Source organism: Roseobacter sp., assembly GCF_039970775.1.
Classification (GTDB): Bacteria; Pseudomonadota; Alphaproteobacteria; order Rhodobacterales; family Rhodobacteraceae; genus Roseobacter.
Map to the genome: position 1 here is coordinate 114818 of NZ_JBDVLG010000051.1, position 55321 is coordinate 170138.

Annotated in this window: 61 protein-coding genes (1 of these 61 only partly in view); 38 read left to right on the forward strand and 23 right to left on the reverse strand. The window is 59.0% G+C overall.

From position 1 onward, the window contains the following. The first annotated feature begins 125 nt into the window (after nt 1-125). Entirely contained in the window at nt 126-881 is a 756-nt protein-coding gene (locus ABJH13_RS13415; protein WP_348406721.1) for a sulfite exporter TauE/SafE family protein, read from the forward strand. A gap of 66 nt (nt 882-947) precedes the next feature. Here ABJH13_RS13415 and ABJH13_RS13420 read toward each other — a convergent pair whose 3' ends face one another. Continuing rightward, entirely contained in the window at nt 948-1280 is a 333-nt protein-coding gene (locus tag ABJH13_RS13420; RefSeq protein ID WP_348406722.1) for a hypothetical protein, read from the reverse strand. 19 nt (nt 1281-1299) lie between these two features. Continuing rightward, nucleotides 1300-1566 carry a hypothetical protein gene (locus ABJH13_RS13425; protein WP_348406723.1) on the reverse strand — a complete coding sequence of 89 codons (267 nt, stop codon included), beginning with the start codon at nt 1564-1566 and terminating at the stop codon, nt 1300-1302. Nucleotides 1567-1611: 45 nt separating this feature from the next. On the opposite strand from ABJH13_RS13425, the gene ABJH13_RS13430 reads away from it, so the two are divergent. The 12 genes from ABJH13_RS13430 (at nt 1612) to ABJH13_RS13485 (ending at nt 10784) form a co-directional block, all read left to right on the forward strand. Continuing rightward, nucleotides 1612-2469, forward strand: a complete 858-nt coding sequence (locus ABJH13_RS13430; RefSeq protein WP_348406724.1) for a CoA ester lyase — start codon at nt 1612-1614, stop codon at nt 2467-2469. A 4-nt stretch (nt 2470-2473) separates the two neighbouring features. Next, the gene (locus ABJH13_RS13435) at nt 2474-3031 is read left to right on the forward strand and encodes an NnrU family protein (protein WP_348406725.1); all 558 of its coding nucleotides are present in this window, start codon (nt 2474-2476) and stop codon (nt 3029-3031) included. A 16-nt stretch (nt 3032-3047) separates the two neighbouring features. Then, nucleotides 3048-3251 (forward strand): DUF1737 domain-containing protein, encoded by a 204-nt coding sequence (locus ABJH13_RS13440; protein WP_348406726.1) that lies wholly within the window; start codon nt 3048-3050, stop codon nt 3249-3251. Next, the gene (locus tag ABJH13_RS13445) at nt 3251-4285 is read left to right on the forward strand and encodes a MaoC family dehydratase (RefSeq protein WP_348406727.1); all 1035 of its coding nucleotides are present in this window, start codon (nt 3251-3253) and stop codon (nt 4283-4285) included. Before ABJH13_RS13440 ends, ABJH13_RS13445 begins: the two co-directional genes overlap by 1 nt. A 105-nt stretch (nt 4286-4390) precedes the next feature. After that, nucleotides 4391-5056, forward strand: a complete 666-nt coding sequence (locus tag ABJH13_RS13450) for a DUF1194 domain-containing protein (RefSeq protein ID WP_348406728.1) — start codon at nt 4391-4393, stop codon at nt 5054-5056. 156 nt (nt 5057-5212) lie between these two features. Further along, nucleotides 5213-5596, forward strand: a complete 384-nt coding sequence (sdhC, locus tag ABJH13_RS13455; RefSeq protein ID WP_348406729.1) for a succinate dehydrogenase, cytochrome b556 subunit — start codon at nt 5213-5215, stop codon at nt 5594-5596. 10 nt (nt 5597-5606) lie between these two features. Next, on the forward strand, nt 5607-5978 hold the full coding sequence (gene sdhD / locus ABJH13_RS13460; RefSeq protein ID WP_348406730.1) for a succinate dehydrogenase, hydrophobic membrane anchor protein: 372 nt from the start codon (nt 5607-5609) through the stop codon (nt 5976-5978). A gap of 50 nt (nt 5979-6028) precedes the next feature. Further along, nucleotides 6029-7834, forward strand: coding sequence for a succinate dehydrogenase flavoprotein subunit (gene sdhA, locus ABJH13_RS13465; protein WP_348406731.1), 1806 nt, complete (start codon nt 6029-6031; stop codon nt 7832-7834). Between the two features lies 1 nt (nt 7835). Next, nucleotides 7836-8177 (forward strand): hypothetical protein, encoded by a 342-nt coding sequence (locus ABJH13_RS13470; RefSeq protein ID WP_348406732.1) that lies wholly within the window; start codon nt 7836-7838, stop codon nt 8175-8177. A gap of 21 nt (nt 8178-8198) precedes the next feature. Further along, nucleotides 8199-8978 carry a succinate dehydrogenase iron-sulfur subunit gene (locus tag ABJH13_RS13475; protein ID WP_348406733.1) on the forward strand — a complete coding sequence of 260 codons (780 nt, stop codon included), beginning with the start codon at nt 8199-8201 and terminating at the stop codon, nt 8976-8978. A gap of 3 nt (nt 8979-8981) precedes the next feature. After that, nucleotides 8982-9689, forward strand: a complete 708-nt coding sequence (locus ABJH13_RS13480; protein ID WP_348406734.1) for a hypothetical protein — start codon at nt 8982-8984, stop codon at nt 9687-9689. A gap of 249 nt (nt 9690-9938) precedes the next feature. Beyond that, the gene (locus ABJH13_RS13485) at nt 9939-10784 is read left to right on the forward strand and encodes a DUF1989 domain-containing protein (RefSeq protein ID WP_348406735.1); all 846 of its coding nucleotides are present in this window, start codon (nt 9939-9941) and stop codon (nt 10782-10784) included. 24 nt (nt 10785-10808) lie between these two features. Here ABJH13_RS13485 and deoD read toward each other — a convergent pair whose 3' ends face one another. Together deoD and ABJH13_RS13495 are read right to left on the reverse strand one after the other, a co-directional pair. Next, nucleotides 10809-11513 carry a purine-nucleoside phosphorylase gene (deoD, locus tag ABJH13_RS13490; protein WP_348406736.1) on the reverse strand — a complete coding sequence of 235 codons (705 nt, stop codon included), beginning with the start codon at nt 11511-11513 and terminating at the stop codon, nt 10809-10811. Between the two features lie 68 nt (nt 11514-11581). Further along, nucleotides 11582-13813 (reverse strand): methylmalonyl-CoA mutase family protein, encoded by a 2232-nt coding sequence (locus ABJH13_RS13495; RefSeq protein WP_348406737.1) that lies wholly within the window; start codon nt 13811-13813, stop codon nt 11582-11584. On the opposite strand from ABJH13_RS13495, the gene ABJH13_RS13500 reads away from it, so the two are divergent. From ABJH13_RS13500 to ABJH13_RS13525, 6 genes are all read left to right on the forward strand, one after another. Continuing rightward, the gene (locus ABJH13_RS13500) at nt 13800-15167 is read left to right on the forward strand and encodes a 1-acyl-sn-glycerol-3-phosphate acyltransferase (RefSeq protein ID WP_348406738.1); all 1368 of its coding nucleotides are present in this window, start codon (nt 13800-13802) and stop codon (nt 15165-15167) included. The two genes, ABJH13_RS13495 and ABJH13_RS13500, sit on opposite strands and share 14 nt — an antisense overlap. A gap of 150 nt (nt 15168-15317) precedes the next feature. Next, the gene (ccrA, locus tag ABJH13_RS13505; RefSeq protein ID WP_348406739.1) at nt 15318-16598 is read left to right on the forward strand and encodes a crotonyl-CoA carboxylase/reductase; all 1281 of its coding nucleotides are present in this window, start codon (nt 15318-15320) and stop codon (nt 16596-16598) included. A 372-nt stretch (nt 16599-16970) separates the two neighbouring features. Next, complete coding sequence (locus ABJH13_RS13510) at nt 16971-17690, forward strand: LuxR family transcriptional regulator (RefSeq protein ID WP_348406740.1); 720 nt, start codon at nt 16971-16973, stop codon at nt 17688-17690. Between the two features lie 114 nt (nt 17691-17804). Continuing rightward, nucleotides 17805-18443: an acyl-homoserine-lactone synthase gene (locus ABJH13_RS13515; RefSeq protein ID WP_348406741.1), complete on the forward strand. Its 639-nt coding sequence runs from the start codon at nt 17805-17807 to the stop codon at nt 18441-18443. A 53-nt stretch (nt 18444-18496) separates the two neighbouring features. Beyond that, nucleotides 18497-20038, forward strand: coding sequence for an AAA family ATPase (locus tag ABJH13_RS13520; RefSeq protein ID WP_348406742.1), 1542 nt, complete (start codon nt 18497-18499; stop codon nt 20036-20038). Next, a complete protein-coding gene (locus ABJH13_RS13525) occupies nt 20035-20736 on the forward strand; it encodes an SDR family oxidoreductase (RefSeq protein ID WP_348406743.1) in 702 nt (233 codons plus the stop codon). The genes ABJH13_RS13520 and ABJH13_RS13525 overlap by 4 nt, the downstream gene beginning before the upstream one ends. Here ABJH13_RS13525 and ABJH13_RS13530 read toward each other — a convergent pair. The 10 genes from ABJH13_RS13530 to ABJH13_RS13575 form a co-directional block, all read right to left on the reverse strand. After that, nucleotides 20733-21491: a TIGR02186 family protein gene (locus ABJH13_RS13530; protein ID WP_348406744.1), complete on the reverse strand. Its 759-nt coding sequence runs from the start codon at nt 21489-21491 to the stop codon at nt 20733-20735. The genes ABJH13_RS13525 and ABJH13_RS13530 overlap by 4 nt on opposite strands. Before the next feature lie 8 nt (nt 21492-21499). After that, entirely contained in the window at nt 21500-22414 is a 915-nt protein-coding gene (locus ABJH13_RS13535; protein ID WP_348406745.1) for a sulfite exporter TauE/SafE family protein, read from the reverse strand. Between the two features lie 95 nt (nt 22415-22509). Then, nucleotides 22510-23478, reverse strand: coding sequence for an ABC transporter permease (locus ABJH13_RS13540; protein WP_348406746.1), 969 nt, complete (start codon nt 23476-23478; stop codon nt 22510-22512). Then, a complete protein-coding gene (locus tag ABJH13_RS13545; protein ID WP_348406747.1) occupies nt 23478-24572 on the reverse strand; it encodes an ABC transporter permease in 1095 nt (364 codons plus the stop codon). Before ABJH13_RS13545 ends, ABJH13_RS13540 begins: the two co-directional genes overlap by 1 nt. 3 nt (nt 24573-24575) lie before the next feature. Beyond that, on the reverse strand, nt 24576-26102 hold the full coding sequence (locus ABJH13_RS13550; protein WP_348406748.1) for an ABC transporter ATP-binding protein: 1527 nt from the start codon (nt 26100-26102) through the stop codon (nt 24576-24578). 69 nt (nt 26103-26171) lie between these two features. After that, nucleotides 26172-27170, reverse strand: coding sequence for a BMP family ABC transporter substrate-binding protein (locus tag ABJH13_RS13555; RefSeq protein WP_348406749.1), 999 nt, complete (start codon nt 27168-27170; stop codon nt 26172-26174). Nucleotides 27171-27282: 112 nt separating this feature from the next. Beyond that, nucleotides 27283-27720: a GNAT family N-acetyltransferase gene (locus ABJH13_RS13560; RefSeq protein WP_348406750.1), complete on the reverse strand. Its 438-nt coding sequence runs from the start codon at nt 27718-27720 to the stop codon at nt 27283-27285. Then, nucleotides 27717-28328 carry a tRNA (adenosine(37)-N6)-threonylcarbamoyltransferase complex dimerization subunit type 1 TsaB gene (gene tsaB, locus ABJH13_RS13565; RefSeq protein ID WP_348406751.1) on the reverse strand — a complete coding sequence of 204 codons (612 nt, stop codon included), beginning with the start codon at nt 28326-28328 and terminating at the stop codon, nt 27717-27719. The genes ABJH13_RS13560 and tsaB overlap by 4 nt, the downstream gene beginning before the upstream one ends. Before the next feature lie 117 nt (nt 28329-28445). After that, nucleotides 28446-29009, reverse strand: a complete 564-nt coding sequence (locus ABJH13_RS13570) for a NifU family protein (protein WP_348406752.1) — start codon at nt 29007-29009, stop codon at nt 28446-28448. 87 nt (nt 29010-29096) lie between these two features. Then, a complete protein-coding gene (locus ABJH13_RS13575; protein ID WP_348406753.1) occupies nt 29097-29552 on the reverse strand; it encodes a universal stress protein in 456 nt (151 codons plus the stop codon). Nucleotides 29553-29680: 128 nt separating this feature from the next. Between ABJH13_RS13575 and ABJH13_RS13580 the strand changes: the two genes are divergently transcribed. Beyond that, entirely contained in the window at nt 29681-30070 is a 390-nt protein-coding gene (locus tag ABJH13_RS13580; RefSeq protein WP_348406754.1) for a BLUF domain-containing protein, read from the forward strand. Between the two features lie 16 nt (nt 30071-30086). Here ABJH13_RS13580 and ABJH13_RS13585 read toward each other — a convergent pair whose 3' ends face one another. Then, complete coding sequence (locus ABJH13_RS13585) at nt 30087-30326, reverse strand: hypothetical protein (RefSeq protein ID WP_348406755.1); 240 nt, start codon at nt 30324-30326, stop codon at nt 30087-30089. Between the two features lie 118 nt (nt 30327-30444). Between ABJH13_RS13585 and ABJH13_RS13590 the strand changes: the two genes are divergently transcribed. Continuing rightward, the gene (locus tag ABJH13_RS13590; RefSeq protein ID WP_348406756.1) at nt 30445-31143 is read left to right on the forward strand and encodes a M48 family metallopeptidase; all 699 of its coding nucleotides are present in this window, start codon (nt 30445-30447) and stop codon (nt 31141-31143) included. Here the strand turns inward: ABJH13_RS13590 and ABJH13_RS13595 are convergent. Together ABJH13_RS13595 and ABJH13_RS13600 are read right to left on the reverse strand one after the other, a co-directional pair. Then, nucleotides 31140-31517: a DUF393 domain-containing protein gene (locus tag ABJH13_RS13595; protein WP_348406757.1), complete on the reverse strand. Its 378-nt coding sequence runs from the start codon at nt 31515-31517 to the stop codon at nt 31140-31142. The genes ABJH13_RS13590 and ABJH13_RS13595 overlap by 4 nt on opposite strands. 72 nt (nt 31518-31589) lie before the next feature. After that, nucleotides 31590-32813: a multidrug effflux MFS transporter gene (locus ABJH13_RS13600; RefSeq protein ID WP_348406758.1), complete on the reverse strand. Its 1224-nt coding sequence runs from the start codon at nt 32811-32813 to the stop codon at nt 31590-31592. Between the two features lie 181 nt (nt 32814-32994). On the opposite strand from ABJH13_RS13600, the gene ABJH13_RS13605 reads away from it, so the two are divergent. From ABJH13_RS13605 to ABJH13_RS13635, 7 genes are all read left to right on the forward strand, one after another. Then, nucleotides 32995-34527 (forward strand): acyl-CoA carboxylase subunit beta, encoded by a 1533-nt coding sequence (locus ABJH13_RS13605; protein WP_348406759.1) that lies wholly within the window; start codon nt 32995-32997, stop codon nt 34525-34527. An 11-nt stretch (nt 34528-34538) separates the two neighbouring features. Beyond that, on the forward strand, nt 34539-34937 hold the full coding sequence (locus ABJH13_RS13610; protein ID WP_348406760.1) for a RidA family protein: 399 nt from the start codon (nt 34539-34541) through the stop codon (nt 34935-34937). Continuing rightward, nucleotides 34934-35329 carry a DUF6497 family protein gene (locus ABJH13_RS13615; RefSeq protein WP_348406761.1) on the forward strand — a complete coding sequence of 132 codons (396 nt, stop codon included), beginning with the start codon at nt 34934-34936 and terminating at the stop codon, nt 35327-35329. Before ABJH13_RS13610 ends, ABJH13_RS13615 begins: the two co-directional genes overlap by 4 nt. 211 nt (nt 35330-35540) lie before the next feature. After that, entirely contained in the window at nt 35541-35681 is a 141-nt protein-coding gene (locus ABJH13_RS13620) for a hypothetical protein (protein ID WP_348406762.1), read from the forward strand. Between the two features lie 66 nt (nt 35682-35747). Further along, on the forward strand, nt 35748-36095 hold the full coding sequence (locus ABJH13_RS13625; RefSeq protein ID WP_348406763.1) for a hypothetical protein: 348 nt from the start codon (nt 35748-35750) through the stop codon (nt 36093-36095). 298 nt (nt 36096-36393) lie between these two features. Further along, nucleotides 36394-36600, forward strand: a complete 207-nt coding sequence (locus ABJH13_RS13630; RefSeq protein WP_348406764.1) for a hypothetical protein — start codon at nt 36394-36396, stop codon at nt 36598-36600. Nucleotides 36601-36710: 110 nt separating this feature from the next. Further along, nucleotides 36711-38756: an acetyl/propionyl/methylcrotonyl-CoA carboxylase subunit alpha gene (locus ABJH13_RS13635; RefSeq protein ID WP_348406765.1), complete on the forward strand. Its 2046-nt coding sequence runs from the start codon at nt 36711-36713 to the stop codon at nt 38754-38756. A gap of 37 nt (nt 38757-38793) precedes the next feature. On the opposite strand, the gene ABJH13_RS13640 is transcribed toward ABJH13_RS13635, so the two are convergent. Further along, nucleotides 38794-39249: a DUF4174 domain-containing protein gene (locus ABJH13_RS13640; RefSeq protein ID WP_348406766.1), complete on the reverse strand. Its 456-nt coding sequence runs from the start codon at nt 39247-39249 to the stop codon at nt 38794-38796. A 165-nt stretch (nt 39250-39414) separates the two neighbouring features. Between ABJH13_RS13640 and ABJH13_RS13645 the strand changes: the two genes are divergently transcribed. The 6 genes from ABJH13_RS13645 (at nt 39415) to ABJH13_RS13670 (ending at nt 45288) form a co-directional block, all read left to right on the forward strand. Next, a complete protein-coding gene (locus ABJH13_RS13645) occupies nt 39415-40320 on the forward strand; it encodes a hypothetical protein (RefSeq protein WP_348406767.1) in 906 nt (301 codons plus the stop codon). Next, nucleotides 40283-42412: a methylmalonyl-CoA mutase gene (gene scpA, locus ABJH13_RS13650; RefSeq protein WP_348406768.1), complete on the forward strand. Its 2130-nt coding sequence runs from the start codon at nt 40283-40285 to the stop codon at nt 42410-42412. Before ABJH13_RS13645 ends, scpA begins: the two co-directional genes overlap by 38 nt. A 36-nt stretch (nt 42413-42448) precedes the next feature. After that, nucleotides 42449-43063 (forward strand): VOC family protein, encoded by a 615-nt coding sequence (locus ABJH13_RS13655; protein ID WP_348406769.1) that lies wholly within the window; start codon nt 42449-42451, stop codon nt 43061-43063. 182 nt (nt 43064-43245) lie between these two features. Next, entirely contained in the window at nt 43246-43926 is a 681-nt protein-coding gene (locus tag ABJH13_RS13660) for a molecular chaperone DjiA (protein WP_348406770.1), read from the forward strand. Further along, nucleotides 43926-44930 carry an endonuclease/exonuclease/phosphatase family protein gene (locus tag ABJH13_RS13665; protein WP_348406771.1) on the forward strand — a complete coding sequence of 335 codons (1005 nt, stop codon included), beginning with the start codon at nt 43926-43928 and terminating at the stop codon, nt 44928-44930. The genes ABJH13_RS13660 and ABJH13_RS13665 overlap by 1 nt, the downstream gene beginning before the upstream one ends. A gap of 37 nt (nt 44931-44967) precedes the next feature. Beyond that, entirely contained in the window at nt 44968-45288 is a 321-nt protein-coding gene (locus ABJH13_RS13670) for a hypothetical protein (RefSeq protein WP_348406772.1), read from the forward strand. On the opposite strand, the gene ABJH13_RS13675 is transcribed toward ABJH13_RS13670, so the two are convergent. The 4 genes from ABJH13_RS13675 to ABJH13_RS13690 all read right to left on the reverse strand — a co-directional run bounded on the left by ABJH13_RS13675 (nt 45285) and on the right by ABJH13_RS13690 (nt 50924). Beyond that, nucleotides 45285-46853 carry a Ppx/GppA family phosphatase gene (locus ABJH13_RS13675; protein WP_348406773.1) on the reverse strand — a complete coding sequence of 523 codons (1569 nt, stop codon included), beginning with the start codon at nt 46851-46853 and terminating at the stop codon, nt 45285-45287. The two genes, ABJH13_RS13670 and ABJH13_RS13675, sit on opposite strands and share 4 nt — an antisense overlap. Before the next feature lie 112 nt (nt 46854-46965). Beyond that, entirely contained in the window at nt 46966-49140 is a 2175-nt protein-coding gene (locus ABJH13_RS13680; RefSeq protein ID WP_348406774.1) for an RNA degradosome polyphosphate kinase, read from the reverse strand. Between the two features lie 40 nt (nt 49141-49180). Continuing rightward, nucleotides 49181-49855 (reverse strand): chromosomal replication initiator DnaA, encoded by a 675-nt coding sequence (locus ABJH13_RS13685; protein ID WP_348406812.1) that lies wholly within the window; start codon nt 49853-49855, stop codon nt 49181-49183. A gap of 1 nt (nt 49856) precedes the next feature. Next, a complete protein-coding gene (locus ABJH13_RS13690) occupies nt 49857-50924 on the reverse strand; it encodes an AI-2E family transporter (RefSeq protein WP_348406775.1) in 1068 nt (355 codons plus the stop codon). Between the two features lie 202 nt (nt 50925-51126). On the opposite strand from ABJH13_RS13690, the gene proS reads away from it, so the two are divergent. The 4 genes from proS (at nt 51127) to ABJH13_RS13710 (ending at nt 55057) form a co-directional block, all read left to right on the forward strand. Further along, complete coding sequence (gene proS / locus ABJH13_RS13695; RefSeq protein ID WP_348406776.1) at nt 51127-52470, forward strand: proline--tRNA ligase; 1344 nt, start codon at nt 51127-51129, stop codon at nt 52468-52470. 74 nt (nt 52471-52544) lie between these two features. Next, the gene (locus ABJH13_RS13700; RefSeq protein WP_348406777.1) at nt 52545-53042 is read left to right on the forward strand and encodes a DUF2937 family protein; all 498 of its coding nucleotides are present in this window, start codon (nt 52545-52547) and stop codon (nt 53040-53042) included. Between the two features lie 52 nt (nt 53043-53094). Next, the gene (locus ABJH13_RS13705; RefSeq protein WP_348406778.1) at nt 53095-54381 is read left to right on the forward strand and encodes a lipoprotein-releasing ABC transporter permease subunit; all 1287 of its coding nucleotides are present in this window, start codon (nt 53095-53097) and stop codon (nt 54379-54381) included. Beyond that, on the forward strand, nt 54374-55057 hold the full coding sequence (locus ABJH13_RS13710) for an ABC transporter ATP-binding protein (RefSeq protein ID WP_348406779.1): 684 nt from the start codon (nt 54374-54376) through the stop codon (nt 55055-55057). Before ABJH13_RS13705 ends, ABJH13_RS13710 begins: the two co-directional genes overlap by 8 nt. Before the next feature lie 35 nt (nt 55058-55092). On the opposite strand, the gene ABJH13_RS13715 is transcribed toward ABJH13_RS13710, so the two are convergent. Further along, on the reverse strand, nt 55093-55321 hold the 3' portion of the coding sequence (locus ABJH13_RS13715) for a DMT family transporter (protein WP_348406780.1). It continues 206 nt past the right edge of the window; 229 of the gene's 435 nt are visible here — the last part of the coding sequence; its start codon lies off the right edge, out of view; it ends in the stop codon at nt 55093-55095.

Consider the following 55321-nt stretch of genomic DNA (forward strand, 5'->3'; position numbering starts at 1 on the left):
AAAGGCCCGTTGCGCAAGATCGGTGGTGCGGTTGTGTTCCCGTGCGAGGTGTCGTGTGGTGTGCTATTCGAATCAAGGCGCTCTCGTCGTGGTCTTGTGCGGACCCCATCAGGAAAGACGGCAACATGCTTACTCTCGATTGGATGTTTTTTCTTGTGGCAGGCCCGGCGGTGGTCTTTGCGGGGATTTCAAAGGGGGGATTTGGCTCAGGCGCAGCTTTTGCAGCGTCCAGTGTCTTGGCGCTGGTGGTGGCACCTGGGCTGGCGCTTGGCGTTATGTTGCCGCTTTTGATGCTGATCGATGTCGTCAGTTTGCGCCCCTATTGGGGTGGTTGGGACAAAGACGCGGCGATCTTGATGATCGCGGGGGCGGCCCCGGGGGTTGCGGTGGGCGCGGGCCTCTACACGCTGGCGCAGCCTGACGTGCTGCGGGTCCTGATTGGCGGGGTCTCGGTAGGTTTTGTGTTGTGGCAACTGGTGTTTGCCAAAGCGGTGGCGGACCGGTCGACGCGGGATCTACCGCGGTTTGTCGGGGTGTTGGCCGGGTTCGTCGCGGGGTTCACGAGCTTTGTGAGCCATGCAGGTGGACCCCCGGCTGCTGTTTATTTGTTGTCCAAGAAAATGAGCAAAACCCAATATCAAGCGACCACCGTCTTGGTGTTCTTCGTGGTGAATGCAGCGAAATTCGTCCCGTATGCATTTCTTGGTATGTTCACATACCAAACTGGTGTGGCCAATCTACTGCTGGCACCATGCGCTTTGTTGGGCGCCTGGTTGGGTGTTCGGGCGCACCGTTTAATACCGGAACGCATATTTTTTGGTATAACCTACGTCTTGCTAAGCTTGACGGGGGCTAAATTGATCTGGGATGGCCTGACCTGAAGGGGTGCCATGTCGAGCCAATGGTGCGGCATTACGAGGAGGACCACCGGCCCACCTTTGTACTAGTTAGGCATCGTTGCCTTTGGCTGGTAATGCTTCGGCGAGGGGTTCGTAGGACTGGCCGGACGCGACAAGGCAAGTGAGGCCATTGGGTGTCGTGACTGTGATTGTCCATGTGCCGGTTTCATCAGAGGCAAAGACCTCGACGACAGCGTTGTTTGCACCCAACCCGATGGATTGGCGCGATTCCCCATAGCCGTCGGCCAATCTGTCAACCACTGCGGCACGTGGTGCGCAATTACGTGTGTTTTGTGCGGCGGCATCGGTGGTGGATGCGATGTATAGTGCGGCTGCCGCGCTCAATGCGCCCAAATGCAGCATCTTGGATATGCGTGTCATACTCGTGTCTGCCTTCAATTCAAAGGCGGCACCCGCTGTCATCTGGCCCACCGGTTTTACCGGCGATGACCGGGCGGCCCCGGTTCAGTTTACTGCCGATCCTATCGTGGTGGTCCATGTGCATGGCGGCCAAGCCGGGGCAGTAGACACTGTGATATTCGACATGAGCAACATCCATTATAGGGTTGAAATATTGGTTAATCTGGCGAACGGGGATAGCGAAAATTCGATATTTGCTGCATTGCGGCGCAATTTCCCTTGATGTTTCTTTCAAAAAATGGCCCATTTCGCGCAACTTTATGATTCACTTGGTGGCATTGGATACGCGCCCATGACAGCATTGCAACGCCCGCTCCGTTCGGTTCTTTATATCCCTGCATCGCGCGCACGGGCGTTGGAGAAAGCACGTAACCTCAACACGGACGCTATTATTTTCGACCTCGAGGATGCGGTCTCCCCCGACGAAAAACACACGGCACGGCAGGTGTTGGCACGCGCGCTGGACGGCGGGACATATGGGGAACGTCTAAAAATTGTGCGGATCAATGACATGGCCTCGCAGTGGGGGCATGCGGATGCAATAGCGGTTAAAAATATGCAGACCGACGCGATTTTGCTGCCAAAAGTCGACAGCCCCGATGCCTTGGACGCGATATCTGAGGTCACGGGGGACACCCCGCTATGGGCGATGATGGAAACACCAAGGGGTATTTTGAACGCTGCTCAGATCGCGGCACACCCGCTGTGCCAGGGCATGGTGATGGGCACAAATGACCTGTCCAAGGAGCTTGGTGCGCGGTTCCGGGGTGATCGTGCGCCCTTGATGGCGGGTCTCGGTCTGTGCGTTTTGGCGGCCAAGGCGAACGGAGTGGCAATCGTTGATGGCGTGTACAACGCCTTTCAGGACGCGGAAGGGCTGGCCGTGGAATGCGCGCAAGGCCGTGATATGGGGTTTGACGGCAAAACACTGATCCACCCGGCGCAGCTTGATGTGGCCAACGCCGCGTTTTCACCGACGGATGCAGAGATCGATCTGGCGCACCGGCAGATCGCGGCCTACGATGCGGCCCTTGCAGGCGGGCAGGCAGTGGCGGTGGTTGATGGGCGCATCGTGGAAAATCTGCATGTTGCAACCGCCCATGAAACACTGGCAAAGGTGGCAGCAATAGCAGCTCTTAGCGCGGAGTAAGCCAATGGCCCTTCTGATCGCCGGACTGATCCTTTGGATCGCGGTTCATTATTTCAAACGATTGGCGCCGGTTCGCCGCGCCGCACTGGGCCCTCGTGGCAAGGGTATCATTGCTGTGGGTCTTGTCGCAGCGGTGGTGCTGATGATCATCGGCTACCGTGCGGCGGATTTCATCGCCATCTGGCAGCCGCCCGGTTTTATGGTGCATGCGAACAACACGTTGATGCTGCTGGCGCTGTGGGTCTTCGGATCGAGCGCCGCCAAAGGGGCCAAGGCGTGGCCTGCGTATAAAATCCGCCACCCGCAACTGACCGGTTTCAAAATCTGGGCGACGGCGCACCTGCTGGTGAATGGTGATCTGGCGTCGGTGGTGCTTTTTGGCGGGCTGCTGGCTTGGGCCGTGGGGCAGGCGGTCTTGATCAACCGCGCCGAGCCCGATTGGACACCGCCGGACCGCGCGGGCCGTGCCACATATATCCGCCTTGCTGTGATCAGCGCTGTGCTCTTTAGCCTTGTGGCTGCCATTCACATTGGGCTTGGCGTCTGGCCCTTTCCCGTCTGATACGTAGGAGATCTGAATGAAATTGTATCGTTTTCTGTCCGAAGAGGACACATCGGCGTTTTGCCACAAGGTGACAGAGGCCCTGAACAACGGCTGGGCGCTGCACGGCAGCCCGACCCAAACATGGGACCACGCCGCAGGTCTGATGCGATGCGGCCAAGCGGTGGTCAAAGAGGCCGATGGCACCTACACGCCCGATACCAAACTCGGCGCGCAATAATGGGGGCAAAGACCAACACGGGGCGGTTCTTTGAGGACTACGCCGTGGGGCAAACGCTGCATCACGCAGTGCCGCGCACGATCAAGATGGGCGAACGTGCGCTCTATCATATGTTATATCCGGCGCGGCATGCGCTCTATTCATCGGACCAATTCGCGCAAAGCTGTGGCCTGCCGTTTAGCCCGCTGGATGATCTGATCGGCTTTCACGTGGTCTTTGGCAAAACGGTGCCTGACGTGTCGTTGAACGCTGTGGCCAATCTGGGGTATGCGCAGGGCCGCTGGAGCACACCCGTCTGGCCCGGCGATACGCTGCGGGCGGTGTCGCAGGTGATCGGGGTCAAGCAAAATTCCAACGGCAAAACGGGTGTGATCTGGGTGCGCACCACCGGGTTCAACCAACATGACGAAACCGTGCTGGAATATGTGCGCTGGGTGATGGTGCGCAAAGGCAACCTAGACGCGCCCGCGCCTGAAACCGTCGTGCCCGACCTGCCAAAGGCCGTCGCCGCGCAGGATTTGGTGATCCCACGCGGGCTCGATTTTACCTCTTATGATTTCACCCTCGCCGGGGAGCCGCACCGGTTCGGCGACTACGAGATCGGCGAGCAGATCGACCATGTAGATGGTGTCACTGTCGAAGACGCCGAACATATGATGGCCACGCGTCTGTGGCAAAACACCGCCAAAGTGCATTTTGACACGACCGCGCGGCCCGACGGGACACGCCTGATTTACGGCGGGCATGTGATTTCGATGGCGCGCGCGTTGTCGTTTAATGGGTTGGCCAATGCGCAGATGATTGTCGGGCTGAACGGCGGCGCGCACGCCAACCCCTGTTTGGCGGGGGATACGATCCGGGCGTGGTCCGAAGTGTTGGACAAGGCAGAGACGTCCGCGCCCGGCGTGGGTGCGCTGCGGCTGCGGTTGGTGGCGACCAAAGGGGGCGCGCCGTTTGTGTTGCGGGACGAGGACGGAAAATACCGGCCTGAGGTGCTGTTAGATCTCGATTATTGGGCGCTGGTGCCGACCTAAAGACCCGCGTGATGGGCATCGGGGGGGCACCCGCGACGGGCTCAATTCCGGCGTCTGCGGCAAAAACCTGTAGAACGCTCGCCCGTATTGCGCCAGATTGGCGCCATGACGCGGTTTTTCTTCTGTCTGGCGGCACTGATGTGTGGGGCCGGGTCGGCGCTGGCCTGCCAATTGGCGCTGGTGTTGGCTGTGGATGTGTCGGGGTCAGTTGACCGCCGTGAATATGACATTCAAATGCAAGGGCTGGCGGCGGCGTTGCGCGATGGGCAGGTGGTGGACGCATTGATCGCCCAAGACGCAATGGTCACGGTGATCCAATGGACGGGAGCCGGCCGCCAACGGCAGACCCTTCCTTGGACGCGGATGCGCACCGACGGTGACGTAATGGCCTTTGCAGAGGCCGTGGCGCAAAATCGCCGGGTCTGGCGGAACTTTTCAACCGCGATCGGAGAGGCGCTGATTGCCGCCGAAATCGCACTAGAACACGTTAAGTTTTGCACGCGCAAGGTCATCGATATATCCGGGGATGGCGTGTCCAACGAAGGGGTGCCGCCACTTGCACGCCACACGGCGTTGGCGGCCGTGGATGCGACCGTGAATGCGGTGGTCATCGAAACCGATGACGCAGACCTGACAGGTTGGTTTTACGAAAACGTGATCCGCGGGGATGGGGCTTTTGTGATGACCGCCAATGGGTTCGAGGACTATCCGATGCAGATCAAACGTAAGCTGCGCAGGGAAACGACGCGTCAGCTTAGCGAAATGCGGTAATGTGATCACACACATTCAGGCTGTGATCACAAATCGGGAAAGGTTAACGGATTTCGGACAAACCGCGCCAAATAACCGCGTTTTAGGGCCGCCGGAACACGTGACATTAGGAGAATAAACAGTAAAAGAATACTAGGGAACCAGAAGGAATCTACTATGGCCGATGTAAATCGGGGCAACCGCCCTTTGTCGCCACATCTGACGATTTATCGTCCGCAGCTGACATCGATGACCTCCATCCTCACGCGCATCACGGGCAATGCCCTGCTGATTTCATCGCTGTTGGTGGTCTGGTGGTTTCTGGCGGCGGCAACATCGGCTGAATATTTCGCCTATGCAGACGGGGTCCTGACCAGTTGGTTTGGTGATCTGGTGATGACATTGTCCCTGTGGGGGCTGTGGTATCACACATTGGCTGGCGTGCGGCACCTGATCTGGGATCAGGGCAAGGCGCTCGACCTCGAGACCGCATATAAACTTGGTTATGCGGTGATTGGCGGCTCGGTGCTGCTGACCCTGCTGACCATCGTCGTGATATAAGGAGGCCGTCATGAGCTATTTGACAGACCGCAAGCGCGCGTCAGGCATGGGGTCGGCGAAAACCGGTACCGCGCACCACTGGGCCATGACCGTCAGCTCGGGTGCGCTTTTGTTGCTGATCCCGCTGTTCGTCTTTACCTTTGGCCCCCTGTTGGGCGCGCCCTACGAAGAGGTGACAGCCACGTTCAACCGTCCGTTCCCGGCGGTTATCGCAGCGTTGACCATCATCGTGACGTTCAAACATTTCGCCGGGGGTGTGCAGGCCTTGATCGAGGACTATGTACATGGTCTGGCGCAGAAAATCGCCATTGTGGCCATGACCTGTGTGTCTTACGCGGCGATGGCCGTGGGCCTTTACGCAATCGTGCGCCTCGCACTGTGACCCCAATGACGTGCAGGCGCGCGCTCTGCACAGATCCAGGAGACTGATCCATGGCTTCTTACGAATACGAAACGCACGAATATGACGTCGTCGTGGTTGGCGCTGGCGGGGCCGGTTTGCGGGCCACGCTGGGCATGGCCGAACAAGGGCTGCGTACCGCATGCGTCACCAAGGTTTTCCCGACCCGGTCGCACACAGTGGCTGCACAAGGCGGCATCGCGGCGAGCCTTAGCAACATGGGCCCCGACAACTGGCAGTGGCATATGTATGACACGGTCAAGGGTTCAGACTGGTTGGGCGACACCGATGCGATGGAATATCTGGCCCGCGAAGCCCCCAAAGCGGTCTACGAGCTGGAACATTACGGTGTGCCGTTCTCGCGCACAGAAGAAGGCAAGATCTACCAGCGCCCGTTTGGCGGCCACACCACTGAATTTGGTGAAGGCCCCGCCGTACAGCGGACTTGCGCCGCGGCGGACCGGACAGGCCACGCGATTTTGCACACGCTTTACGGCCAATCGCTCAAGAACAACGCGGAATTCTATATCGAATATTTCGCCATCGACCTGATCATGTCCGAGGACGGGGTCTGTCAGGGTGTAATGTGTTGGAAGCTGGATGACGGCACCTTGCATTTGTTCAGCGCCAAGATGGTGGTGCTGGCGACAGGCGGCTACGGGCGCGCGTATTTCTCGGCAACTTCCGCGCATACCTGCACCGGTGACGGCGGTGGTATGACAGCACGGGCCGGGTTGCCCCTGCAGGATATGGAATTTGTGCAATTCCACCCCACCGGCATCTATGGGGCAGGGTGTCTGATCACCGAAGGCGCGCGCGGCGAAGGCGGCTATCTGACCAACTCCGAGGGTGAGCGGTTCATGGAGCGCTATGCGCCTCAGTACAAAGACCTCGCGCCGCGCGACTATGTCAGCCGCTGCATGACGATGGAGATCCGCGAAGGGCGCGGTGTGGGTAAAAACGGGGATCACATCCACCTGAACCTCAACCACCTACCGCCAGAGACATTGAAGCTGCGCCTGCCGGGCATTTCTGAGAGCGCACGTATCTTTGCGGGTGTGAACCTCAACAAAGAGCCTATCCCGGTGCTGCCAACGGTACACTATAATATGGGCGGCATTCCGACGAACTATTGGGGCGAAGTGCTGGCCCCCACCACCGACGAACCTGATCGCATATCCCCCGGCTTGATGGCCGTCGGTGAAGCGGGCTGTGCGTCGGTGCATGGGGCCAACCGCCTTGGGTCAAATTCACTGATCGATCTGGTTGTGTTTGGCCGGGCTGCCGCGATCCGGGCCGGGAAAATCGTTGATCCGGACAGTGCTGTACCAACGCCCAACCCGGCGTCTGTGCAAGCCGCGCTCGACCGGTTTGACAACACACGGTATGCCAAAGGGCACACGCCAACCGCCGATCTGCGGCTTGAAATGCAGCAATGCATGCAAAAGGACGCGGCCGTTTTCCGGGCCAACGAAACCTTGGCCGAGGGCAAACAGGCTATGGATGAGGTCGCGAGCAAGTGGTCTGATGTTGGCGTGAGCGACCGCAGCCTAGTCTGGAATTCCGATTTGATGGAAACACTGGAATTGGCGAACCTCATCCCCAACGCGGTAGCCACCATCACCGGCGCCGAAGCGCGCAAGGAAAGCCGTGGCGCACATGCGCACGAAGATTTCCCCGACCGCGATGACGCAAACTGGCGCAAACACTCGTTGATTTGGTTCAAAGGGAATGCCGCATCTCTGGGGTATCGTGGGGTGCACGAGCAGCCGCTTACCAGCCACAATGAAGGCGGTATTGATCCTAAAAAGATCGCACCCAAGAAGCGGACGTTTTAATATGGCACGGATTTCTTTGGTTGCAGGCGTCGTGGCGCTGGTGACACTGGCCGCCTGCGCCGAAGTGCAACAGGCGACAGATCGCGCGGGGCGGGACACTGCCAAAACCATCCTGCCCGAAGCTTTGGCTGTTTATTTTCCGCAGGTGCCCAAGGCGCTGTTCACCCCATTCACGAATTGCGTCGTGGACAATGCCGATGCCAGCGAGGTTCAGTCATTGGCCGCGGATGCGATCACCGGGGTCGATCAGAACACGGCCGACACCATTCGGGCGGTTCTGACGCGCCCGGAAACGCAAAATTGCCTCCGGGCTGCGGGTCCCGCCGCGCTCGCATCGCTATAGTTTACACAGGAGAACACAGACATGGTTCAACTGACATTGCCAAAAAATTCCCGCATGACCAAGGGCAAGACCTGGCCCAAGCCTGGAGGTGTGAAGAACCTCAGAAAATTCTCGATCTATCGGTGGAACCCCGATGACGGGAAAAACCCGCGAGTTGATACCTATTTCGTTGATCTCGACAGCTGCGGACCGATGATTTTGGACGCGCTGATCAAGATCAAAAACGAGATTGACCCAACGTTGACCTTCCGGCGGTCGTGTCGCGAAGGGATCTGCGGATCCTGCGCGATGAACATCGATGGCATCAATACACTCGCCTGCATTTATGGCATGGATGAGGTAAAGGGCGATGTGAAAATCTACCCGTTGCCGCACATGCCAGTGGTCAAAGACCTGATCCCGGACTTGACGCATTTTTATGCGCAGCACGCCTCGATCATGCCGTGGTTGGAGACCAAGACCAACCGCCCGGCCAAAGAATGGAAGCAATCCATTGACGACCGCAAAAAACTGGATGGTCTGTATGAATGTGTGATGTGCGCGTCATGCTCGACGTCTTGCCCAAGCTACTGGTGGAACGGCGACCGTTACCTCGGGCCCGCAGCGTTGTTGCATGCTTATCGCTGGATCATCGATAGCCGTGATGAGGCCACGGGCGAACGTTTGGACGAACTGGAAGACCCGTTCAAACTGTATCGCTGCCATACGATCATGAACTGCGCCAAGACCTGCCCCAAAGGGCTCAACCCCGCTGAGGCCATCGCCAATATCAAAAAGATGATGGTCGAACGCCGGGTCTAAACCGTGGAGGTCGCTCCTTTTTGGGCCGCGTTGGGGTTGGCGACTTTGGCGGGGCTTTCGATCCCATTGGGGGCGTGGTTGGCGTTGGTGCGAACGGATCGGTTCCCCAATGGCTTGGGGAGCGAACTGCGCCACGGGGTCGTTGCCTTTGGCGCGGGGGCTTTGTTGGCGGCTGTGGCGTTGGTGTTGCTGCCTGAGGGCAGCGCGCGTCTGGCGCCCGGCCCTGCGCTTGGTTGGTTTCTGGCTGGCGGCGTCGGGTTTGCCTACGTTGATAAATTGCTCGCGACCAGTGGCGGCAAAGTGGCGCAATTTCTCGCCATGATGATGGACTATCTGCCCGAAGCTTTGGCGTTGGGTGCGTTGATCACGGGCGACATGTCCACCGCGTTGCTGGTGGCGGCGTTGATTGCGCTGCAAAATTTGCCCGAAGGCTACAATGCCATGCGCGAGATGACAGATGCAGGGGGCGGCCGGCTTTGGGTGTTCTTTTTGATGGTCCCCTTGGGCCCGTTGGCGGCCTACATTGGCCTGACATTACCCATTCACTTCGAGCCCTTCATAGGTGCTGTGATGATGGTGGCGTCGGGGGGGATCCTTTATCTGATGTTTCAGGATATCGCGCCGCAGGTGCCTGTGGAAAACACGATGATGCCGCCTTTGGGCGCTATATTAGGCTTTGGCCTGGGTCTCGCGGGCCATTTGTTGATCTGAGGCGTTTATGCATATTGTTATCGGCCTGATCATCGCGTTCATATTTGTGGCCATCTTCGCGCGCCGCAACCGTGCGACGCGTCAGTGTCGGTGGCGCGAAGACCGCACCGGTGACCGTGGTGTGTTGCGCAAATATATCTGTATGGCATGTGGCGCCGACGCATTTACCGCTTCCAAAGGGCCACCGCGCGATTGCAAAGCCGACCTGCCAAAACAATGATGTGGGCTCCGCCCCGAAAGGACATGACAATGCTACCCCCCTCTGATGCCGATGCGCGCCGCGCGGTCAAACCGGTTGTCTGCTACCCGGTCGAAACCCTGCCTATGCCTGATATGGCGCTGTACGACCGGGCGCGCGACGGGATGCACCTGACCGAAACGGTCATGGTGCCTGCCCGCGATGCACGTTGTTTTTCGGTTCCTGCCGGGCACTTCTTCCGGATCACCAGCGTCGAGGGGCCGCAGGTCGGAGATCTGAATTTGCACAGCGCCCATGACCTCAGCGAACGGTTTTATTCTGGGAAAACCCGCGCATTGCACAGCACCCATATCACCCGTGGCCAACAGATGTGGTCGTCGTTTCCGCATTTGCGGCCCATGGCGACGATCACACACGATACGTTGGGCTGGTACGGGATCGATGAATTTGGCGGGTCGGTGCACGATGTGATTGGCACGCGATGCGACCCTTACACCCACGCGCTTTTGTCAGATGGGGGGCAGTATCACTACTGTTGTCATTCCAATCTCACGCGGGCGTTGGCCGCCTATATGGGCACCACGGTGCAGGTGGCCGAGCCGTTGGTCCATGACGTGCTGAACGTGTTTATGTGCACCGGGTTCACGCGCGACACAGGCCAGTATTTCATGAAGGCCAGCCCCGTACGACCGGGCGATTACCTCGAATTTTTCGCCGAAATTGATCTGGTCGGCAATCTGTCGGCCTGTCCGGGGGGCGATTGTTCTGCCGAACATTCCAGCGATGCGGCGGCCTGCTATCCGCTGCAGGTGGACATATATGCCCCTGCAACGGATGCCTTAAAAGGGTGGGTCGGGCCGGGCAAAAACGTCTATGATGGGACGCACGGCTTGTGATGGGCTTCGATGTTGGCCTTGCCTTTAGGCAAAGGCCGCATCGAGTGCGATTTCCACCATGTCACCAAAGGTGCGCTCGCGGTCTTCGGCTGGCAGGGCCTCGCCAGTTTGCAGATGGTCACTGACGGTCAGCAACGCCAATGCGCGCCGCCCATGCCGGGCCGCTAGCGTATAGAGTTCTGCGGCCTCCATCTCGACCCCCAGAATGCCGTGGCGCACCATTTGTTCGTCCAGATCAGGGCGTTCTGCGTAAAACACATCGGATGAATAGATGCCGCCCACGTGGGGTGTGGTGCCCCGCGCCTGTGCTGCCGCAACAGCCGCCGCCAGCAACGTATAATCCGCCGTTGGTGCAAAATTCACATCGCGGAAAATCGCAGATGATGGGGACGTGATTGTGGTGGCCGACATGGCGATGATCACGTCGCGCACGGCCACTTGCGGTTGCATCCCGCCGCAAGATCCGATGCGGATCAGCGTTTGTGCGTTGTAGTCGGTGATCAGTTCATTGGCGTAAATCGACAGCGACGGCATACCCATGCCGGACCCTTGGATTGTCACGCGGTTGCCTTTGTAGGTGCCGGTAAACCCCAGCATGCCGCGCACTTCATTCACCAGTTTGGCACCCTCTAGGAATGTTTCGGCGGCCCAGCGTGCGCGGTATGGGTCCCCCGGCATCAAGACGGTTTCGGCAATGTCTCCGGGGGCGGCGCCAATGTGGATGGTCATGGTGTGGGGTCCTTTCAAAGTCGGGCGCAATTTGCCCGGCCTTTGCCGCAGGAACAAGGGCAAACCGCCTATTCCGCAGCGACAGCCTGCGGGTCTGCCAGCGTCACAATATCCATCATGATGGTGTTCAGCTCAAAGTCTTTGGGCGTGTAGACCCGTGCCACCCCCATGGCGCGCAGCCGTCCGGCATCATCATCGGGGATGATCCCACCGACAATGACAGGGATATGTGCCAACCCGGCCGCGCGCATCTGGACCATCAGGTCTTCGACCAGTGGGATGTGGCTGCCTGACAGAATGGACAACCCGACAACATGCGCGGCATCGGTTTGCGCGGCGGTTACGATATCTGCGGGGGTCAGCCGGATGCCTTCATAGGCGATGTTCATGCCGCAATCGCGGGCGCGTACGGCGATCTGTTCGGCCCCGTTGGAATGCCCGTCGAGCCCCGGTTTGCCCACTAGAAACGTCAACCGGCGGCCCAATTTGTCGCTGACCGCATCCACCGCGTTGCGCAAATCATCCAGACCTTCGGTTTTGTTGGACCGGCTGCCCGATACCCCGGTGGGGCCGCGGTATTCCCCATGCACGGCGCGCATCTGTGCGGCCCATTCCCCCGTGGTGGCCCCCGCTTTGGCGGCGATAATCGACGGCGGCATTATGTTGCGCCCTTCGGCGGCAGCGGCGCGCAGATCAACCAGCGCTTGTTGCACGGCCGCGTCATCGCGGGTGGCACGCCAGGCGTCCAGGCGCCCGATTTGATCGGCTTGGGCGGTGGGGTCCACGACCATGATACCCCCATCCCCCGTCATCAGGGGCGATGGTTCACCACGTTGCCATTTGTTCACGCCCACAACAATAGTTTCACCGGCCTCAATGCGGCCAAGACGGTCGGCATTGCTGTCCACCAGCCGCCCCTTCATATAGCCGATCGCCTCGATCGCGCCGCCCATACCGTCGAGATTGGCCAGCTCGCGGCGCGCGCCGTCTTTCAGCGCGTCCACTTTGGCATCTACGGCGGGGTTGCCATCAAACAGGTCATCGAATTCCAGCAGATCCGTTTCATAGGCCATGATTTGCTGCATGCGCATTGACCACTGCTGATCCCACGGGCGCGGCAGACCCAGCGCTTCGTTCCATGCGGGCAATTGCACTGCACGGGCGCGGGCCTTTTTGCTTAGGGTTACGGCCAGCATTTCGATCAAAATGCGGTAGACGTTGTTTTCGGGCTGCTGCTCCGTCAGCCCCAACGAATTGACCTGCACCCCATAGCGAAACCGGCGAAAGCTGGGGTCCGTGACGCCGTATCGGTCGCGGCAAATCTCATCCCACAGGTCAACAAAGGCGCGCATCTTGCACATTTCGGTGACAAACCGGATGCCTGCGTTCACAAAAAACGAAATGCGGCCCACGAGGGCAGGGAAATCTGCCGCCGGGACGCGCGGTTTCAACGCATCCAAAACGGCGGTGGCAGTGGCCAAGGCAAAGGCTAGTTCTTGCTCGGGCGTCGCACCGGCCTCTTGCAGGTGGTACGAACACACGTTCATGGGGTTCCATTTGGGCACGTTAGAATAGCAGTATTCGGCCACATCTGCGATCATTTTAAGGCTGGGCGCAGGCGGGCAAATGTAGGTGCCGCGGCTGAGATATTCTTTGACCAGATCATTTTGCACCGTGCCTTGCAGGGCTGCGATATCGGCGCCTTGTTCTTCGGCCACGGCGATATAAAGCGACAATAACCAAGGCGCGGTTGCGTTGATCGTCATGGATGTGTTCATCCGGTCCAACGGGATCTGGTCAAATAACGCGCGCATATCGCCCAAATGGCTGACCGGCACGCCGACCTTTCCGACCTCGCCGCGCGCCAGAATATGGTCGCTGTCATACCCCGTTTGTGTTGGCAGATCGAAGGCAACCGACAGCCCCGTTTGCCCTTTTTCCAGATTGTCCCGATAGAGCGCGTTCGACGCCTGAGCGGTCGAGTGGCCGGCATATGTACGGATCAACCACGGACGGTCTTTTTTGGTGTCAGACATAAGGCCCTCGTGAATCGGTTGAGTAATTATATTGCACTGTAGATACAGTAAGTGAAAGTTTATGACTTTGTCAATTCGCTGCGATGCAGCGCGGTCGGGTGACAACGACAAATAAGGGCCGCAATCGGGCACAAGACCCGCGCATGGGGCCCGTGACACTGTGCCTTTCATATTATTCGAAACCGGTGGTAAAGGTGGGGGCCATGACCTTTTTGACGTTCCTAATCGCCCGCTCCCACAGGGCCCATCCATGACGCAAGCCATCGAAATACCGCTGTGGCTGTTCGTGCTAATACTGCTGTTTGCGGCCGTGACCTTTGCGTCGCATTTCCTGTTTCCGTCGGTGCGTTGGTTTTTTCGCCGTCGGTTAGAACGGGCGGTGAAGCGGTTGAACCAGCGGCTGACCCGCCCGATCGAACCGTTCAAGCTGGCGCGGCGCTATGACATGATCCAGCGGTTGATCTATGACCCGGCTGTAACGCGCGAAATCGTCACACATGCCCAGTCACACAACATGCCCGAAAACGTGGCGTTCGAACGGGCGCGGTCTTACGCGCGTGAAATCGTGCCCAGCTTTAGCGCCTTCACGTATTTTGGGTTTGGCACGCGATTGGCACGGTTGCTGGTACGGTCGGTCTATGTGGTTTGGACGGGGCCGCGCAACGACGCGATCATCCAATCTATCCCCAAAGACGCGACGGTGGTGTTTATCATGAACCACCGGTCCAACATGGATTACGTGTTGGTGACCTATTTGGCGGCGCAGACCTCGGCGCTGTCTTATGCGGTGGGCGAATGGGCGCGGATTTGGCCGTTGAGCCGCCTGATCCGGATGATGGGGGCGTATTTCATCCGCCGCAGATCGCGCGGGGCGCTCTATCGCAAGGTGCTTGCGCGTTATGTGCAAATGGCGATTTCGGGTGGTGTGGCACAGGGGATCTTTCCCGAAGGCGGGTTGAGCCTGAATGGCCGGCTGATGCGCCCCCGTCTAGGATTGCTCAGCTACGTTTTGGATGACCGCGACCCAAAGGGCCGGGATGTGGTGTTTGTGCCAGTCGCGATCAATTATGACCGGGTGCTAGAAGACCGGGTGCTGATTGCGGCCGCCGCGCGGGGGGACCGCCGGTTTGGGGCGCGCATCTCGGTTGTAGTGCGGTTTATTCTGCGGAAGTTCTGGCAAGGATTGCGCGGGCGCGTCACCCGGTTTGGGACGGCGGCCGTGGTGTTCGGTGAGCCGTTGTCTTTGCGTGAATTCGGGCCGGATCGATCTGTCGAAGACCTGGCGGGCCGGTTGATGACGCGGATCGAAACCGCGATGCCGGTGCTGGTTGTTCCGTTGATCTGCCATGTGATGGTGCAACACGCAGGGCCTATCAACCAAGCCACATTGACTGACGCTGTGCGTGCAGCGGCGCAGCAACACGCAGACAATGTGCCCCCTGATAGCTTGAGCAATATCGATGGTGCGGTGCGCAAATCTCTGGCGCAGCTGCGCAAACACCGGGTCATTGAAGAGACCGCGCAGGGTTGGCAGGTGCTAGCAGGGCAACAAGAAACTGTGGCCTATTATGCAAACTCTATCGCCCATCACTACGATACGGGGGCGCCCACGGCCTAAGGACACGCGCACTCAAGACGACATAAAATTACAAAATATATACGGATTGTGTTGCAATATTTCGCGGTGGTGAATATCCCAAAGTGAGATGGCCGCGATTCTGCAGTGCGGCATCGTTCAATTTTGACCGTCGCAGGGTAGGAGGCTCGCATGGCACTGGACACAACACTCGCGCAGTATGAAGCGCCCGAAAAAGATCTTTATGAGGTGGGGGAGATGCCCCCCATCGGGTACGTGCCCAAACAGATGTATGCATGGGCGATCCGCCGCGAGCGCCACGGCGACCCCGATACGGCCATGCTGCAAGAGGTCGTCGATGTCCCCACGCTCGACAGTCAGGATGTGCTGGTGCTCGTTATGGCGGCGGGCGTGAACTACAACGGTGTGTGGGCGGCACTGGGCGTCCCCATCAGCCCGTTTGATGGGCACAACCAACCGTATCATATTGCAGGGTCCGACGCGTCCGGCATCGTGTGGGCGGTGGGCGACAAGGTCACGCGGTGGAACGTGGGCGACGAGGTCGTTATTCACTGTAATCAGGATGATGGTGACGATGAGGAATGCAATGGGGGCGACCCGATGTATTCCCCAAGCCAACGGATCTGGGGCTACGAGACACCCGACGGGTCGTTCAGCCAGTTCACCCGCGTGCAAAGCCAACAGTTGATGCCGCGGCCAAAGCATCTGACCTGGGAAGAGGCGGCCTGCTATACACTTACGCTGGCCACGGCATACCGGATGCTGTTTGGCCATGAACCACATGATCTGAAACCAGGGCAAAACGTGCTGGTTTGGGGGGCATCCGGTGGGTTGGGGTCGTATGCCATACAGCTGATCAACACCGCGGGGGCCAACGCCATCGGTGTGATCTCAGACGAAAGCAAGCGTGATTTCGTGATGGGGCTAGGGGCCAAGGGTGTGTTGAACCGCAAAGATTTCAAGTGTTGGGGGCAGCTGCCCACGGTTAACACCCCTGAATATGCCGCCTGGTTCACCGAAGCCCGCAAGTTTGGTAAAGCGATCTGGGAGATCACGGGCAAAGGCAAAAACGTCGACATGGTGTTTGAACACCCCGGCGAGGCGACGTTCCCTGTGTCTACCTTTGTCGTCAAAAAAGGTGGAATGGTTGTGATTTGTGCCGGTACGACCGGATTTAACTTAACATTTGATGTGCGCTATATGTGGATGCACCAAAAGCGCCTGCAGGGCAGCCATTTCGCACATCTCAAGCAAGCATCCGCCGCCAACAACCTCATGCTGGAGCGGCGGCTTGACCCGTGCATGTCCGAAGTGTTTGGGTGGGCCGACGTGCCGCAGGCGCATATGAAGATGCTGCGCAATGCGCATAAACCGGGAAACATGTCGGTGTTGGTGCAGGCGCCGCGCACGGGGTTGCGTACATTTGAAGACGCGCTGGAGGCGAGGTGTTAATCTAACATGATCGCAATTTACCAGAGACGAACGGCCCCGAATCATCTATGTGTTGCCAAGTGCATTCTCGCCATGGTTGTGACGCGCTTTAGTATCAATAGGTTGCATTTTGAGCCCTCGCTATTTCTGGGGAGTACAAAGATGCGAATTTTCAACCAACGTTCATACATGTTAGAGTTGTGTTAATGCTTCATTAACCTTTAGAAGGCGAGTCTACTATGCGAAGTGATTGGATTTTGGACGTTCTCACAGATTTGAAAACATTTGCGACTGCAAACGACTTGCCGGTGTTAGCCGAGCAGTTGGATGACACCGCAATTGTTGCGCTGGCTGAGATCGCGGCCCTTCACGAAAGGACGCAAGGCGCGATACATGGAAGCGAACACGACAGTGGAGAAAGTTTTGGCGGAGCTGGAGCAGGCGGACACGCTTGAATCCATCCATCACGCCATTCTTGAACTGAAAGACTATTTTGACGTTCAGAACATGGTCTACCATTGGGTCGACAGTGCGGGGGAGCAATATGGGTACGGCACATATCCTCTGGACTGGGCGGCCCGGTACCAAGAACAAAACTACATTCGTATCGATCCGGTCATCGCGGGGTGTTACAAACGGTTTCACCCCGTTGATTGGAAGAAGCTAGATTGGTCGGGCAAGGCTGTCCGGGTCTTTCAGGCGGAGGCCATCAAATACGGCATTGGAACACAGGGATATTCGATTCCGATTCGCGGACCGAACGGACAGTTCGCTCTTTTTACCGTGAATCATACCTGCACCGACGACGAGTGGAAAAAGTTTACAGAAACTAACCGGCGCGAACTTATCTTAATCGCACACTATTTTAACCAAAAGGCGCTCGAGTTCGAACCGAACCGCGCGCCCGAAGAAGCCCAACCCCTCTCGCCGCGCGAGATTGACGCAATGACCTTGCTTGCGATCGGCTACAACCGGGCGCAAGTGGCTGATACGCTTTCGATTTCGGAGCACACGCTCCGGGTTTATATCGAGAGTGCGCGCTTTAAATTGGGCGCTTCAAATACCACCCACGCCGTGGCGCGCGCCCTTAGTCGCGGGCTCATCGTTGTCTGATTTGTTCCCGTTTGGCCCGCCAAATGGTTAATATCACGCGCGATTTGGTTGGGTGACGTTAAGCATCATCAAGCAATCCTTTGATCACGTTCTGCTTTGACCAAAGGAAATCACATGCTTCGTTACATCTACGCTGATCAGCTCGCCAACCACCCGAAACTCGCAAAATCCATGTTTGAGGATCGCGCAGATCAGTTCAAGGCGCGCCTTGGTTGGGAAGTTTCAGTTGATGCAACTGGCGCGGAACGCGATGAATACGACGCGATGAACCCCCTATATGTGATCTGGGAATTGCCAGATGGCACTCACGGTGGATCGATGCGGTTCTTGCCCACAACCGAACAAACGATGGTGAACGACCACTTCACGCATCTGATTGGCGGCGGCACGATCACCAGCCCGTTTATCTGGGAATGCACCCGGTTTTGCCTCAATCGCAATGCGCCCAGCCGGGTTGCCGCCGCGTTGATGTTGGCGGGTGGTGAAGTGATGAACGGCTTTGGGGTTAAACACTTCGTTGGTGTTTTTGATGCGCGGATGGTGCGGATTTACCGTATGATCGGGTCGTCTCCGGACGTTTTGGGGACCGAAGGCGAAGGCCGGGATGCCATCAGCGTCGGTCTGTGGGAATTCACCCCCGAAGCGCAGGCCAAGATTGCCGCACGGGCCGGTGTGTCGTTGGAACTGTCGCGGTTGTGGTTTGAACGGTCCTTTGGGCGCGAGACCACACAAGAATTGGCCCGGGCTGGCTAAATCGGTGCCGGTCACGTCTGGTCCCTGTGCCATGACCCCTGTAGGGTCGCGCAATGACCAGCCTCGCCGTTACGTTTTCCGATGATCAGGCCGCCGCCTACGACCAAGTGACCGAAGTGTTGCGGGGGGCGGGCATTCATCTGGACGACCAATTACTGACCCCGCCCCAAAGCACCGCAACGGCCGTTCTGGCGGTGACGGGCAAGGCGGGGTCCGGCAAAACGCTGCTGTTGGCGGAATTGTACAAGGCGCTGCAAGGCGCCGGGGTCGAGATTGTCTCGGGGGACTACGAATCGCGCAAGCGGCGCGACAAACGTACGCTGGCGATTTTGGCACCGACCAACAAGGCCGCCAGTGTGTTGCGGTTGCGTGGGGTGCCAGCCACCACCATTCACCGCATCCTGTATACGCCGGTCTATGACCCCGAATACGAACGAATCGCAGAATGGCTGGCGGCAAACGGCGAACGCCCCGAGGTTGATGGGCTGACAGATGTGGCGCTGGACCGTGCTGCTGCGTTTTATGCCACGAACAAGTCTATTCCGGGCGCTCTGGCGGCGGCAGGCTTGCGGGGGTCGGATTTCATAACCGGCTGGAAACGGCGCGAAGAGCCACTAGACATCGGGTTTGTCGACGAATCCTCGATGTTGGACGACCGCCAATTCGATGACCTGCGCGAGATTTTCCCAACGCTGTTGTTGTTTGGGGACCCCGCGCAGTTGGCGCCCGTCAATCAATCGGGCGCGATGGTGTTTGAAAAACTGCCCCAACAGCAGGTTTTGGCGTTAAGTCGCGTTCACCGGCAAGAGGCCGACAACCCAATTTTGGATCTGGCCCATGCGTTGGCGGACCCGGACTTGGGGTTTGAAGATTTCGAACGCATGATTGAGCAGGCCGCAGCACGGGATGAACGTGTCGTTTGGGGTCAGCGGGTCGAGGTGGACCTTATGGCGCGCAGCCCCGTTTTGGTCTGGCGCAATGCGACGCGCATCCGGTTGATCAACGCATTTCGCCGAGTGCATGGTGCGCCCGAAGACGCGCTTTTGGCGGGGGAACCGTTGATATGTGACGGGCTGGAATTGCCTTTGAAACACCGCAAAAAACGCCTGGATCTAGAGGCCCGCGGCCTGATCAAGGGCGCGCAAGTGGTGTATCTAGGCGAGGGGCGTCGCCCCGGATTTAGCCGGTTGCATGTGATTGGTGCGGAAGACCCACAGCTGTCGGCGGCCTCGATTGTAAAAATCGAAAAGCCGGACGAAGAAGAACCGTTCATACCTTTTGCCGCCCGCATGGGGGCCACGTTCTTGCATGGGGCGGCGGTGACTATTCACAAGGCGCAGGGCAGCCAATGGGATACGGTTCAGGTCTTTGCGCCTGACCTATATGCCGCCGCGCGAATGGGCCGTTCTGAGGCCGGCCAGCCCTTGTGGAAACGGCTGGCCTATGTGGCCATTACCCGCGCCCAAGAGCGGCTGATTTGGGTGGTGCGCAATAGGCTGTCGGTGCCAACCGGCCCGCTTGCGGTGGATGATCTAAAGGCGCTGCCTGCGGCACCTTTGTCGCTGGCTGAACCCCCATCCGAGGATCTGTTATGAAATCGATAGTCATCACTGGTGCCAGTTCTGGCATTGGCCATGCCACGGCAGAGGTGTTCTTGGATGCAGGGTGGCGCGTTGGCCTGATCGCACGCCGCGCTGACCGTCTGGACGCGTTGGCAGATCGCTATGACACCGCCGTGCCATTGCCGGCGGATGTCACCGACCCCACCGCGATGGCGGCCGCGTTTGATGCTTTTGGTCAGCTGGATGTGTTGTTCAACAACGCGGGGCTGTTTGGCCCCACGGCGACAATCGACGCGGTCGATCTGGACGATTGGGCGCAGGTGATGCAGGTCAATATAGGGGGCATGTTTATTGCCGCGCGGCTGGCGTTTGCAAAGATGCGCGCCCAAGATCCGCAAGGCGGTCGGATCATCAACAACGGGTCGCTATCGGCGCATGTGCCGCGCCCAAATTCGGTGTGTTACACCACCACAAAACACGCGGTGACCGGCCTGACTAAAACGCTGTCGTTGGACGGGCGTCCCTTTGGCATCGCCTGCGGCCAGATCGATATTGGCAATGCCGAAACGGATCTGCTGGCGCAATTAAAGAAAACCCAACCGGGGACCGAAACCATGGATGTGCAAAATGTGGCCCGGTCCGTGCTGCATATGGCGCAGCTGCCTGCAGGCGCGAATATTCAGTTTATGACCGTGATGGCGACCAACATGCCTTATATTGGTCGGGGTTAGGCGCGGAAAATCCGGAACACCGCAGATGCAGCCCAACCCGCCGCGATTGCGATCGCGATAGACAAAACACCGTAGGCCAATGGTTGCGCCCGCGACAGTTCGAATAACCACCGTTCCATGCCGACTTTTTGTACGTTGATGATCGTTTCGTACTGAGAGACGACAGTGCCCCCGCGGGTCAGGAAAATCCGGGTGACGTAGCCCCCTTCGGTCAGGGCGGCGGGCAGGCTGACGGCGGTGCGAAACAGGGTCTGTTGGCTCACCTCGACGGCGTCTTCGCGCAGTTGGTACAAATTTGCGCCACTGCGAATGCGGATCAGTGCTTCGGTGAAGTTCTCGGAATCGTTGATATTGGATGGCGCGCCGACGGATCTGATCGCGCGGGGCACAGAGATCTTGTGGCGCAGGTCTTCGACATCCTTGAGCACCTCTCTGAGGGGGGCGCTGGTTTGCACCGCGTAAAAGCTTGGGGCTTGGTCAACTTCAACCGCGTCGGTGTTCACCCAGATCCCAAAACGCTTTTCTTTGCGCCGCACGGTCAGCGGGGTAGATGGCCCGGCCACGGCGACGATCACCTCGACGGGGGGGCCTTCGGGAATGGCCTCTTCGCGCTTGATGGCCCCAAAAATCAAGATCTCCGAGCCGTCAAAGTTGGTGGTGATCGAAACCCTATCTTGGCTGAGCCCCAAGACGACCTCTTCGGCCTGTGCGACCGTCGCGAGATAGGTCGAAACCCCTAAAATTATGGACACCATGCGCATGATCAATGGCCCGATGCCCCGCCGATAGAGTAAAGTTCGGTGGGCATAATCAGCAGTTCAAGCGCCAGTTTCCCGCAGACCACCAGTACCATAATGGCCAATAGAATGCGCAACTGCTCGGCCTTCATTTTGACGCCGATGCGTGTGCCGATCTGGGCACCGATAACGCCCCCAACCAACAAAAGAACGGCCAACACGATATCGACAGTAAAGTTGGTTGTCGCGTGCAGCAGGGTGGTGAACCCGGTGACAAAGATGATCTGAAACAGGGACGTGCCGACAACGACCTTTGTGGGCATGCCTAGCAAATAAATCATCGCCGGGACCATGATAAACCCACCGCCGACACCCATGATCGCGGCCAAAATACCAACGGCGACGCCGACCAAAAGCGGCGGGATGACCGAGATATACAAACCCGACACCCGGAACCGCATTTTGAAGGGCAGGCCGTGGATCCAGTTGTGCTTTTTGCGGGCGGGTGGTTTGCCGGATTTGGTTTTGCGGATGGCGTTCAGGCTTTCGACGAACATCAGCCCGCCGATCACACCCAGGAAGACAACATAGCACAGTTTGACCAGCAGATCGACCTGACCCTGCGCCTTGAGGTAGTTGAAGACCACAACCCCCAAGGCCGCGCCCGCCAACCCGCCGATCAACAAAACCGTGCCCATCCTGAGGTCAACGGTTTTGCGTTTCAGATGCGCCAGCACGCCCGAGAAAGACGAGGCCACGATTTGGTTTGCTTCGGTGGCCACGGCCACAGCGGGGGGGATGCCGATCATGAACAACAGTGGCGTCATCAAAAAGCCGCCGCCGACGCCAAACATGCCCGATAAAACGCCCACAATTCCGCCAAGGCCAAGGAGCAAAAAGGCGTTGACCGACACTTCGGCGATGGGAAGGTAGATTTGCATAAGGTTTGTTAGACCACAGGTGGCTGGAAAATCAATGGCTCTTGCTGCTGTGCAGCAATCAGGACTGACATAATGGGTGAACTGGCCTTATAGGGTTAACGCTCTTTGACATAGGGCGCGCCGCCTGCGCGTGGGGGGATGGCTTTGCCGACGAACCCGGCCAGGATGATAACGGTCATCACATAGGGCAACGCCCCAAGCAACGCGCCCTGAACCTTGACGCCCAAGACTGCTTCGATCACGTCAGGGCGGGTTTCCAGCGCGCCGAACAGACCGAAAAGCAAGGTCGCATAAAGCGCATACCACGGGCGCCATTTTGCAAAGATCAACGCCGCTAGCGCGATGAACCCGCGCCCCGCTGACATGTCTTTGACAAATCCGGCCTGCAGCGCGGTCGACAGATACGCCCCCGCGATCCCGCAGAGCACGCCGCAGATCATCACGGCCGCATACCGCAGGCCGATCACCGATACACCTGCGGTGTCTACGGCCGCCGGGTTTTCGCCCACCGCGCGCAGGCGCAGGCCAAAACGGGTGCGGTAGAGGATGCACCACGTCAGCGGGACCATGGCAAAGGCCAGATAGACCAAAACGGAATGCCCCGAGATGAGCTCCGCGTAGATCGGGCCCAAAAACGGCATGGGTTCTAGGGCGTCGGCAAAGGGCAGGGTGATCGGTTCAAACCGCGCGCCGCCCATAAGAGACGGGGTGCGGCCACCCTGGCTAAACCAATCTTGGGCGATCAAAACTGTCAGTCCCGCCGCCAGAAAGTTGATCGCAACGCCCGAAATCAGCTGGTTTCCGCGAAAGGTGATCGAGGCGAGCCCATGCAACAGGCTAAACGCCATAGAGGCCGCGATGCCCGCCAACAACCCGACCCAGACAGAGCCCGTGACCGCCGCAACGGCTGCCGAAAAGAACGCAGCCGCCAGCATTTTGCCTTCGAGGCCAATGTCAAAGATGCCTGCGCGTTCGGAAAACAACCCGGCAAGGCAGGCCAGCAACAAAGGCGTGGCCAAACGCACGGTGCTGTCGAGCAGTTGGATCAGCGTTAGGAAATCCATTATGCATCCCCCCGGCGCAGCATTGAAAACACACGTTCCAGCGGCATGCGCACCATATTATCCAACGCGCCGGTAAAGAGGATCACCAGTGCCTGAATGACCACAATTAATTCGCGTGGGATCGATGTCCACAAGGCAAGTTCGGCACCACCCTGATACAAAAAGCCAAACAAAATAGCCGCCAGAAATACGCCCAACGGGTGGCTGCGCCCCATCAACGCCACGGCGATGCCGATGAAACCAGCCCCTTCGACGGCGTTTAACACCAAACGTTCTGCCTCGCCCATCACGTTGTTGATCGCCATCAATCCGGCCAGCGCACCAGAAATCAGCATCGCGATCATGGTGATGGTCGTTGGCGAAATGCCACCGTATTTTGCTGCCGGTTCTGATTTTCCATAGCTGCGGATTTCATACCCCAACCACGTGCGCCATAGCAAAAACCACACAAGCACGCAGGCCAGCAAGGCAATCAAAAAGGTGACATTCGCAGGGGCCGATTTGGAAAATTCGATCCCGAAAAGGGCGAGAATATCGTGCAGTGTCGGCAGGTGAACCGTTTCAGGAAACCGCGCGGTGGCTGGGTCCATCTGGCCTGCCGGGCGCATCAGATTGACCAGTACATAATTCAAAACGGCCGCCCCGATGAAGTTAAACATAATCGTGGTGATCACGATATGGCTGCCGCGTTTTGCCTGCAAAAACGCAGGGATAGCCGCCCACGCAGCCCCAAAGAGCGCCGCTGCCCCCGCCGCACCCAGCAATGCCAAAGTCCAATGAGGCCAAGGGATCAACAGACAGGCCAGCGCGACGCCTAAGCCCCCCAACATCGCCTGACCTTCGCCGCCGATGTTGAACAACCCTGCATGAAACGCGACCGATACGGCCAACCCAGTAAACAGGAAATTCGTCGCATAATAAAGAGTGTAGCCCCAGCCGTACGTGCTGCCTAAGGCCCCGGTCACCATTAGGTTGACGGCCGCAACCGGGTCCTCCCCGATGGCCAGAATAACCAGCGCGGACAGTATTGCCGCCAATACCAGCGAAATCAGCGGCACGAGAACGACCTCGGCCCATTTTGGCATTACGTCCATCCGTTAGGTCCCCACACCGGCCATCAACAGCCCTAGTTCTTTTTCGTCGGTTTCGGCAGACAGCCGTTCGCCCATTATGTGCCCGTCAAACATCACGGCCACACGGTCTGACAGTGCGAGAATTTCTTCAAGTTCGACCGAGACCAACAATACCGCTTTGCCCTTGTCGCGCAGGGCCACGATTTGTTCGTGGATAAATTCGATTGCGCCAATATCGACCCCGCGTGTCGGCTGCCCCACCAACAGCAAATCCGGGTTGCGTTCGATTTCGCGCGCCAGCACGATTTTCTGTTGGTTCCCGCCCGAGAAATTCTTGGCGGCCAGCGATGGGTTGGGTGGGCGCACGTCAAACCGGCCCATCTTGGCCTCGGTATCGGCGCGAATGGCTGCGTTGTTCAGCAACATGCCCGATTGGTAATTGGGGTCGCGATGGTACCCAAAGGCGGTGTTTTCCCACGCCGAAAAATCCATGATCAGCCCTTCGCGCTGACGATCTTCGGGGACATGCGCAATGCCGCGCGCCCGGCGGGCCCGCCCATCCGATAGCTTTCCGGTCAGATCTAGAGGTTGACCGTTCACAAGCACCGCGCCCGTCGCTTCGGCGTACCCGCCCAGAACCTCCAACAGCTCCGATTGACCATTGCCCGCGACGCCCGCAATCCCCACGATTTCACCGGCGCGCACCGTCAGGTCAATACCCTTGAGCCGGGCCACGCCCTTGTCGTCAACCACCTGCAAGCCCTTGATGTCCAGAACAACATCACCCGGCGTGGCGGGCTTTTTGTCGACCCGCAACAGGACCTTGCGGCCCACCATCAGTTCGGCCAATTCCGCCGGAGAGGTATCAGATGTCTTGACCGTCGCGGTCATTTCGCCGCGCCGCATGACGCTGACCGTATCGGTGGCCTCCATGATCTCGCGCAGCTTGTGGGTGATCAGGATAATGGTTTTGCCTTCGGCGCGCAGCCGGTCGAGAATGCGAAACAACTGGTCGGCTTCGGCAGGGGTCAGCACGCCGGTGGGTTCATCCAAAATCAGGATATCTGCCTGACGGTACAGCGCTTTTAGGATTTCGACGCGCTGTTGCATCCCGACGCCCAGATCTTCGATGATAGCGTCAGGGTCCACGTTCAGGCCGTATTCTTTTTCGAGCTTTACCAATGTCTTGCGGGCCTTGGCCAGCGATGGACGTAGCAGCTTGCCATCTTCGGCGCCCAGAATGATATTTTCCAGGACCGTGAAATTTTCAACCAGCTTAAAGTGCTGAAACACCATGCCGATGCCCGCAGCAATCGCCGCTTGGCTGTCGGGGATGTCGGTTTTTTGCCCGGCGATGAAAATCTCGCCTTTGTCGGCTTTGTAAAAGCCATAGAGGATCGACATCAGGGTGGATTTACCCGCGCCGTTCTCGCCGATGATCCCGTGGATCGTGCCGGGCATGACCCGGATAGAGATGTCTTTATTGGCTTGAACGGGTCCAAAGGCCTTTGAAATGCCTTTGAGTTCAATCGCTGGTGCTTGTTCGCCCATGCGCCGCCCCCCTTTTTTGTGTGCAGAGGCCGCGCCCCACCCGGAACGCGGCCCATGCAGTTTGCTATCTTAGAAGTCCAGTGCGGGGCAGCTGTCTTCGGCGTAGTATGAGGCCACTTTCAGATCACCGTCGATGATCTTTTGACGGGCGTCTTCCACGGTGGTGCGCATCTCGTCGGTGATCAGCGGCGCGTTGTTTTCATCCAGCGCATAGCCCACGCCTTCTTCGGCCAGACCCATCACAAAGACACCTGTTTCCACGTCAACACCGGCGGTCAGCGCGTCATAGACGGCCACGTCCACACGTTTGAGCATAGATGTCAAAACCTTGCCCGGATGCAGGTGGTTTTGGTTGCTGTCCACGCCGATCGACAACACGCCTTCGTCGGCCGCTGTCTGCAAGACGCCAACGCCCGTGCCGCCCGCCGCGGCATAGACCACGTCTGCGCCTTGGCTGATTTGTGCTTTGGTCAGCTCGGACCCTTTGACGGGGTCATTCCATGCGGCAGGTGTTGTGCCGGTCATGTTGGCGATGACTGTTGCGTCAGGCTTGACCGCCTTGACGCCTTGGGCGTAGCCGCAGCCAAAGTGACGGATCAGGGGGATATCCATACCGCCGATAAACCCAACAGTATCGCTCTTCGAGGCCAAACCGGCCAACATGCCAACAAGGTATGATCCCTCATGTTCGGCAAATCCGATCTGGCGAATGTTGGGCGTGTCGAGCCACGTGACGTCAACCGCGACAAATTTCGTGTCCGGAAAATCAGGGGCCACGGTGCTCAGGGGGTCGGCCATGCCAAAGCCCATCGCGATGATAGGGTTCGCGCCGGAATCTGCAAAACGACGCAGAGCTTGTTCGCGCTGTGCCTCAGATTGCAGTTCGATTTCGCGGTAGGACCCACCGGTGTCTTCGGCCCAACGAGAGGCGCCATTGTGGGCGGCTTCGTTAAAGGATTTGTCGAACTTCCCACCCAGATCGAAAATCAGCGCAGGTTCGGCCATTGCGGCACCAGCCGACAGCGCCAAAGCGGCCGTCGCGCCGAGAAATTTTTGCATAGATGTCATACACGTGTCTCCCAGTTTTTCATTTTGGGGCGTGTTTCAGGCCCGATCTGGCCGCGCACCACCCAATATGCGCAAATTAGGACCCAGCGTGCAGGCCGGGTCAACCCGTTTTTCATGGGTTGACCGGGGATTCGGGGGGCTGACGCGGGGGCAGTGTCATTTGCATTAGCACTGCGTCCACCGATGCTACCCCGTCACGCCGATAATAGGCCCGCCGTCGGCCATTTTCTGCGAATCCATGCTTGCGGTACAGCGCCAGCGCGGCGGTGTTATCCGCGGCCACCTCAAGGAACGCGCGGGTGGCGGGGGTTGTGCGGACCCAATCGGTCATCAACCCGTCGGCGACCCCTGTGCGGTGTTGGTCTGGATGCACAGCAAGCGTGAGCAATTCGCTTTCGTCCAGCACGGTGCGGGTCATCGCAAACCCCTGTGTGCGGCACAGCACGGCAACATGGGGGCTGGTCAGCAAATCTGCGATCTCGCGTTCGGACCAAGGCCTGTCGAGGGTAAAGGCCGCCCCGTGCAGACAGGCGAGCTGGGCGGGGGTCATGGCAAAATGCGCGGGGGGGCGTCGCGGGCAGGCGCGGCATCCGCAGGGCGCATGTACAACGGCGCAGGCCGGGGCTGTGGGGTCTGATATCGTTGGGCCGTCAATCGGGCGATCCCTTCTGCGATAGGGTAGGCGGCCTTCTGACCGGTCGCGCCAATCAATGGGCCGTCGTGTGGCGGCACAGATGTGGCGGGCACCATCACCGGCGTGTCCGTGCTCGATACGTCGAACTGTTGCACATAAAGCTGATCCCGGCGCGCATCGATGGCAACGGCGCAGGGGCCGGTTTGGCCAAACCGCAACGCATCGAAACTGGACACACCGATCGCAGGCACAGCCAGACCAAGGGCAAGCCCCCGCGCGGCTGACACTGAAATGCGGATACCCGTGAAATTCCCCGGCCCGATCCCCACACCGACCGCCGCCAAATCGCCGAATGCCAGGCCCGCATCGGCCATCAGGTCGGCGCACAGCCCCATCAAACGTTCCGCCTGACCTTTTTGCATCGGCTCTTGGGCTTGGCACAGGATGGTGTCGCCCACCAAAACCGCTGCGGCGCAATGGGCCGATGCCGTGTCAAACGCCAAAATCGCGGGTGGGGTCGTCATAAGGAAGGCTCGTGTGGTTTGGCAGCCCGCCGTCCGCTGACAGATCCGCGGGGCAGGTGATCAAATAGCATCGGCAACGGGGGACGCGCGCGCGGCAAAGGCCACACGCTGCTTGGGTCAGGTTGCGACGGGGCGCACCTCTGTGACCTCGGGAATATAGTGGCGCAGCAGGTTTTCGATGCCCATTTTCAACGTGAGCGTTGAGGACGGGCACCCCGCACAGGCGCCCTGCATGTGCAGATACACAACACCGCGGTCAAACCCGTGAAAGGTGATATCGCCGCCATCTTGGGCCACGGCCGGGCGCACGCGGCTGTCCAGCAGTTCTTTGATCTGATCGACGATGGGGCCATCTTCGCCGTCGTGGTCTGCATGGCCGGATGCGGGGGCGTGATCGCCCGCCATCACCGGCTGACCCGATTGGAAATGTTCCATGATCGCGCCCAGCAACGCGGGCTTTACGTGGTCCCATTCGACCGCATCCGCCTTGGTTACGGTCACAAAATCGGTGCCGAAAAACACGCCCGTCACACCGTCAACCGCAAAGATCCGCGTGGCCAGCGGAGATTTATCTGCGGTATCCGCGGTTGGAAAATCAGCGGTGCCCATTTCCAGCACGGTCTGGCCGGGCAAGAATTTTAGCGTCGCGGGGTTTGGGGTCGATTCTGTTTGGATGAACATGGATGTACTCCTTGGGTTAACCCAGATATGCGGATCGCCCCCGGTGAAGTCAAGGTTTGGAACGATTCTAATCTAGGGGCTGCCCTGCTAAGTGATCGCCTCTAGTTTTTCTTTGCTCAGGTCGCCGGGCACGATTGTGATCGGGATGGGCAGGTTACCTGCGTTTTTGGTCAGTTGGGTCACCAGCGGGCCGGGCCCCTTCTTATCCGTGCCGGCACCCAATACCAAAACGCCGATTTCGGGGTCATCATGGATTTGCGCCATGATTTCATCGACGGGCGGGCCTTCGCGGATGACCAGTTTGGGGTCGATGTTTTGGCGGTCGCGCATCCATTTGGCAAAGACCTCGAAATGGACCTCAATGCGTTCGCGGGCCTCTTCGCGCATCATCGCGCTGACGCCGATCCAGTGGTTGAATTCATCAGGCGGGATCACGGAAAGGATCTCGACGCCGCCTCCGGTATGTGCTGCGCGCATCGCCGCAAAGCGCATGGCGTTCAAGCATTCGCGGCTGTCATCCAGTACAACGAGAAACTTACGCATGGTATCATGCCCCCCTTTTGGGTAGATCATGACGGGTGATCACGGATGGTGCAATCGCAAACTCCCGTCAAAGGGGAGCAGGGCGATTGCCGGGGCGCGATGCCGCAGCCGGTCGGGAGGTTCGATTTATGATGCACCAATTGATATACGCGTCGCGTCCTTTTGGGTACGACCTGAACGGGCTGACCAACATCTTGGCGACATCGCGCATACGCAATGCCCAAGACGATATCACCGGCGCATTGATTTGCCGCCCTGATGTGTTTTTGCAGCTGCTCGAAGGCCCCAAAGACAAGGTCGTGGCGACATTTGCGCGTATCTGCAACGATGACCGACATGTTGAGGTCCGCCAGTTGGTGGCGGGGTCGGTCGCTGACCGGTTGTTCCCCGATTGGGCGATGAAACACGACCCTGCTGCGTCTTGGATGTGGTCGCCCCAGGATCTAAACGGGGGTGTCCTACAGACGGCGTCACCGCGCGAAATCCGGGGTATTTTTGTCAGATCGACGATGGAATAACGCGTATGTGGCCGCGCTATTTTTGGGGTGGGTCGCTTCGGTAGACGCCTTCGGGGAGGTTCAAGGCCGCCGTCAGGTCGCGCCACTGTTCCGGCGACAGGCTGACGGTCACAACGCTGTCGGTGCGGGGGTCATATTGATTTAGCAAAATCACGCTTTCGGTCGCGTGAACGGTCACGTCTTCCTGAAGCGGGGCGCGCCCCTCGTCGACCAATGTGACCACTGTCGTGTCAAATTCGTGCTCAATCGTAAACATAAGGGCACTTTACGGGGTAGGCTCCGCGATGCAATAGGACAAAGCTGCGTGATCAGGCTGGCTGCGCGCACAGGAGATGCTAAGCTAACCCCAGCCTGACCAACAAGGACCATACCCTATGCGATGGAAACCCGCTGCGATCATCGTTGCCGCCTGTGCGTTGGCGGGGTGTGATGCCACGTCTTTGACGAACCCCGTGTCAGGGGGCGCGCCGCAGGGGGCCGTGCCGCAAGCGAGGGCTGCCAATTTCGCGCAGGTTGTGCAGATCTTGGAACCCGTGGCCGAACGTGAATGCCGGGCGCGCACGTCGCAGGTGGATTGCGATTTCAAGATCCGGGTCGACAGCCGCCCCAATCAACCGGCCAACGCCTTTCAAACGTTGGATGACAACGGGCGCCCGCTGATCGTCTTTACGCAGGCGTTGATTGATGACGCGCGCAACGCAGACGAGCTGGCCTTTGTGTTGGGGCACGAAGCCGCCCACCATATCCAAGGGCACATCCCACGTCAGCAGCAAAATGCGGTCGCCGGTGCGGTTATCGCGGGCAGTCTGACGGTTTTGTTGGGCGGTTCCGCCGAAGCCGTGGAGGCCGCGCAACGGTCAGGCGCGCAATTTGGCGCGCGGTCATATTCCAAAAACTTTGAGCTGGAAGCCGATGCTTTGGGCACGGTCATTACCAGCCGGGCGGGGTTTGACCCTGTGCGCGGGGCGGAATTTTTCACCCGTATCCCTGATCCGGGGGATCGGTTTTTGGGCACGCACCCGCCCAACGCGCAGCGCATTAATATTGTGCGCCGGACGGCATCACAGCTTTAGCGCGCCCGTCGTTTGAGGTGGCGTTTGAGGTGGCGTTTGTAGAAAAACGGCGCAATCACAGTGTCATACCCCCAATTTGCGAGCTGATATACCCCCGGCACACGCACCACGCGCGCCAGCCACCGATAGCGCGGCAGGGTTTGCCACAGCACGATAAACGCGGGGATGCCGCCGTAGATTACGTCGCCTTGCCGCACATGCAAGCGTCTGGCGGCTTGGTCCTGCGTGACGCCCCAGCTTTGCAGCGCGTCGAGGTCATTGAGATCGTTCAGGCGCAGGGGCGTGACGTCGGTCTCGCTGAGCCGGGCGTAGTGGTGGATCTCGCGGCGACATACGGTGCAATCGCCGTTATATAAGACTTCGGTTTTTTTCATGACCTAATTATAGACGCAGATTTGCCGTGGCCCAATGGCGTAATGTCGCAGGCCTGCGCGGGGCGCGTTGTTTTAGCGCGCGGCCCCCGCAAGGCGGCGTTCACGGATGATCACCAGCACGATGGAGACAACCGCCGCCGATGAGGTCGCGAACATCAGATACAACAACGGGCGTGCGCCCGAAACGGGCGTTAACAATGCCCCCGCCAGCATGCTAAGTGCCGCGCCGCCCCCGATCATAATCGCGCCGCCAAGGCCTGACGCAGATCCGGCCAATCGCGGGCGCACCGACAGCATGCCCGCGGTTGCATTTGGAATGACCAGCCCGTTGCCGAGGCCGACCAAAGTCATGAACCCAAAAAAGCTGATTGCTGTGCCGTAACCTGCGACGAAAATGAGCAAAGATGTCAGGACGCCGACCGCATTGATCAGGCTGCCAATCAGGACCAACGTGTTGATGCCCATCCGTTGGGCCATCACCCCGGTGAACCAGTTGCCGAAGAAATAGCCGACCGCCGGTGCACCAAAATAGACGCCGACCCAGAAGGTGGACAGGCCAAACACGACTTCGCCAACAAAGGTGCCGCCGCCCAGATACGCAAAAAACGCGCCCGAACAAAACGCCGCCGCCAGTGAGTACCCCCAAAAGCGCGGTGAGGTTAGCAATTCAGGGTATTCGCCGAACTGCTGCCTGAGGGTCTTGCCGCTTTTGGTGGCGGTTTCGCCTTGGTCCGCCCAGGCCAGCCACAGTGTGAACGCGCCCATGCCAAACAGCGCCCAAAGGCTGGCACGCCAGCCAAAGAGTTCGTCGAGAATGCCGCCGAACATGGGGCTGATCATCGGGACAATGGCCATGCCCATGGTGACGTAGCCGATCATGGACGCGGCCTCGGCTTGGTCAAACATGTCGCGCACGGCCGCGCGGCTGAGCACCATGGCCACTGCCACCGTCGCCTGACACATGCGAAATGCCAAAAACACGGTGGCGTTTGGCGCGTATAGGCAGCCCAAAGTTGCGACCAAAAAACAAGCGATGCCCCATAGGATCACAGGTCTGCGGCCGACTTTGTCGGATATCGGGCCGATCATGACCTGAAAAACCGCGCTGGTGCCGAGGTATAGCCCGACCGACAATGACATGACGCTGTAGTCGACCTGATAGTGGTCTGACATATTTTGTAAACTTGGCAGGAACATATTCATAACGGTCGCTGACATCCCAGCGAGCAGGATAAGCGTTATGATATGTGGAGGCGTGGAGCGGTCCAAAAAGCGGACGACTGGTCTGTTTTGCATAGACAATACGCTACTGGGCTGCGGCGTTGTTGTCCATGCATAGCTGCTATGCGTTTGGTGATTATTTGCAGATTTGCGATTTGCAAATAGTGACCTGAATACTGTTTGCAAATTTGCGAGAAAGCGCTTCGATCCCCCTGTAATTTGTCTATAATAACCGAAACACTCCAGTGAGGTCGCTATGAAAGACATTCTGCATCAACTCGAAGAACGCCGCGAGACGGCGCGTCTTGGCGGTGGTCAGCGCCGGATTGATGCGCAGCATGGGCGTGGCAAGCTCACCGCGCGCGAACGTGTGGATCTGGTGCTGGATGAGGGCAGCTTCGAGGAATTCGATATGTTCGTTGCTCATCGATGTACCGATTTCGGCATGGAGGCAGAAAAGCCAGCGGGCGATGGGGTCGTGACAGGGTGGGGCACCATCAACGGGCGCCTCGTCTATGTGTTTAGCCAAGATTTCACGGTGCTTGGGGGGTCGGTCTCCGAGACGCATTCCAAGAAGATTTGCAAAATCATGGATATGGCGATGCAAAATGGCGCGCCGATCATTGGGATCAACGATTCAGGCGGCGCGCGTATCCAGGAAGGTGTCGATTCACTCGCGGGATACGGTGAGATTTTCCAACGCAACATCATGGCCTCGGGTGTAGTGCCTCAGATCAGCGTGATCATGGGGCCCTGCGCGGGCGGCGCGGTTTATTCGCCTGCGATGACCGATTTCATCTTTATGGTGAAAGACAGCTCTTACATGTTTGTGACGGGCCCGGACGTTGTGAAAACGGTGACAAACGAACAGGTCACAGCCGAAGATCTTGGGGGTGCTGACACCCACACCAAGAAATCATCAGTTGCCGATGCGGCTTTCGAAAACGATGTTGAGGCCCTCGCCGAGGTGCGGCGGCTGGTGGATTTTCTGCCGTCTCACAATCGTGAAAAACCACCTGTGCGCCCATTCTTTGACGACCCAAACAGGGTCGAGACGTCGCTCGATACGTTGGTGCCCGAAAACCCAAATACGCCCTATGATATGAAAGAGCTCATCCTCAAGCTGGGGGATGAGGGCGACTTTTACGAAATCCAAGCCGAGTTTGCAAAGAACATCATCACGGGTTTCATGCGTCTTGAAGGGCGCACGGTTGGGGTGGTCGCCAACCAACCCATGGTTTTGGCCGGGTGCCTGGACATTGACAGCGCCCGCAAAGCGGCGCGGTTTGTGCGGTTTTGTGATGCGTTCGATATTCCGCTGCTGACGCTGATCGACGTGCCAGGATTTTTGCCCGGCACCAGCCAAGAATACGGCGGGGTGATCAAACATGGGGCCAAACTGCTTTATGCATACGGGGAGGCAACGGTGCCCATGGTGACAGTGATCACGCGCAAGGCCTATGGCGGTGCCTATGTGGTGATGTCGTCCAAACATCTGCGGTCGGATTTTAATTATGCGTGGCCCACCGCCGAGATCGCGGTGATGGGGGCCAAGGGCGCGACAGAGATTATTCACCGGGGCGATTTGGCCAGTCCTGAAAAGATTGCAAAGCATACTGCAGATTACGAAGATCGATTTGCAAACCCTTTTGTCGCCGCCGAACGGGGGTTCGTGGACGAGGTGATTATGCCACGTAACACGCGCAAACGGATCGCGCGGGCCTTTGCATCGTTGCGCAACAAGAAAGCAACGATGCCATGGAAAAAACACGATAATATTCCGCTTTGAAGGCCGTCCAGATGCCACTATTTCATAATATCGCTGCGGCGCCCGCGCATGTTGCCCCGTTTTCCCATGCTGTGGAATCGGGGGGGTGGGTCATGCTGACGGGGCAAATGCCAACGGTGCCGGGCGCACCGGATGCGCCGCTGGCCGAAGGGATCGAAGCGCAAACCCGGCAGGTTATGCAAAATTTGCAAACCGTATTGGCGGGGGTTGAACTGGGGTTGGATGACGTGATGCAGTGCCGCTGCTACCTGACCGAATTTGAACGCGACTACGCGCTGTTCAATACTACGTACAAGAGCTTTTTCCCGGCTGACCGGCTGCCTGCGCGCACCACTATCGGTGTGACAGCTTTGGCGGTTGGGGCCTTGGTTGAAATTGACTGCCTTGCGCGGCGCGGCGATCCCACATGAGCCTGCTGCCGGTTGTCGCGTTTGCCACCCTGACGGCCCTCCCGGTGCAGGGTGCTCCAATGCAGGCGGTCCCATCGGGCCAACCTATCGAATTGATCGAGGTCTTGTTGGATGAGGTCGGGGCTGAGCAATGGGTCAGGTTCCGGTTTTTGACGCCACAGATCGGGCGCAGTACAGGCACCATCAGCTTTGCACAAGCTGAGTTGGATTTTGAATATCTGTGCCGCCATATCGCGTTGCCTTACCTGACAGACTATAATTTGACCCCGGATATCGTCGCGGTGACATTGTTGGATCGTCCCGTTGCCTTTGGGGTGTCCGACCAAAGCGCCACGCAGTTTGTTGACCTTTTCCGCGTGACCTCGGGCGCTTGCGTGTGGGAGGGGGCGTGATGGCGGCTAAAAACCCCTTGTTTTGCGAGGGGATTCGGCGGAATTTCGCGATTTTTCAGCTTCAAAAGAGGAGGTCGGCTATGCGTGCATTTCTTTTGCTGCGGTCCTTGCCTAAGATGCCACAGGGGGGCCGGATTGGCGCACCCATCAACATGACGGCACGGTCCGGGACATCCCCCGTGCGCGTCAGACATTGTGACAGGAGAGACAGGTGTCAAAGAACATCAAACTATTGGCGGCAGTGGGTTTTGTTGCCCTCGTGGCCGCTTGCGCAGCCGAGCAAGAAGAATTCGTTGTGGTCGACCCAGAGCCGATCTCGAGCGAGCCGGTCCAGACTGGCAAATACAAATAACCCAATGGTAGGGCGCGCGGATTGGCGCGCCCTGTCTGTGGCATTCTCGATCAAGGGGGGGATGTCATGATCAAACATCGCGGATTTCCGGGGCGCCTGTCGGGCACTGATTTTCATTTTACACTGCGCAGGTTCAACCCACGCGGCGTCACCCCTCTTACCGAACGCGCGCGTTTCAAAGACCGCCGACCCGCCGACCGCCGTGCAGATGCCGCGTTTTTCGAGGCGTTGTGGCAGCATTTTGGGGCCGAGCCCTTTGTGCGGGGCAATCTGGATGCGGGGCGTTTGTCGTGGTTTTTTGGCCGCGAAGTGATCCCGGCAACAGACCCCTTTGATGTGGCCGACTATGATGCACTGCTGGTCATCGACGAGCGCGCGGCACGTCAGGCGTTTCCCGAGATTTTCGGCGAATGACCGGCGTGATGTTGCCGATAGCAACGCCAAAGCGGCGGGTGATGGCTCATAATGCACGTTTGGGTATGAAAGTACTGGATAATTCAACCAGTACGGGTATTGTAGCAGTTGCAGGTGCAAGCGTATATCCCCGCTCGGTACCTGTGTACACTATTCGTACCCCTTCCCCTGGCGGACAATCTCGCGCGGTCGCGTGGAGATTGTTCGCCTTTTTCTATGGTGGCGCAGAATTTCGGGAACAAACCCGGGCGACAGGCGTTTGTCCTGTGTCGTCAGAAAACCCAAAAGGACATGACCAATGCCAATCAAAAATCTCGTTCTCATGCTTGTTGCCTGTGCAGGCCTCGCGGCGTGCGGTGATACTTTGGGCGAACAAGCCGCCGGTGGCGCCGCGATCGGGGCAGGTACGGCCGTCATTACGGGCAATGGCGCGCTTAAGGGTGCAGCTATCGGTGCGGCGGGCAATGTGGCCTACTGCCAACTCAACCCCGGCCGGTGTAACTGACCAGGCCACACACCCTTTCACGATCACATCAAACGCCGCGCGTGCCCGTCATGCGCGGCGTTTTGCGTGCCTTGCACATTCCACTTCTTGCACCGCCAAAAGGACAGACAATGTTCACTAAGATCCTGATCGCCAATCGTGGCGAAATCGCCTGCCGCGTTATCAAGACCGCCCGCAAGATGGGTATTCAGACCGTCGCGATCTATTCGGATGCGGACAAGCAGGCGCTGCATGTGCAAATGGCGGATGAAGCAGTGCACATTGGCCCTGCGCCCGCCAACCAATCCTATATCGTGATCGATAACGTGATGCAGGCCGTTGCTGCGTCGGGCGCACAGGCGGTGCATCCGGGGTATGGGTTTTTGTCAGAAAACGCCAAATTTGCCGAAGCTTTGGCCGGTGCGGGGGTCGCATTTGTCGGCCCGCCCAAGGGTGCCATTGAAAAGATGGGCGACAAGATCACCTCAAAGAAAATCGCGCAAGAGGCCGGTGTCAGCACCGTGCCCGGCTATATGGGCGTGATTGAGGACGCCGATGAAGCGGTGAAAATATCCAATGAGATCGGCTATCCGGTGATGCTCAAGGCGTCGGCGGGCGGCGGCGGCAAGGGCATGCGCATCGCCTGGTCAGATGACGAGGCGCGCGAGGGGTTTCAGTCGTCGAAGAACGAGGCGGCCAATTCCTTTGGTGACGACCGTATTTTCATCGAGAAATTTGTCACGCAACCCCGTCATATCGAAATTCAGGTGCTGTGTGACACCCATGGCAACGGGATTTATCTGGGCGAACGCGAATGTTCGATCCAGCGGCGCAACCAAAAGGTTGTCGAAGAAGCACCCAGCCCGTTTTTGGACGAAGCTACCCGCAAGGCAATGGGCGAACAGGCCGTCGCACTGGCGTTGGCGGTTGGGTACGCCAGTGCCGGCACGGTGGAATTTATCGTGGACGGCGACAAGAATTTCTATTTCCTTGAAATGAACACCCGACTGCAGGTGGAACATCCGGTGACCGAACTGATCACCGGGGTTGATCTGGTCGAACAGATGATCCGCGTGGCGGGCGGCGAGGCCCTGACGATCACCCAAGATGACGTGACACTGACGGGCTGGGCCATCGAAAACCGCCTATACGCCGAAGACCCGTACCGCGGGTTTTTGCCATCCATCGGGCGGTTAACGCGCTACCGCCCGCCCGCCGAAGTGGCCGCAGGCCCGATGCTGGACAATGGCAAATGGCAGGGCGAAGCCGCACCGGGGGCGGCGGCTGTGCGCAATGACACCGGTGTCTATGAAGGCGGCGAGATCAGCATGTATTACGACCCGATGATCGCCAAATTATGCACCTGGGCGCCGACCCGTGATGCCGCGATAGAGGCGATGCGCGTGGCGCTAGACAGTTTTGAGGTCGAAGGGATTGGGCACAACCTGCCATTTCTGTCGGCGGTGATGGACCACCCCAAATTCATGTCGGGCGACATGACAACGGCGTTTATCGCCGAAGAATACCCCGACGGGTTTGACGGGGTCGTGCTGCCACAGGGCGAATTGCACCGCATCGCTGCGGCCTGTTCGGCGATGCACCGGGTTGCCGAAATCCGGCGCGCGCGGGTGTCGGGCCGGATGGACAACCACGAACGCAAAGTGGGCGCGCTGTGGAACGTACGCCTGCAAGGGCTGTCGTTGGATGTCGAGATTGACGCAGATCAGGACGGCTCGACCGTGCGGTTCGAAGACGGGACATCCCTGCGCGTCAACGGTGCGTGGACGCCGGGCGACCAACTGGCCGAGATGACAGTGGCCGATGCGCCCTTGGTGCTGAAGGTCGGCAAGATCAGCGGTGGGTTCCGCATTCGCACCCGTGGCGCCGATATCAAGGTGCATGTGCGCACCCCGCGTCAGGCCGAATTGGCACGCAAAATGCCCGAAAAATTGCCCCCCGATACGTCCAAGATGTTGCTGTGCCCGATGCCGGGTTTGGTGGTCAAACTTGATGTGGCCGTGGGCGACGAGGTTCAGGACGGTCAGGCATTGTGCACCATTGAGGCCATGAAAATGGAAAACATCTTGCGCGCCGAACGCAAGGGCGTGGTGTCAAAGGTCAATGCGGCCGCGGGCGACAGTCTGGCCGTCGATGACGTGATCATGGAGTTCGAATAGCCCCGATGCGCCTGACAGACCGTGATATAGTGACAGGTCACTGCCCGATGGCGCGGTCTTTTTGTTCGCGGATTTCGCGCTGGCGCATGGGCATTTTGTCGATGCTACGGCTGATTTCGCGCACGTCCCACGGGAAGGGTTTGCGCAGTTTCACGCCGCCATCCTTGCCTATTATGACCAACATAAACCCGCGCGGACGCAGCTTTTTGCGCAAATCGGACGCCGCAGCCGGATCAGTATCAGTGATCACGACCACGTCGCGGTCGGTCAATTCGGCGGGGCGTTGGGTCAGCAGACGCATCTGTTCGGTAAACGCGGGGTTGTCGGCACTGTCCGAAAACACCACAACGGGGCGGTTTTTCCACTTAAATTGGTTCAAATCCGCGTTTTCCATCGTGATAAACAGCTCTGCCTCGGCCGCGGTATCAACCGTCTGGGCCATGGCGACATCGGTGAAAAAGCAAGCTATAACAAAGGGTAGTATCAGTTTCATCGCGGCTCCTGTTGGGGGTAATATAAGCCGCTCTTGCAGATATGCGATGGGTAATCGGTGGTTATTTATCATTAAATCCCCGGCAACGGATTGTGTGTAATGGAGATCTTATCCCCAACAGTTCGGCCGATCGGGGCGGCCGCTTGGTATCGGATCCCTTAGGCCATGGACGTCATTCTGCATATTGGTGCGCATCGCACGGGCACAAAGACCTTTCAGGACTACCTGCGCAGGCATGCGGCGCAGCTGGCGGGCGAACAAGTCGAATATTGGGGGCCAGGGCGCACCCGTCGCGGGTTGTTTTCTGCGGCCCAAGATGCGGGTGCCGAACGGGTGCAGCTGCAATTGGCTGCTGCCCGTGCGCGCGGTGTCAAAACGTTGCTGATCAGTGATGAAAACATGATGGGATCGTTGCGCGATACGTTGCGCGACGGGTGTCTTTATGCATCGGCTGGGGCCTCTTTGGCGCATGTCGCGCGGGCGTTTGATGGCCAGTTGACTGCGGTGGTGCTGAGCCCGCGCAGCTTGGACTATTATTGGGGGTCTGCACTGGCGCATGGTATTGCGTGCGGGGCTGGGATGCCGGGCCGGGATCGTTTGAATGCGATTGTTCGGTCTGCGCGCAGTTGGCGTGATGTAATTGCCGATGTGGCGCAGGCCATCCCGGATGTGGATCTGCGTGTGACCCCGTTTGAACGATTTGCCGGGCGCCCCGAGGCGTTGCTGGCGGCGGCCACAGGCATCACCGCGCCGTGTGACCGCGACCGCGGGTGGCTGAACCCGGCGCCAACCTTGCCGGAATTGCGCCGCGTATTGCCCGCGCGTGGCGCGCCGGGCAGCGCGTTGCCCTTTGGCATGGACCGTTGGAACCCATTCACGCCCGAAGAAACCGCAGCCTTGCGCGAGGCCTATGCGGACGACACGATGTGGCTGGTCGCTGGCGCGGATGGGCTGGCCACCCTGACAGAGGATAACGCCCGAACAAGAGCAGGACAAACACTGCCAGTCGGTGCGCGGACAAAAGGACATGGCGATGAGCACGAAAAAAGACAGATGGCGCGACCTGGCTAACGCAGAACTGCGCGGCCGTCCTTTGGACGATCTGACGTGGAATACGCTGGAAGGTATTGCGGTCAAAGCGTTGTATACGCAGGATGATATTGCCGATCTTGACCACCTTGGCACGATCCCCGGCGAGGCCCCTTATACCCGTGGCGTGAAGGCAACGATGTACGCAGGCCGCCCGTGGACGATCCGCCAATATGCGGGGTTTTCCACCGCCGAAGAAAGCAACGCCTTTTACCGCCGTGCGTTGGACGCAGGCCAGCAGGGGGTGTCTGTGGCCTTTGATTTGGCCACGCACCGGGGCTACGACAGTGACCACCCGCGCGTCGAAGGGGACGTGGGCAAGGCGGGCGTGGCCATCGATAGCGTGGAGGATATGAAAATCCTATTTGATGGTATCCCGCTGGATAAGGTGTCGGTGTCGATGACGATGAACGGCGCGGTGATCCCGATTTTGGCGAACTTCATCGTCGCAGGCGAGGAACAAGGGCACGATAAATCGCAGCTGTCGGGCACGATTCAGAACGATATCCTCAAGGAATTCATGGTCCGCAACACCTATGTCTACCCGCCGCAGCCGTCGATGCGGATCATTGCGGATATCATTGAATATACGTCTGATCACATGCCCAAATTCAATTCGATCTCGATCTCGGGCTATCATATGCAAGAGGCGGGCGCGACGCTGGTGCAGGAACTAGCGTTTACCCTCGCGGATGGGCGCGAATACGTGCGCGCGGCGATTGAACGTGGCATGGATGTGGATAAATTCGCCGGTCGGTTGAGCTTTTTCTTTGCCATTGGCATGAATTTCTTCATGGAGGCCGCCAAACTGCGGGCCGCGCGGCTGCTGTGGTCTCGGATTATGGCGGAATTTGAGCCTAAAAACCCCAAATCATCGATGTTGCGCACCCATTGCCAGACCTCGGGCGTCAGCTTGCAAGAACAAGACCCCTATAACAACGTCGTTCGCACCGCCTATGAAGCCATGAGCGCCGTATTGGGTGGCACGCAATCGCTGCACACCAACGCGTTGGATGAGGCTATTGCATTGCCCACCGAAAATTCCAGCCGCATCGCGCGCAATACGCAGCTGATTTTGCAGGAAGAAACCGGCGTGACTAATGTCGTGGATCCATTGGCCGGGTCGTATTACGTCGAAAAACTAACCGCAGATCTGGCCGATGCAGCTTGGGCGTTGATCGAAGAGGTCGAAGAGATGGGCGGCATGACCAAGGCGGTCGCATCCGGCATGCCCAAATTGCGGATCGAAGAGGCCGCAGCACAACGTCAGGCGGGGATTGACCGGGGCACTGAGGTGATCGTCGGCGTCAACAAATACCGGCGTGACAGCGAAGACTCGATTGATATCCTTGATATTGACAACGCTGCCGTGCGCGACAGCCAGATCGCGAGATTGGCGCGCATTCGGGCCAGCCGTGATGAGGCGGCCTGCGTGGCGGCGTTGGATGAGCTGAGCCGCCGGGCGCAAGAGGGCGGGAACCTTCTGGATGCGGCGGTCACGGCCGCCCGCGCGCGCGCCACGGTAGGAGAGATCAGTATGGCCATGGAGAAAACATTTGGCCGTCACCGGGCAGAGGTCAAGACATTGGCGGGCGTTTATGGTGCGGCCTACGAAGGCGACGCGGGCTTTGCCGCGATCCAGAAATCGGTCGAAGAATTCGCCACCGCCGAGGGCCGCCGTCCCCGGATGTTGGTCGTCAAGATGGGCCAAGACGGGCACGACCGCGGGGCCAAGGTGATCGCCACGGCCTTTGCCGATATCGGGTTTGACGTTGACGTTGGTCCGCTGTTTCAAACCCCCGCTGAGGCTGCCCAAGATGCGGTGGACAACGACGTGCATGTGATCGGTATCAGCAGTCAGGCGGCGGGGCACAAAACACTTGCGCCACAGCTTGTTGCCGCGCTTAAGGACAAAGACGCCGATGATATTTTGGTGATCTGTGGCGGCGTGATCCCACAGCAGGACTATCAGTTTTTGTATGATGCGGGCGTCAAAGCGATCTTTGGACCGGGCACCAATATTCCGAAGGCCGCGCAGGACATTCTGACCTTGATCCGTAACGCCAGAAGCTGACACAATATCCATGCGTGTTGAATGGAGGGCGCGGGAATGTTGCTAGATCATGTTGCGATTGCTGGCGAAACTCTGCCAGAGGCTGTGGCCTGTGTTGAAGACGCTTTGGGTGTGTCGCTTCAGGCGGGCGGGCAACACGATGTGTTCCATACCCATAATGCGCTGCTTGGGCTAGAGGACGGTGTATATCTTGAGGCGATCGCGATCAATCCTGATGCCCCAGACCCACAACGCCCCCGGTGGTTTGACCTTGACCGATTTGCGGGGCCTGCACGGCTGACCAACTGGATCTGCCAAACCGATGATATCACCGCCTCGCTGGCCGATCTGCCCGCGAGCATGGGCGCCCCTGTCGCGTTGCAGCGGGGGGATTTGCGGTGGCGCATGGCGGTACCAGACAGCGGGATATTGCCCTTTGACGGCTGCGCGCCTGCGTTGATCCAGTGGGATACGCCCATTCATCCGGCCAATTTACTGGCCAGATCAGGCGTCAGGCTGCGGCGAATAACCGTGCGGCACCCGCAATGCGAGGCGTTGTGGCACATGTTGGCGTCGCATTTGACCGATGACAGGGTGGCCTTTGAAACCGGCCGGGTGGGGATGTCGACGGTGTTTGACACGCCTCATGGGCCGCGCGAATTGACCGGCTGATCGCGCACGCCACCGATCCGGTGCGGGCAACCACATCAGCCCACGCGATCAGGTGCGGCGTCCTTGAAATGACCGCGCAGAATGACGCAGATCAGGGGCTTGATCTTGTTGTTGTGCAGAAAATCCTGTAGCGCGGCGCTTCGTCACCTGACTTCCTGCGTCCCACAGGGTAAGCTTTTGCCATGTCGATTTGGTCCCGAATATCTGATGCCCTGTCTGCGCTTGCCGCAGGAGAGAGCTTATCGGCGGTCTTTGACCGCCTGCGCAGCCCCCCCGAACAATCCGTGGGCTTTACCATTGCGGTGCTCGCGTTAGGGGCGAAAATGGCCAAGGCAGACGGCCACGTCACCCGCGATGAAGTCACCGCCTTTAAAGAAGTGTTCCATATTACCGCGCAGGACGAACAGGGTGCCGCAAAGGTGTTCAACTTGGCCCGGCAGGATGTCGCCGGATACGAGGAATACGCCCGCCGTATTTATGGCATGTTTTCGACCCAACCCGATACATTGCGCGACCTGCTCGAAGGGCTGTTTCATATCGCGATGGCCGACGGGTTTTACCACCCCAACGAAGACGCATTCCTTGAACGCGTGACCGCGATTTTTGGGTTGCCCCACCGCGAATTTGATCTGCTGCGCATGCGGTTTGTACCAGACGCAGGGGGGGATCCTTATAGTATTTTGGGCGTGACGCCGGGCACCCCGATAGAAGACATTCGCCGTGCGTGGCGACGTTTGGTGCGCGAAAACCACCCCGATGCAATGATCGCGCGGGGCGTGCCCGAAGAGGCGCTGCAACTGGCGCAAAGACGTATGGCCGATATCAACCGCGCGTGGGATCAAATTCAAAGTGCGGCGGCTTGATGCGGCTTGCGACGTATAACGTCGAATGGTTCACCACCCTGTTTGATGATCAAAACCGTCTGCAAATGGATGATGCGTGGTCGCAGCGCTACAATGTGACCCGCGCCCAGCAGGGGGCGGCGTTGGGCTGTGTGTTTCAACGTCTGGATGCGGATGCGGTGTTGGTCGTCGAAGCCCCCGACACCAATAAAAAGCGCGATACCGTCGCCGCGCTAGAAGGGTTTGCTGCGCATTTTGGCCTTCGGGCACGTGCGGCCGTGATGGGGTTTGTGAACGAGACGCAGCAGGAGATTGCGCTGCTTTATGACCCGGACGCGCTGACGGCGCGCCATGCGCCCCGCGACGGCACAAAAACCGTGCCCCGGTTTGATGGGGTGTTTGACGTTGACCTTGATGTCGATGCCACACGCGACCACGTGCGGTTTTCTAAACCCCCGCTGGAGCTTGACGTAGAAACCGTTGCAGGCACCGCGTTTCATATTATCGGGGCGCATCTGAAATCCAAGGCCCCGCATGGCGCGCGTACGGCCGCAGATGTGGCAAAGCTGGCGGTTGCCAACAGGCGCAAACAATTGGCGCAGGCGGTGTGGGTGCGTGCGCGCATTGATCAGCTTTTGGCAGAAAAGCGCGGGGTCATGGTGATGGGCGATCTCAATGATGGCCCGGGGCTGGATGAATTCGAAGGGCGGTTTGGGCGCTCGTCGGTTGAGGTTGTGATGGACGGTGCGGCGGGTGCGCTGTTTGATCCGCACGCCCGCCGCGCGTTGACCGCACGTTTGGGGGCCGCGCCCACGTCAGCGCGGTTTTGGATGAAAGACGACAAACGGTACCTGCAGGCGTTGTTGGACTACATCATGGTGACGCCAGATTTGCAGGCGCGCGCGGCGGTTTGGCGTATTTGGCATCCTTTGGATGACCCAGAGTGTTGGTCTGACGCCCAATTGCGCGCCGCGTTGGTGACCGCGTCTGACCATTTCCCGGTGTCGATTGATCTCGATATCTGATCTCGAAGAATCGGGCGCAAACGTCTATAGTCGCCACATGAAACGCGTAATGGGTATGTTCACGGCGGGGGTTTTGATGCTGGGGCCGGTGGCCGCAGAAGACGCGCCGCCGTCAGTGATGGAACGGGGCGTGCAGCAGTTCCTAGAGGGGTTGTTGCTAGACATGGAACCCGCCTTTGACAGCATGCGCGGGTTCATAGAACAGATGGGCCCGGCGCTGGCGGATCTGATGCATGAGGTGCAGGATTGGTCCGTCTATGAGGCGCCTGAGATTTTGCCCAATGGCGATATCATCATCCGCCGCAAACCCGAACCCGCACAAGACCAACCTGACGCGCCGCCGCAGATCGAACTTTAGGGTGTTTTGCGCATCTTTTTGATCTGCACCTCGGCCCCTAGTGAATTGGCCAGTGACAGCAGGCGCGCTTCTGCGACCTCTCCAAACAGGGGGATCATGTCGGGGGTCAACCGCAGGTGCAGCTCTTTTTTCTTTGGAAACCAACGCAGTGCGCCGCGTTCGGCGTCTTGGGTCATCCACAACATCGCCCCAAATCGCATGGCTTTGCCCAGGATCTCGGCCTCTTTTTGCATTTTCTCGTCGATCAGGCCGTAGAGATCTTCGAACCGGGTGCTTTCGCGTTTGTTGGAATATCGGTGCAGCAAGGCCAACCCAAGAAACACCCGTTCTGAATGTTTGAGCCCGCCCAGATTGGCGCGGGTCGCATTGTCAAAACAGGTCTCGGCCCGGTAGTCGGGGTGGGCGCGCCAGCTGACATCATGCAACAGGCACGCGGCCTTGATCAGCCGTCGCTGCGCGGGGGCAGCCGACCGAAAGATGGGGTGGATGAACGCATAGAGCACTTTGCCAAAACCGGGCATACGCGCGTCTTTGGCTTCGGCAAAACGGCACGATTCGATCAACGGATCACGGTCGCGCAGGCGTTGCGGCATTTGTTCATACAGCATCCCCTCGCGGATCCCGTAGCTGGATACGGCGATATCCTTGGGCCGGAAGGTTTTTACCAACCGGCTCAGGACTTCGGCGGCCAGTGGGACCAGGCTCATCCGGGCAGAGGATATCCCGCAGGCGGTGCGCAAAACGTCCAGATCTGCCTCTTGGATATAGCGCGCGGTGGCGGTGACGTGGCGTGCTGTCATCCGGTATTCGTGTAGCACATGCAGGGGGTAGCCCCTGCGATGCATGTCAATCCGCGCGATGGCACGCCACGACCCGCCCACCAAAAACAGGCGGTCTGGTTGTGGTCCCATGGTTTCTTGCAGCTGCAACATGGTCTCTTTGATTAGTGTTTTGCGGGCTTTTTTGCCGCCCTTGACCTCTTGCAGTTTCAGCGGCCCCATTGACGATGTCACCCGCCGACCCACACGCCCGTCGGAGATCTCGGCCAGTTCCATCGATGATCCGCCGATGTCGCACACCAACCCATATGCGCCGGGCCAGCCCAACAACACACCTTGGGCCGAAAGCCGGGCTTCTTCTTCGCCGTCGATGACCCAGATGCGCAGCCCCGTTTCGCGCAGCACGTCGTCGCAGAACGCAGGCCCATCGCTGGCGTCGCGCACGGCGGCAGTGGCCACCACCGTTAACGTTGGCAACCCCATGCCTTGTGCCAAATGCTGGAACCGGCGCAGCGCGCTCAGCGCCCGCACGCGGCCTTTGGGGTTTAGAACGCCGCTTTTGGATAGGCCCGCCCCCAAGGCACACATGATTTTTTCGTTGTAGAAATAGGCAGGCGACCGCGCCGCGCCATCAAACACCACCAGCCGTACCGAATTGGAGCCTACATCAACCACCCCCACCCGCGACAACGCCCGCGCGCCGGGGTCTTCAAACAAGGGTTGCTCAAACAGGCCAGCGTCAGGGTGGTTATCCTGCACCGCGGTATCTGGGGTGGTCTTTGGCATAGTGTTGTCCCGCGTTTGGTGGGGGCACCCTGTTCAAAAACGGGGCATGGGTCAACATCTGCCGATGCGCAAAACCCGCGTTGACCCTTGTATGCAACAGGCTGGCGCGGCGTCAGTCTTTGGTGTGGGTTAATTTGGGCACGTCTGAAGCCCCCGCCGACCCGCGCCCCGACAGTGACGGGTTTTCCATGAAAAACCGGTGGCAATTGAACGCAAACGTGCCTTCGGGGATGGGGGGGCGTTCGAAGGTGCCGTCTGGCCCCATGATCCAGCTTTGCGCCACATCTGCGAGGTTGGCGGCCATGATCTGGCTGACGATCTGCGCTTTGACGGTGGCGTTTTCGATCTCTACCAAGGTTTCAACACGGCGGTTCAGGTTGCGGCCCATCCAGTCCGCTGACGAAATGAACACCCGCGCCTTTTTATGTGGTAGGCCGACCCCGTTGCCAAAACACACGATGCGGGAATGTTCCAAAAACCGCCCAACAATGGATTTGACGCGGATATTTTCGCTCAGACCTTTGATGCCGGGGCGCAAGCCGCAGATGCCGCGGATCACGAGGCTGATTTTTACGCCCGCCTGCGACGCGGCATACAGCGCGTCGATCACTTCGCTGTCGATCAGCGAGTTCATCTTGGCCCAAATCACGGCTTGTTTGCCCGCGCGCGCATGATCTGCCTCTGCTGCGATCAGTTCCAACAGGCGCGGTTTCAGTGTGGTGGGCGAGATCGCAAGATTATCGAGCGTGTCAGGCAGTGCGTATCCAGACAGGTAGTTGAACACTTTGGTCGCATCCCGGCCCAGCCGTTGATCGCAGGTAAACAGCGACAGATCGGTGTAAATACGCGCCGTAATCGGGTGGTAGTTGCCGGTGCCGTAATGGGTATAGGTGACCAGTTGGTTGCCCTCGCGCCGCACCACGGTCGAGATTTTGGCATGGGTTTTGAGATCTAGAAACCCGTAGACGACATGCGCGCCCGCCCGTTCCAGCCGCCGCGATTGGCGGATGTTGGCGGCCTCGTCAAAGCGGGCCTTGAGTTCTACCAGCGCGGTCACCGATTTGCCGTCTTCTGCGGCCTCGCACAGCGCCTCTACGATGGGGCTGTCGCGCGACGTGCGGTACAGCGTCTGTTTGATCGCCACGACCTTTGGGTCACGCGCGGCCTGCTGCAAGAACCGCACCACCATGTCGAAGGTCTCGTAGGGGTGGTGCAGCAACATATCCTTGGTGCGGATCGCGGCCATAATATTGCCTTCGTGATCCATCACCCGTTCGGGGACGCGGGGCGTGAACATCGGCCATAACAGATCGGGGCGGGTGTCTAACACCAGTTCTTTGAGGTCCGCGGCACCAATCATCCCGTTGATTTCAATCACGCTTTCTTGGCTGACGCCAAGCTCTTCCATGATCACGGATTTTAACTCTTTGGGCGCGCCCGCAGAATGGGTGAGGCGCACAACCTCGCCCCGGCGACGGCGTTTGAGCGCCACTTCAAATTCGCGCACCAGGTCTTCTGCTTCTTCTTCGACCTCTAGATCGCTGTCGCGCAAAACCCGAAATTCGAAATGCGCCTTGAGCTTATACCCCGGAAACAGACCCGAAATATTCAGCACCAATAGCTCTTCGAGCGGCAAAAACCTGTGGTGGCCATCGTCTGCGGGCAAGGCCACAAACCGGTCGATCTGGGCGGGGATCGGCAGCAACGCCTGCAGGCTGCGTTTGTCCGACAGCCGTTCCAATTGCAGCGCCAACGCATAGCCGGTGTTGGGAATAAACGGAAACGGGTGCGCGGGGTCGATGGCCAGGGGCGACAAGACCGCAAACACCTGCGTTAGAAAGACATCCTTGAGGTATGCGCGGTCTGCTTTGGTCAGATCATCGCACCGCAACAATGAAATATTCGCGGTTTCCATCTGCCCGAGCAATTCCACCAACACGCGCTGTTGGGTGTCCATCAACAGGCGCGCGTTTTCGTCGATCAGGCGCAACTGTTCGGCGGGGGTCAGCCCGTCGGCGGCGGGGGTGGTGTTGCCCGCATGGGCCAGTTCGCGCAGGCCAGCCACCCGCACGGTGTAAAATTCATCGAGGTTGGCAGCTGATATCGATAGAAACCGCAGCCGTTCTAGCAAGGGCACGCGGGGGTTTTCGGCCTCTTGCACCACGCGCCAGTTGAACGCCAGCCAGCTTAGCTCGCGGTTGAAAAACCGTTCGGGCCCGTTGATGTCGACATCGGGCATGTCAGTGGCGGTGGGGAAGTCAGCGGCGAGGAAATCGGCTTGGGTCATGAAGGCTTTCTGCACGTCACGGGTAAGGGATTTGTGACAGTTATCGCGCGCGCGGTGGTTCTTTGTCCAGCAGCCTGCCTGCAAGGGGGCGCGATACGGGGCGCTTTTGCGCCAATGATGCGGCGTCCAGCCTGTCGACCATTTCTTGGGCCGCGGCAAATGACCGGTCCATACGGGCGATCAAATACGGGATCAGGTCAGGTTTTGGGGTGACTTGGCGGTCTGCAAACAGCTTGGCCAGCACCGCCGCCAACAGGGTGTCATCTGGCAGATCCAACGCGGCGGCGGGGGCGGCGGCGATGCGGCTGGCCAGATCGGGCAGGGTGATGCCCCAGTCACGCACGACGCCACGCCCGGTGAACAGCAGCCGATGCCCTTCGGCCAGTACCAGATTGTGCAGGTGAAACAGCGCCGTTTGTGCATCTGGGTCGGTGGCGATTTGCGGCACGTCCTCAATGGCCACGGGGCCCCGCGCCAGTTTCGGAATATCGTTTTCTATCAGGCTATTGGCATCTATGATGGTCGCATTCAACCGTGTGGCCCAGACATGCGCAAGGTGGGTTTTTCCGGCGCCAGACGGGCCTGTCAGCACTAGTTTGTCAGCCGCAGGCCCTTCGACCATCGCGGTGGCGACGGCATTGGAGGGGGCCACCAGAAAATCGGCACGCCCCAGTGCGGGTACGCTGGGCAGGGCAAGGCCCAGTTGTTCGGGGATGCTAGTCATCGGAACGGCCCGAATACCCACGATAAAGCAGCGATATCTTGTATTGCCCCACAGCAAAGCGCGTGATCACCCCAATGGCCGCAGCCATGGGCACAGCGACCAGCATACCGACAAACCCAAATGCCGCGCCAAAGACCGACAACGCCAGAATAAGCCACACAGGGTGCAACCCCACCGACCCGCCGACAAGCTTGGGCGTCAGGATGTTGCCTTCGACGACTTGACCCACCGCAAAGATCCCCGCGACCAACCCAATAGATACCCAGTCGCCCCAAAACTGGAACAACGCCAGCCCGATGGCCAGCACCCCCCCAATGAGCGCGCCCAGATAGGGAATAAACGTCACCAACCCAGCGATGAACCCGACCACAAGCCCAAATTGCAGCCCGACGATCATCAACGCGATGGCGTAATACGCGCCCAAAAACAGGCACACCGTGCCCATGCCGCGAATGAACGAGGCCAGCGTCGCGTCGATATCGCGCGCCAGCTCGCGGATTGTGCCGGCATGATCACGCGGCAGCAATTCATCGATGCGCGCAACCATTCTATCCCAGTCAAGCAGCAGATACACCGCCACCACGGGCACGATGACCATCAACACAACCACATTCAGCAGCGATGCGACCGACCCAAGCGCGGTGTTCAGCAGTTCTGCGCCACGGCTTTGGATTGTTTCGCCCAACGTGCTGATCGATTGCCGCAACGTAGAGCTTTCGTCCAGCAATGAGGGGAAGCGATCTGTCAGAAAGGCGATGATGCTTTTGGCATAATCAGGGGCGACGTTGAACAATTGCAACGCCTGACTGGTCAGGGTCGGGATCACCAGCAGCGCCATCAGCACAAAGATCAGCAGCCCCACAATGGTGATCAACCCGGTCGCGGCGATGCGGCTAAACCCCATCCGTTCCAGCCGGTCCGCGACGGGGTCCAGAAAATACGCAATCGCACCGCCCAAGATAAACGGCATCAGCACATGCCCAAGCGACCACAGGACCACGCAAAAGACCACTGCGGTGATCCCCCAGTAGGTAAGTTGTTTTTGGACAGGCAGGGCCATGCTGTGCTCCGGTCTGGTGGGTTTCACGTGACATCGCGCATGCCGCCATGTCATTCAAGATGTCATTCGGGGTAGTATCGGCCAACTCGCCCGGCGGACGCAAGCACCCGGTCACATCCATCCCGCAATGGCCCGTTTCACGATTGCGGGGCTGGGGTGTTTGCCCTAATCAGGGCCAACCTGTGACTTGAGAGGACACCCCATGCGCCTGACCCGTTATTTTCTGCCCGTGTTGCGCGAAAACCCTGCCGAGGCGCAGATCGTCAGCCACCGTCTGATGTTGCGCGCGGGGATGATCAAACAGAACGCCGCGGGCATCTATTCGTGGTTGCCGCTGGGGTTCAAGGTGCTGCGCAAGCTCGAAAACATCGTGCATGAAGAACAGGCGCGCGCTGGGCACGTCGCAATGTTGATGCCTACGCTGCAATCGGCGGATCTTTGGCGCGAAAGCGGGCGTTATGACGCCTACGGCCCTGAAATGTTGCGTCTGCGCGACCGGCAGGACCGTGATATGCTGTACGGTCCCACCAACGAGGAAATGATCACCGATATTTTCCGCAGCCATGTGGGCAGCTACAAAGACCTGCCCATGACGTTGTACCACATCCAATGGAAATTCCGCGACGAGATGCGCCCCCGGTTTGGCGTCATGCGGGGTCGCGAATTTTTCATGAAGGACGGGTATAATTTCGACCTGACCAAAGAAGACGCGCTGCACGCCTACAACCGCCATTTGGTCAGCTATCTGCGCACCTACGAACGCATGGGGCTACAAGCGATCCCGATGCGCGCAGACAGTGGCCCCATTGGTGGCGACGACACGCATGAATTCTTGGTACTGGCCGAAACCGGCGAATCCGAGGTGTTTTACGATAGCGCCGTCACAGACCTGAGCTTTGGGGACCGCGACATCGACTATGATAGCGTCGACCAATGCGCCGCGATCATGGAAGAATTCACCACAAAATACGCCCGCACTGATGAAACGCATGATGCGGATGTGTTCGCGCAGGTGCCAGCCGACCGCCAGCGCACCGCGCGCGGCATCGAAGTGGGCCAGATCTTTTATTTCGGCACCAAATATTCCGAGGCGATGGGCGCCACAGTGCAGGGCCCAGACGGCAAACCGACACCTGTGCATATGGGCAGCCACGGCATCGGCGTCAGCCGCCTTGTCGGCGCGATCATCGAGGCCAGCCACGACGACAAGGGCATCATTTGGCCCGAAGGCGTCACGCCGTTTCACTGCGGTATCGTAAACCTAAAACAGGGCGACGAGGCCGCTGATGCTGCCTGCGAAAGCCTCTATGCTGGGTTGCAAGCCTTGGGGTTGGAGCCGCTTTACGACGACCGCAAAGAACGCGCAGGCGGCAAGTTCGCCACGATGGATCTGATCGGGTTGCCATGGCGGATCACGGTCGGCCCACGCGGGTTGAAAAACGGTGTGGTCGAAGTGACCAGCCGCCGCACTGGCGACAGCGAAGAGATGCCGCCAGAACAGGCCATCGCCAAGATCGCTGAAATTTACGGTGCGATTGCCCGCTGATGCGCCATTGCGCGTTGACTGCGGTGTGCTAGGCTAGATCCTGCGCCGCTGGGGGGCGAGCAGGAGCACACAGCATGATCCTTCGCGCGATCACCTTGGCCGCGGGGCTGATGGGGGCCTTTGGGGCGGCGCAATTCCCTGCGTTTTCACAACAATATCTGCAACGCCTTGGCGGTGCGGTTGATGCGCTGGGGCAGGTCGTGTCTGATTTTGACGCGTCAGCACAGGCCGAAGGGCTGGACCGGGCGCAGGCCTTGGCGCAGATGCGTGGCAGTGATTTCGCCCTGCGCCGCCGGGCCGATATGATCGTGACGTTCGACCGCCACGCGCAGTTGCAGGCAGATCTGGCGGTGTTGCAGGGGCAGGGGCCGTTCATGCGCGCCTACCACGTCGCCCATTTGACCGATACGCAGGTGGCGGGCCGGGCGTGGCAGGTGTTTCAACCTGCGGTGCCGTTGTCGCTTGCGGCGGCGATATTTGCGGGCGTTGGGTTCGTGGCGGGGGCGTTGGGCTGTGGCGCGATCTTTGCGGTCTTGCGCTGGCCGTTGCGACGCCGCGCATTGCCCGCTTGACCCCCTGCGGTCAAAGCCTCAGGTTGCGCGCACACACGGATCAGGGATTTTTATGGCCGCTTCGACACCTCCTTTTGCACCCTTTGAATGGATGATCGCGTGGCGATATCTGCGCGCGCGCCGGGCCGAAGGCGGCGTCAGCACGATGACGTGGATCAGCCTTATCGGCATCACGCTGGCGGTGTTCGCGTTGATTGCGACATTGGCGGTGCGGTCGGGGTTTCGGGCCGAATTTGTTGATACGATTCTAGGCGCCAATGCCCATGCGACGGTCTATTCACTGGGACAGGTCAGCGCCTCGGGCCAGGTCGACCGGACGATTGGCGATTATGACGCGCTGGCCGCGCGCCTCGCGGCGGTCCCCGGTGTGACCCGCGCAGCCCCGCTGATCAAGGGGCAGGTCATGGCCGCCAATCAAGGGCGCAATGCGGGGGTCGAGATCTACGGGATCGCGCCCGAGGATCTTAACACACTACCGCGGATCGCAGACCCAACCACCGCGCGTGGTGACATCGCCAACTTCGTCAATGGGATCGCATTGGGGTCGGGCGTCGCGCGTGAATTGGGTGTTGGCTTGGGCGACACGGTGCGGCTGATTTCGCCTGATGGCGTCAAAACGGCCTTTGGCACGTCCCCGCGCGTCAATGCCTACGAGGTCACATATATCTTTACCGCAGGCCGCTATGACATCGACCGGACGCGCGCGTACCTGCCGTTTGAGGATGCGCAGATATTCTTTAACCGCGAGAGCTTGGCCGACGAAGTTGAAGTGATGGTTGAACACCCAGAACGCATAGATGCAGTCACCTCGCAACTGTTCGTGGCGTCAGGCGGCACGTTCCAGATCTGGACATGGCGCGATGCGTCTGGTGGGTTCTTACGCGCGCTTGAAGTCGAAGACAATGTGATGTTTGTGATCCTATCAATTTTAGTGTTGATCGCGGCGATGAACATCGTGTCTGGCCTGATCATGTTGGTGAAAAATAAGGGGCGGGACATCGGTATTTTGCGCACCATGGGCCTGAGCCAAGGATCCATCATGCGGGTGTTTTTCATCTGTGGCGCGTTTACGGGCATTCTGGGGACGCTGTTTGGCGTGATCCTTGGGTCGCTCTTTGCGCTCTATATTAACCCGATCTTTTCGTTTGTGAATGTGGCGATGGGCGGTGGCGTCTGGGATCCGGCGATCCGTGGGATATACGCGTTGCCGGCGGAATTGCACCTGCGAGACGTGCTTTCGGCGGTGTCCTTATCGCTTGGTTTGTCATTCGTGGTGACGATTTTCCCCGCGCGCCGCGCCGCGCGTATGAACCCCGTCGAGGCGTTGCGGTATGAATGAGCCGGTCCTATCCCTGAACGGGATTGAAAAATCCTATAACCGTGGCGCACCGGGTGAAGTCACTGTGTTGCGCAGCATTGATTTGGAGGTGCAGCGCGGCGAGGTGGTTGCATTGGTGGCGCCGTCTGGCGCGGGCAAATCGACGCTGCTGCATATCGCGGGCCTGCTTGATGTCGCAGACCGTGGGCAGGTTGTGATGGCTGGCCAAGACATGACCGATTTGTCCGATAATAGGCGGACAGCGGCGCGCCGGGCGGACGTCGGGTTTGTGTATCAATTTCACCACCTTTTACCTGAATTTACCGCATTGGAAAACATCGTGTTGCCGCAACTGGCCAATGGCACCCCGCGTGCGGCGGCACAGGACCGTGCGCACAGCTTGTTGGCCCGCGTCGGCATCGCGCCACGTGCGGGTCACCGCCCCGCTGCGTTGTCCGGGGGCGAACAACAGCGGGTGGCCTTTTGTCGGGCGTTGGCAAACGCGCCAAAACTGTTGCTGGCGGATGAACCCACCGGGAATTTGGACCCGGGATCATCGGATCAGGTGTTTGACGCGTTGATGGAATTAGTGCGTGGCACGGGGATGTCGGCGGTGATTGCCACCCATAATATGGCGTTGGCTGCGCGGATGGACCGGCAGGTGCGGCTCGAAGCGGGGCAGCTTTTGGGGGTTTAATAGGGGGGGGCGCAAACGGCCCGGTTACGGCGGGTTTAACCCTTTTGGGTGATCAACACACCGGCCGCCATGAACGCAATGCCCAAGGCGCGGGTGCCGTCTATTGGTGTTACGCGCGCCCCAAACAGCCCAAAGTGGTCAATCAGCGCGGTGCTGATCAATTGCCCCAACAACACAAAAAACACCGCATTTCCGACACCAAAGTGAGGCGCGACGAAGGTGATTGATAAGACGTAATAAGCGACCAGAAAGCCCGCCAATAGT

Bases quoted from the DNA above. Each gene is read 5' to 3' on its own strand.
- ABJH13_RS13415 (WP_348406721.1), top strand. From the start codon at position 126: ATGCTTACTCTCGATTGGATGTTTTTTCTTGTGGCAGGCCCGGCGGTG.
- ABJH13_RS13420 (WP_348406722.1), bottom strand. From the start codon at position 1,280: ATGACACGCATATCCAAGATGCTGCATTTGGGCGCATTGAGCGCGGCA.
- ABJH13_RS13425 (WP_348406723.1), bottom strand. From the start codon at position 1,566: ATGGGCCATTTTTTGAAAGAAACATCAAGGGAAATTGCGCCGCAATGC.
- ABJH13_RS13430 (WP_348406724.1), top strand. From the start codon at position 1,612: ATGACAGCATTGCAACGCCCGCTCCGTTCGGTTCTTTATATCCCTGCA.
- ABJH13_RS13435 (WP_348406725.1), top strand. From the start codon at position 2,474: ATGGCCCTTCTGATCGCCGGACTGATCCTTTGGATCGCGGTTCATTAT.
- ABJH13_RS13440 (WP_348406726.1), top strand. From the start codon at position 3,048: ATGAAATTGTATCGTTTTCTGTCCGAAGAGGACACATCGGCGTTTTGC.
- ABJH13_RS13445 (WP_348406727.1), top strand. From the start codon at position 3,251: ATGGGGGCAAAGACCAACACGGGGCGGTTCTTTGAGGACTACGCCGTG.
- ABJH13_RS13450 (WP_348406728.1), top strand. From the start codon at position 4,391: ATGACGCGGTTTTTCTTCTGTCTGGCGGCACTGATGTGTGGGGCCGGG.
- sdhC (WP_348406729.1), top strand. From the start codon at position 5,213: ATGGCCGATGTAAATCGGGGCAACCGCCCTTTGTCGCCACATCTGACG.
- sdhD (WP_348406730.1), top strand. From the start codon at position 5,607: ATGAGCTATTTGACAGACCGCAAGCGCGCGTCAGGCATGGGGTCGGCG.
- sdhA (WP_348406731.1), top strand. From the start codon at position 6,029: ATGGCTTCTTACGAATACGAAACGCACGAATATGACGTCGTCGTGGTT.
- ABJH13_RS13470 (WP_348406732.1), top strand. From the start codon at position 7,836: ATGGCACGGATTTCTTTGGTTGCAGGCGTCGTGGCGCTGGTGACACTG.
- ABJH13_RS13475 (WP_348406733.1), top strand. From the start codon at position 8,199: ATGGTTCAACTGACATTGCCAAAAAATTCCCGCATGACCAAGGGCAAG.
- ABJH13_RS13485 (WP_348406735.1), top strand. From the start codon at position 9,939: ATGCTACCCCCCTCTGATGCCGATGCGCGCCGCGCGGTCAAACCGGTT.
- deoD (WP_348406736.1), bottom strand. From the start codon at position 11,513: ATGACCATCCACATTGGCGCCGCCCCCGGAGACATTGCCGAAACCGTC.
- ABJH13_RS13500 (WP_348406738.1), top strand. From the start codon at position 13,800: ATGACGCAAGCCATCGAAATACCGCTGTGGCTGTTCGTGCTAATACTG.
- ABJH13_RS13495 (WP_348406737.1), bottom strand. From the start codon at position 13,813: ATGGCTTGCGTCATGGATGGGCCCTGTGGGAGCGGGCGATTAGGAACG.
- ccrA (WP_348406739.1), top strand. From the start codon at position 15,318: ATGGCACTGGACACAACACTCGCGCAGTATGAAGCGCCCGAAAAAGAT.
- ABJH13_RS13510 (WP_348406740.1), top strand. From the start codon at position 16,971: ATGGAAGCGAACACGACAGTGGAGAAAGTTTTGGCGGAGCTGGAGCAG.
- ABJH13_RS13515 (WP_348406741.1), top strand. From the start codon at position 17,805: ATGCTTCGTTACATCTACGCTGATCAGCTCGCCAACCACCCGAAACTC.
- ABJH13_RS13520 (WP_348406742.1), top strand. From the start codon at position 18,497: ATGACCAGCCTCGCCGTTACGTTTTCCGATGATCAGGCCGCCGCCTAC.
- ABJH13_RS13525 (WP_348406743.1), top strand. From the start codon at position 20,035: ATGAAATCGATAGTCATCACTGGTGCCAGTTCTGGCATTGGCCATGCC.
- ABJH13_RS13530 (WP_348406744.1), bottom strand. From the start codon at position 21,491: ATGGTGTCCATAATTTTAGGGGTTTCGACCTATCTCGCGACGGTCGCA.
- ABJH13_RS13535 (WP_348406745.1), bottom strand. From the start codon at position 22,414: ATGCAAATCTACCTTCCCATCGCCGAAGTGTCGGTCAACGCCTTTTTG.
- ABJH13_RS13540 (WP_348406746.1), bottom strand. From the start codon at position 23,478: ATGGATTTCCTAACGCTGATCCAACTGCTCGACAGCACCGTGCGTTTG.
- ABJH13_RS13545 (WP_348406747.1), bottom strand. From the start codon at position 24,572: ATGGACGTAATGCCAAAATGGGCCGAGGTCGTTCTCGTGCCGCTGATT.
- ABJH13_RS13550 (WP_348406748.1), bottom strand. From the start codon at position 26,102: ATGGGCGAACAAGCACCAGCGATTGAACTCAAAGGCATTTCAAAGGCC.
- ABJH13_RS13555 (WP_348406749.1), bottom strand. From the start codon at position 27,170: ATGACATCTATGCAAAAATTTCTCGGCGCGACGGCCGCTTTGGCGCTG.
- ABJH13_RS13560 (WP_348406750.1), bottom strand. From the start codon at position 27,720: ATGACCCCCGCCCAGCTCGCCTGTCTGCACGGGGCGGCCTTTACCCTC.
- tsaB (WP_348406751.1), bottom strand. From the start codon at position 28,328: ATGACGACCCCACCCGCGATTTTGGCGTTTGACACGGCATCGGCCCAT.
- ABJH13_RS13570 (WP_348406752.1), bottom strand. From the start codon at position 29,009: ATGTTCATCCAAACAGAATCGACCCCAAACCCCGCGACGCTAAAATTC.
- ABJH13_RS13575 (WP_348406753.1), bottom strand. From the start codon at position 29,552: ATGCGTAAGTTTCTCGTTGTACTGGATGACAGCCGCGAATGCTTGAAC.
- ABJH13_RS13580 (WP_348406754.1), top strand. From the start codon at position 29,681: ATGATGCACCAATTGATATACGCGTCGCGTCCTTTTGGGTACGACCTG.
- ABJH13_RS13585 (WP_348406755.1), bottom strand. From the start codon at position 30,326: ATGTTTACGATTGAGCACGAATTTGACACGACAGTGGTCACATTGGTC.
- ABJH13_RS13590 (WP_348406756.1), top strand. From the start codon at position 30,445: ATGCGATGGAAACCCGCTGCGATCATCGTTGCCGCCTGTGCGTTGGCG.
- ABJH13_RS13595 (WP_348406757.1), bottom strand. From the start codon at position 31,517: ATGAAAAAAACCGAAGTCTTATATAACGGCGATTGCACCGTATGTCGC.
- ABJH13_RS13600 (WP_348406758.1), bottom strand. From the start codon at position 32,813: ATGCAAAACAGACCAGTCGTCCGCTTTTTGGACCGCTCCACGCCTCCA.
- ABJH13_RS13605 (WP_348406759.1), top strand. From the start codon at position 32,995: ATGAAAGACATTCTGCATCAACTCGAAGAACGCCGCGAGACGGCGCGT.
- ABJH13_RS13610 (WP_348406760.1), top strand. From the start codon at position 34,539: ATGCCACTATTTCATAATATCGCTGCGGCGCCCGCGCATGTTGCCCCG.
- ABJH13_RS13615 (WP_348406761.1), top strand. From the start codon at position 34,934: ATGAGCCTGCTGCCGGTTGTCGCGTTTGCCACCCTGACGGCCCTCCCG.
- ABJH13_RS13625 (WP_348406763.1), top strand. From the start codon at position 35,748: ATGATCAAACATCGCGGATTTCCGGGGCGCCTGTCGGGCACTGATTTT.
- ABJH13_RS13630 (WP_348406764.1), top strand. From the start codon at position 36,394: ATGCCAATCAAAAATCTCGTTCTCATGCTTGTTGCCTGTGCAGGCCTC.
- ABJH13_RS13635 (WP_348406765.1), top strand. From the start codon at position 36,711: ATGTTCACTAAGATCCTGATCGCCAATCGTGGCGAAATCGCCTGCCGC.
- ABJH13_RS13640 (WP_348406766.1), bottom strand. From the start codon at position 39,249: ATGAAACTGATACTACCCTTTGTTATAGCTTGCTTTTTCACCGATGTC.
- ABJH13_RS13645 (WP_348406767.1), top strand. From the start codon at position 39,415: ATGGACGTCATTCTGCATATTGGTGCGCATCGCACGGGCACAAAGACC.
- scpA (WP_348406768.1), top strand. From the start codon at position 40,283: ATGAGCACGAAAAAAGACAGATGGCGCGACCTGGCTAACGCAGAACTG.
- ABJH13_RS13655 (WP_348406769.1), top strand. From the start codon at position 42,449: ATGTTGCTAGATCATGTTGCGATTGCTGGCGAAACTCTGCCAGAGGCT.
- ABJH13_RS13660 (WP_348406770.1), top strand. From the start codon at position 43,246: ATGTCGATTTGGTCCCGAATATCTGATGCCCTGTCTGCGCTTGCCGCA.
- ABJH13_RS13665 (WP_348406771.1), top strand. From the start codon at position 43,926: ATGCGGCTTGCGACGTATAACGTCGAATGGTTCACCACCCTGTTTGAT.
- ABJH13_RS13670 (WP_348406772.1), top strand. From the start codon at position 44,968: ATGAAACGCGTAATGGGTATGTTCACGGCGGGGGTTTTGATGCTGGGG.
- ABJH13_RS13675 (WP_348406773.1), bottom strand. From the start codon at position 46,853: ATGCCAAAGACCACCCCAGATACCGCGGTGCAGGATAACCACCCTGAC.
- ABJH13_RS13680 (WP_348406774.1), bottom strand. From the start codon at position 49,140: ATGACCCAAGCCGATTTCCTCGCCGCTGACTTCCCCACCGCCACTGAC.
- ABJH13_RS13690 (WP_348406775.1), bottom strand. From the start codon at position 50,924: ATGGCCCTGCCTGTCCAAAAACAACTTACCTACTGGGGGATCACCGCA.
- proS (WP_348406776.1), top strand. From the start codon at position 51,127: ATGCGCCTGACCCGTTATTTTCTGCCCGTGTTGCGCGAAAACCCTGCC.
- ABJH13_RS13700 (WP_348406777.1), top strand. From the start codon at position 52,545: ATGATCCTTCGCGCGATCACCTTGGCCGCGGGGCTGATGGGGGCCTTT.
- ABJH13_RS13705 (WP_348406778.1), top strand. From the start codon at position 53,095: ATGGCCGCTTCGACACCTCCTTTTGCACCCTTTGAATGGATGATCGCG.
- ABJH13_RS13710 (WP_348406779.1), top strand. From the start codon at position 54,374: ATGAATGAGCCGGTCCTATCCCTGAACGGGATTGAAAAATCCTATAAC.